Below are 56,823 nucleotides of genomic sequence, written 5' to 3'. Positions count from 1 at the left end.
GCGGAGCATGTCGAACGCGACCAGGTGCGCGGGATGCCGTGCGGCTTCCTCGCCGACGCGGCGTCCGGCGCTCAGCCGCCGCTGCAGCAGGTTGAACGACGTCCGGCCCGACTGCTCGTCCCAGATCACGATCTCGCCGTCGAGAACGACACCAGGCGCCAAGAAATCTGCGGCTTCCCGGCAGATTTCCGGGAAGTAGGACGAGAGGTCCCGCAAATTGCGGGACTGAATTCTGACACCCTCTTTGCCTACCCAAATAATAGCTCGGAAGCCGTCCCATTTCGGTTCAAATACAATGGTACTTGCAGGCGTGCTGGACGGGAGTTCCGGTGCGGGGACAGCCCGCATCGGCTCGACCGGCCAGCGCAGCACCACGACACCCCCGTCAACGAGTTCCCCGTCGACGGTAGGCAGAACAACGGGCTCCTGATCTGCGGAAACGCCGATTTCACTCTGCCCGCGAGGACGGCCAGACGGCCATCGTGCACGCAGACGACGCGTCCAGGCAGGAACCGCGCAGTGTCCAGGCAGATTCTCCGTGTAAATAACATCGCTGTAATTCGGTGAGGTGACGTCGTGACAGGTTGCAAGATCTGCCACGTGGGCATCACATGGAGCGTGTTGCCCATTTACGTACGCGATGATTGGCAGGTCGAGACGGTGCTGCTCGACCGCGGAGACGGTTTGCGCGAATGGGTCGAAGTGCGGCATGACGGCGCTGTTGAACACTTCCCGGACCACGCCGCCGTGCAACACATGCTCAGCGGGCAAGGCCTTGATCTGGCCCGGTTCACGCCGGTCGACACCATCGACGACGGCTGCGAATGATGCCTGTACACCTGCCTGAGCTGATCCGGCCGATGCTGGCCGCCGCCGGGCCATTGCCGACTGGCGGCGGGTGGGCATTCGAGTTCAAGTACGACGGCGTCCTTTACTGAACTTGTCAACGCTCAGATGGAGACGACCTGGCCGGCTTGGACTGCTGCGATCATCAGGACAAGAACCGCGCCGACCAGTGTGCCGATGAAGAACCAGAGCCGCCATGGGCGAACACGGTGGAAAGCTCCAGCCACGATCACCAGAATCAGGCTGACGGGGACGATGATGAGCTCTGCGCGGCCGTATAAGGCGAACGGAATCGCGCAGACAGCGCCCTCCAGGGTCAAGAACGGCCACTCTCCGGCTGCCGCGCCGACTGCGACGACAGCCACGTGCGGGCCGGCACCAAGTGCGAGCGCCAGCCAGGTGTGCGGAGGGTAAGTCACGTGCTCAGAGTGCCACGCTCAACGGAGCAGAACCTACCAAATCGCCTTGCGCACCTGACACGCTAAGCCGTGGGCGCCTCGAGTTGGGAGCGCTTGTTTCTGATGTGCCGGAGGCTTTCTTCGAGGGCGGCTACTTCGCCAAGCCACTGCTTCCCGTGGGCTTCCGCGAGCCTGTCTTTGGTGCTTGCTTCGATGATGTCCAGACGCGGCGCTTGGGTCGGGTCGAGGCGGAGGAATGGACACCGGACACAGGCGTGTTCGTGGACGCAGGGTGTGCCATAGGGGCGGAAGCAGTCCCCGAGCTCGACGCGGCGCAGCTGAAAATGTTGCTCGAAGTCGGCCCATTCTTCCGGCGCGACGGCGCGGTACTCGTGAGAGTCACGCAAGCTGCGGCGGTGCTCGACCATCTTGCGGTGGGCATGGATGACCTGTTCAGGGAACACAGCGGTGTAGCCGCGTGTGGTGTCGAGGTCGAGGTGGCCGAGCAATGTGGCGGCGATGTGGATGGGCAGCCCAGCCCCGACCAGTTCGGTGGTGAACAGCCGCCGGAAGTCGTGCGGCGTGAATCTGATGGGCTCACCGTTGTCGCTTAGGCCAGCTGCATCCGCGGTGGCGTTGAGGATCGTCCGGACGTAGTGGCTGGAAAGCACCTCGTGGCGGGCGCCGACCGGGCGGGAGAACAGATGCGGAAGCGGCGCGCCGTGGATACGGTCGTGCCGGTCATAGCGGATTGACAGCGGGATGCGTTCGTCGTCACCGCGGGCGCGGCGAACGACGGCCAGCAGGACGCTGACCAGTTCGGGAGTCATCGGCACGAGGCGTTCAGTGTCGAGCTTGGATGGCGTGATGTGCAGCAGCGGCACCACCGCGCCGGTGGTAGGAGGCGTGTAGTGGCGCAGGGACAGCTGGGTCAGCTCCATGACTTCTTCGATGCGGCAGCCGGTCAGCCGCAGGGTCTCGATCAGCGCCCAAGCCCAAAAGCAGTCCGCCTCCAAGGCGCCGGCATCGAATCGGGTGCCGTCAGGGCGCAGCACCCATGTCCGGCAGCGAGCCAGCCGCTCGCTTCTGGTCGGTGGGTCGAATCGCTGGCAGCTCATACCGTCGAGATCGAGCGTCTCGCCATGGCCTGCAGCTTCGGCAGCGGCCAGCAGTCGCACGGACCAGCCACGGCGAGCCGTTGCCGCAGCCAGCAGCTTCGGCAGTAGCGGTGTCAGCACGCGCGTTCGTTGCTGGGTTCGGGCCTTCTGATGCCGTTTCGCCTTTTTCACTGCGCGGGCGTCGGCGTCGCGCACCGGTGACGGCGCCGCCCAGACACCCCACCGCGCGGGCTCGTCGAGCGCCCATTGTTGGAGGTCGCGGTAGAAGGCTCTGACCCGGAAGAGCAGGCTGTGCACGTCGCGGCGCGTCCCGCCAGCGGCAGTCACGGCTAACCGTTCGCGCCATTGCGCGACGACGTGTGGTGCCAGCCGCAGATCGGCCTGATCGGGGTTGATCTGGAGGATCTCCCACCAGAACGCCCGGCCCAACGTATGCACGTGGTGGACCCAGCTGCCGTAGTCAAGGCCGGGCCTGATCTCGCTGAGATAGTCGATGATCACCTCTCTGACGGGGCTCGGCGGGATGCCGTAGCGGTCCAGGACGTGAGCGGCGTCGTGCTGGCGGCTGTTGCCCTTGGCCGTCCATACCGCTCGCAGCGTCGCGGGTTCGCCGGCCAACGGCCCGGCCTGAACCAACAGTTCCCAGAGCAGATGCTCGCGGCGGGCCCGCCCGGAGGTCTTGACCAGGTCGGCATAGATAAGCAGGTCGTCGGCGTTGATGTCTCCGAAGCTCTTTCCGGTGCGGATCAACACCCGGATGAGTCCAGCCTCGGCGTCGATCTGCGCACGAGTCACTGCCCGCCGGTAAGCAGCGAGAGCTCGCAGCCGGGCAAAGTCGTCGCAGTCGTGCACCAGAGGGAATCGTTTGAACAGCTCACCGAACTTGGCGTTGAGCAGGAACGAATACGAAGGGCGCAGCACGCGGCCGAGAAGCAGCACGGCCAGGGCTTGCGAGAACATAGTCGGAGGTCCGGGGCAGGCGGCTGCCAGCCGCGTGTTCCAAGATTTCGGTGCGCAGTCCACGCCGCTGGCCAGCCACCTCTGCTCCCAGTCTGCGCCGGGAAAGCGCTGCAACCATCCCAGCAAAGTGCGGACATGTCGCAGCAGAATCCGCCGTAGGTCGGACCGCTCCGGCAGAACCGCGGCCAGCCGCTGCCGCAACGCGGCGATCACCAGATCGATGTCGGCCGTCACCAGGTCCGCGCCAGGACCGTCACCGCAGCGCGGCTCGGCCGGGCGGCCGGCGTCATAGGCGGCCAGGTGCCGGACCCGGCCATCAGCGGCGAACCGCTCGTCGGGAGCGACCGGCTGCAGCACCGGCGCCGAGGGGCCCAACGTGTGGCTCATTGGCCGAGCCCGAGCAGCTCGTTCAGCTCACCGGCGTCGTAACCGGCCGGGATCATCGGTCCGGCGGCCGCCGCCGTGGTGCGGCGCTGGTGCAGCTCGGCGACTTTGGCAACCAGGTCGTCCAATCGTGGTTGCAGGTAGATCTGCGTGCTGCTGAGTGAGGCGTGCCGCAGGATGGTCTGCACCTCCACTAAAGAGAAGTTGTCGTCGGCGGCCATCCGGGCTGCAGCCGTGTGCCGCAGATCGTGCAGCGAATAGTTCGTGCCCAGCATCGCGTTCGCCCGGCTCAGTACCGCCCGGGCCGCGTGGTAAGTCAACGGCCGTCGCGGCCGGCGCAGCGTCCACCACACCGGTCCTTCCACTGCTGGCCGGCCGCCCAGCTCAGCCAGATAAAGCGCCAGCCAGACGAAGGCGTCCGCCGACGCGGGAACCGCATCCAGCGACCGGGTGCCCTTCGACACCACCGTGATCGTCCGACGGCCGTAGTCGATGCGCTCCAGCCGCAGACCCAACAACTCCGATGCACGGACCCCGCTGGACAGGTAGAACGCCACAAGTGCCCGATCGCGATGACAGGTCAGGGCGGCGAACAACCGGTCCGCCGCATCATCGGGAATGCTGCGCGGTGCTACCCGCGGCACTCGCTGGCGATAGGCCGCCCGAGACATGCGCCGCACCGGCTCCAGCGGACTCTGATGAGCATGGACCCGACCACCGCCGAGGCCACGCTGCACCGGGACCGGATTCACCAGCGGTCCGAGGTCACAGTCCACCGCGAACGAATAGAACCCGTGCAGCACCGTCAACTGATGGTTGATCGTGCGTGGCGCATAACCCGCCCTCGGGTGCGCCTTGCCGGTAATCGGATTGAACGATCCCAGCGCCGGCGCTGTCACAGACCGGCCATCTCGCAACGGATTCGGAGCCTCCCGCAAGAACTCCACCAACGCCCGTACATGCAGGCGCTCCGCTCGCTCCCACGGCACCTCGCGGACGTGAAGAAAACGCAGCCAACGCAGCAGGTCATAACCGTAGCTGCGCAGCGTTCCCCGGCTGACATCACACACCGCAAGATCGCGCAACCACGCCCGGGCCGGCTCATGCACCTCCGACGGAAACCGCACCAACCACCACGGCGACTCCGGAACCGACACCACGGCACCCACCCGAGGCAGCACCCGCACAGCAGCAGACAAGATCCACCTTCCGGCCCAGCAGAGATCAACGACCCTTCCTGAGCCGGCTTAGTTCAGTCAACATGGCGCGGGATCAGCTACGTCGGCGACGGTCAGGTCCGGGTGCTGTCGCGCAACGACCGCGATGTCACCACCACCTACCCGGAGCTGGCTGAGCTCAGTGCGCTGCTTGGTGGCCGGCAGGCGGTCCTCGACGGTGAGATCGTCGCGCTCGAGCCCGGTGACAGGCCGTCGTTCGCGAAACTCGCCGCCCGGATGCACGTCGCGCACCCCGCAGCCACCTTGCTGCAGACAGTCCCGGTCGTCTACTACGTCTTCGACGTCCTCTGGATCGACGGCACGTCACTGCTGGCCCAGCCCTACCAGGTTCGGCGGGAGCTGCTCACCAGCCTCGAACTGGCCGGCACAGCCGTCCGGACGGCGCCGTCGTTCACCGGCACGGGCGGCGCAGCCGTCCTGCAAGCGGCCGAGCTCGCCGGCCTCGAGGGCGTGGTCGCGAAACGCGTCACCGCCCCCTACCGGGCCGGGAAACGGTCGGCCGAGACGTGGACCAAAGTGCCACTCCTCCGCACCCAGGAGGTAGTGGTCATCGGCTGGAAACCCGGTGAGGGCCGCCGGGCCGGCACCATCGGATCGCTCCTGCTCGGTGTCCACGACCAGAGCGGTGCGCTGCGATACGCCGGCGGGGTCGGGACCGGCTTCACCGACAGCATGCTCAGCCAGCTGCACCGCCAGCTCACCTCGCTCAGCCGAGTCCGTCCGGCAGCGGAGGTCCCGCGCGAGCATGCCCGGCACGCCCGCTGGGTCGAACCGGTCCTGATCGGCGAGGTCGCTTTCCGGAACTGGACCCCGGACGGCCGGCTCCGGCACTCGTCCTGGCGAGGGCTCCGCGCCGACCGCAGCCCCGCCGAAGCCCAACACGACTTCACGCTGCCCCCGCCGCCACCGGCGCAGGCGACGGTGAAGGGGGCGATGGCCACCGAGGACGAAACGTGGCGGATCGAGGTCATCGACCGCGACGGCACCGAAACGCTACGCGTGATCCACACCGGCAACGTCGTCGAAGGGCTCAGCATCAACGAGGCAACCGCCCTGCTACGCCGCAGCGGCGTCGATATTCGCCAACTGCACGAGGTCGACCCCGCAGCATGACGTCCATGCCAGCCGACTGCCACGCGATGCCGGCGGCGCCAGGAACTCCGTGATGACTTCGCTCGTGAGAATTGGGTTCTGGCGCGAATTGTGTGATGACGATGCTCGCTCCGCTCGGACCTAGGATCAGCCGAACCAATCGTCCGTGTCGTCGCCTTCGTCGATGCGGTGGACCTCGCAGTCTGCGCTCGGTTCGGTTTCGTCGACACGCCATGCGGAGTGGATCTTCCGATCGAGGTCGAGGACCTTCGGGGCGCGATCCACGGCGTCTCGCGCGTCCTGCCACGAAGGGTATGGGCCGACGACAGCAAACCGGTATCGCGCACGTGGCGCGAGGTCGGCCCACAGCCAAAGCCGGGTCATGCCGTCGTCTACGTCGTCGTCTATGGTCATGAGCGCCTCCTGCCGTCGAGCGTTCGCGTATGAACCTAGCGGTGACCGTCTGCCGTCCCCTCATATAGCGATGGCGGCCAAACAGACGCGCCGTCTTCCTGCGGCTGGCGGCTGACCTACGTGCGCTCCGCGGCCCGTCGACAGGGTCAGGCCAGCTGGAGATCCTTCAAGCAATATGCGCCAGAGCCCCGAACCCGACGCATGATCGTCGACATGGCCGCCGTCGGCTTCATCGACTCCACCACCATCTCCACTCCTGGTTGCCGCACGACCCGCGCCTGGGGAACACCCGCACAACGGCGGCGAAGTCATTCGGGCTGAGCTCTTCGTAACCATCACGGACCGAAGCCGCTCACGCGACAAAGGAGGCGGAACTGAACCCCGCCGTCGGCTTCCTGGGTGACCTTGGACGCATCACCGTGCACACTGCCGCAGGTCACCTCAAGCTTGCCTTATGGCAAGCACCGCTGGGCGGGGCGGGCACCGGCGACGGAGGGGGAAGTCGGTGTCCTCACCCGCAGCAGTGTCCAGCCAGGCGTGAGCCGGCGGCCGCCCGTCGTTGCCGCCGGCTCACCCGCCGTGCCAGGGCCGACCGCACCATCAGCATCCGGCGGCGCAAGCTGCTGGTGGTCTGCTGCTGCCAGCGATCAGCGCCACCGCGTAGAGCGCGGTCGCCGCGGACCGCCCTCGGGGGCCGGCATCGCGGCATCTACTCAGTCTTGTTCCGGCCGGGTCCAGCCCGCTGCCGTCCGGTCAAGTTGAGGTAGCTCGCCCCCGCTAAGCAGTTTCTTCAGGTAGCGGTACTCGCTCTCGATGCGCGGCCGGTCGGCGCTAGACGCCCAGGTGCTCCGGTTATAGGGTCGCCCGTCAGCCCGAGCGGGCGGGTTCCACGTAGCTGCGTAGATCCGTTCGACGGACGGCAGCCCCGCAGCCAGCAGGTGCAGCTGGCGGCGTTGCCACCATTTCACCACGGCGATAACGGTGCGAACCCGACCGAGGCGCTCTTCAATAAGCGGGCGAGCGAATGCGACATTCTCCACGGAGGTGCGAGAGCCCCGCTCGATGATCATCCGATCTGAGGTGATACCCCGCGCCAACAGCGCACGAGCATGTTCTTCGCTCTCGACGTGGACCGGGTTGCGGCGGTTGGGACCTCCGGTCAGGACAATAAGCGGTGCAAGCCCCGAGCGAAGTGCCTGCTCAGCTGGCGTAGCGGCGTCCGGTAGGGTTGAGCCGAACACAAAGATCACATCGGCGCGGCCCAGCCCAGGAGCAGAGGCGTCGACAAAGTCCGCGGTACCCGCGTCGGTCCCGGTCATATCGGCAACCTGCTCTCGTGCTGGGCCCTGGCCGCCTAGTTTTCTTGGTCCGCCGACGACCTCCCCTCTGCGGCCATCACGGTTTCGGCGAATTCTCAAACCGTACGTAGCTCGATCGGACGGGGTCGACCAATCGCCGTCGTGTGCGCGGACCACGAACGACAACATCGGCCCGCCCGCAAACGACAAACTCCGCTGCATGGAGCTCGGCCCGTCTCTGAGTACGACTTCCGGAGCATGGTGGGATTAGTTGCGCATCCGAATACGCGGCCGCAGATGCGCCGGATGATTGCAGCCGCCAAGCGGTAGCCAACGGCCTAGCCGGAATCTCGACGCGTGGCAAACGCCTCGATGCTGATTCTGCACGTCATCGCACATCGAAACTGTCATGTATCCGTTCGCCGATGGGCAGAAACAGCCAAATCTGCGAACCGGGACACCGGCATCCCTCGCGGAATTCTCGAATAGTCAAGCGGCGTCCATACAGCTTCCGCTACCTCCCCGTTCAGTCGAAGCTGATCCGACTGTGCGGTGACCCTGAAGATAGTCAGGTGGTCACGCTTACCTTCGGCTGTCGTCACAAGTTCCTCGAGGACGTCGGCTGCGGGCCCGAATGCGAGACCCAGCTCTTCCATGCACTCGCGCCGCACGGCATCTTCGGCCGATTCCTTATGGGGCCGGTAGCCGCCCCCTGGCAAGCCCCAGCGGTTTTGATCGCCGTAGGACTGTCTGATCAATACAAACAATTCAGGATCTCGTGGGTGCAGAATCAAGGCTTTTACGCCATAGGTCCTCGGTTTAAATAGCCTCCAGTAGAATTTCAAGGCCTTATCGATGGCGGAGACGGCGACACGATGAATGGCCATCACGAGGCACTCGCCGACCTGGCTGTGCAGTATGCGCATCGATTCGGGCATGCACTGAACGGCGGCGACTTGGAAAGGCCGCTGGTGTGCAGGATGGCCGCGACGGTTTGTTCCTGGCTGCTGTCCTCGCTGATCACGACCTCGCCCGAGACGCCGAGGACGTCATGGGCGGTGTACCAATCGCGCAGGTGATCGGCGGTGACGTGTTCCAGGCCCTTGCCTTGATGCCGACGGATTGTCTCGTCCAGGCTGACATCGAGATAGAACACATGCGCCGGCCCGGCATGCGCGCGGATCAAGCCGAGCAGTGCCTGCTGGTAGCGGGCGGCGATCATCATGCCCTCGACGATCACGTGGAAGCCGTGCTCGAGCGCTGCCGTGGCGGTCGCGGCGATGACCGCGGGTGCAGCGACATCGATGCTGCTCGTGTCGTGCTCGCGCAGAACGATCCGGCGCATATGGTCCTGCTCGATCAGCGCGCAGCCGCGCCCGTACCGAGCCCGAACTTCACGTGCTGTGGTCGTTTTTCCGCTGCTGGAGTTCCCGCGGATCACGACGAGCGTCGGGGATTGCGTGATCATCGGATGCTGGGCCAGTCGATCGCGGTCAGGGTGTGGGAGCGTCGCACCACCAGCCGCAGCCGGTCGGTGTCCGCGAGCTCGGTACTGGCCGGGTGCACGGTGATCTGCGGGCCACCGTTCTGCCGGTGCTGCTCGTCCCAGGTCACGAGCAGGCCGGTCAGATCGTCGGCGAGTGACTGCGCCTGCGGGCCGAAGCCGTGGGCGCCGAGCTGCCAAGCGCCATCGTGCTGCTGCCGGCTGGTCAGGTAGGTGAGGCTGTCACCGGCCAGCAGGGTCGGGCAGAAGAACCGGTCCTGGGGATCCAGCAGGCCCAGGGTGCGTTCCCGGTCGACGTTCAGGATCCCGTACGGGCGGGGCTGGCTGGCCAGGAACAGGTGCAGCGCCTCGAACGACGTACCGGCGGTCAAGGTGACCGGCGACCAGCGTTCCGTCCGTGGCCCGTCCAGCGCCATGGCGATCGCGGTCGCGTCGACCTGCGTTGCCGGGTCGTCCAGGATCAGGACAGCGGCGTCACCGCGCAGCTGCACCAGGCGTACCGGGTCCTGACCGTGGCCTTGCATCGACACGAACCCGCATTGGATCGACGCGCGCGCCACCAAGTGGTCACCGGCACGGTCCAGGGTGAGGCAGCGAGTGTGGGCGCGCATCCGCAACGGCACCACCAGGCGGCCGCCCGGCGTCAGCTGCTCCGTCCACGCGGGCGGCACGTCGGCGGCCTCCACGGTGACCAGGATCGCGTCATAAGGTGCGCCGGGCGGGTAGCCATGCTCGCCGTCGGCCACCGCCGTGTGCACCAGCGGATAGCCGGACCGGTTGAGCACGGCCCGCGCGGAGCTGATCACGTCCGGGTCGATGTCGATCGTGGTCACCTGCCCGGCCGGGCCCACCAGCTCGGCGGCCAAAGCCGCGTTGTAGCCGCCCGACCCGATCTCGAGCACTCGCGCTCCGGGCCGGAGCTGGGCCTGTTCCAGCATGTAAGCCTGCAACCACGGCGCCGACACCGAACTCGTCGCCGCCCTGGCCGCGTCGCGTTTGGTGACCACCACGCGATCGGCGTACGCCGCCTGCAAGCTCGTGCCGGCAGGGGCGAACAGGTGTCGCGGCACGGCCCGAAACGCTGCCCGTACCGATGGTGACTGGGCGAACCCCTTCGCCACCAACCGCGTGGTCAACTGGGCGCGAAGATCAGCGGTGATCGGTCCGGCGACGACATCGGTCATCGGCAACTCCCTCAAACTAAGCGGCTCGGCGCACCGTAGCGGCGGGGTACGACCTTTCCATGCCCTCCGCGAGAGATCTGTCACCCGAAAGGAATCCACGCCGCAAGATGCAGCCGACATGTCACCCTTCAACGCCACTACCGAGCGACGCGACGAACACTCCGGCCGGGGCCCAGCGCCCAGGTGGTTCAGGATCGGTTGCGGTATGTGGGACTCCAAGGCAGCGACGCCAGGGCCCTGCTACTGGTGATCTCGATCTCGCGGCGCCGTCTGGATGGGGCGCGTGAGGGTGCCACCGGGCTCGAAAGTCCTGGTCTTCCGGGGTGGGCCATCGTGGTTAGGAACACGAATGGTTTCATGCGCACCAGCTATTCATCTCAGCGCACGCCATCGATGACGGCATCACCTTAGCTTAGAATCGCCCAATTCTTCCTTTAGTCGGTGACGGATGTCGGCAGCCAATCTCTCGGTCTCGCCGATGTCATGCCGACCATCGTCGAGGTAGGTCCACGGCAGCGCGCCGCGCGGAATGGGGTCTTTTTGCGGGCGGGGTAGAACGTGGGCGTGTAAATGAGGAACGTTGTTGCCAAGGACTTCGTAATTCATCTTGGCGGGTTGCAAGATTTGTTCGACTGCCCGTCCGATCGTGAGCATATCGGCGAAGAATGCAAGTGCATCGGCCGCTGACAGTTCGGTCGGCTCGCAGACATGCCCGCTGTTCCAGATGACCCAGGAGTAGCCGGGAATCTGGCCACGAACGCTCAAGAAGCCGGTCGCGACCTGACCGGTGTAGATACGTATGCCCCAGTCGGGGTCTTCCGTGGCGAGGAAAGAGCACAGCTTGCAGTCGGCCCCTGCCTTCAGGTTTGGCCAGTCGGCGTCCCAGGGCGTCCAGCCTTGATGTTCGACAGCCATCGGCGCCTCCGTTCGCCACTCCGCCTGCCTGCTGCACCGTGCTCGTTGCCGAGTTGCACGCGGAGTTCGCAGCGCGAGCGTGGTTTCGTCGGATCAGCGTCTCATAGCGACTACCCTCCTCGAGTCGACATCGGTAAGCAGGGCACATCAATTTCCACTCAGCGGGTAGGCGACCACCCGTGCGGCGAAACGCCCGAGCGAAGCTAATAGCTTTGAAGCGGTCAACGATGACCCGATTGCGCTACGGGGCGACACCAGGGGTGCTGTCGCTCTTCTAAGACTTTCCACAGACATCTAATAAGGTGACGACTGAAGTCGTAGTAATGGAATCCTGTTGCGGATAGCTCATTCAAAAGGACCTCCAAGAACAGGTCATCTTGACTGTCGAGAAGCGCACGTACCTCATATTCCGTGGGCCAGGTCAACAGCATTCGTAACGCCCGGTCATTCAACAGAAACTCGCCACGCTCCAGGAATTCGGCCAAGAGTTTGGGGCAGGGCCCACTTGCCGCGTTGATGCGGTCTTCGACCTGCGGGTCCGTAGCGGCAAGGCTAGGGTTAACGCGGATCGCGTAGAGGTAGTCAATTTCTGCTGGCCGCAGGGGCTCTAGCGTTTCGGTCATTTTCGCTTCAACGGCGCCGGTAACGATGAGATCGTCGACGCAGATGACGCGCGATCCTCGGACCATATTAGGATCGGCGTAGTCGATGGTGGCGGCCATTGCGACTCGCCTTTGGTTGGGGTTGAGAGTTGCGTACGGCACAGCCGACCCTTGGCGGACGTGCTTCATATCGTGCAACTGGGCTGGCGGAAGGCGATGCTCTGCGCGCCAGTGGTTGAGTAGTTGTGTGAGGTAGAAGGCGATTGCCTGGGCTGGTTTGGGCGTGTGGCGTGTAGCGGGTCCGTAGATGACCACCGGCGTGCAGGAGTCGGCGAGCAGGGTTGGGTTGGCGTCGGCCAGCATCCCGGCGAGCCGGTAGCCGTAGTCGCGGGCGGGCACGGTGTGGCCATATTTCATGTTGCTGTAGGACGCCGCATCGAAGTCGCCATACTGAGTGACCAACCGTCCGTTCTCGGCTACCTGAATCTCGTAGATCGCCAGGCGGGTGGTTCGCACCACTGCGGCCTCCTCACTCGTCAAATTCGCATCGGGTGTGGTGCAGGGCAGCACTACTGTCGAGGGAGCGCCCGTTCAAGGACGTGCGGGTACCGCCGTTTGAGGGCAGTGAGATCGTCGAGGACCCTCGTCCGGAATTCGGGGCGGCCGGCGTACAGAGCCGAGCTGGCGTAGGTGTCGCTGGCGGCCCATTCGGCCTGCGTGCGGTTGTCGTCTTCGGTCTTGCCGAAGAGTTGCTCGTAGAGCTCGGTGGCGGGAAAAGGCGTGAAGAAGTGGTGCTTCTGCCGGTTGTGCTCCAGGGCAGCCAGATCGGTGACAAGTTCGAGCGTTTGACGGCTGTCCTGGAGCTCTTCGCCAGGAAGGTCGTGGATCCAGCTGCTGAGTTGAATGATGCCGGCCTCGTCCAGCAGGTGACAGGCGTTGCGGGTGTCGGCAACGGTTGCACTCTTGTGGAGGGCTTTGAGCATACGGTCGGACCCGGACTCGCAGCCCAGGAAGATGGCCGAGAATCCAACCTTATGTAGTCGCTTCAGGTCGATGACCTTGGCGAGGTTAACCACGTCACGCGTGCGCATGTTGGCGCGTAGTTCGATTCGTTGATCCTGGTGTTCGAGCAGCGTGACGATGTCAACGACCCGAGGGATGTTGGTGGAGAAATTCGGGTCGAGCAGGCTGATCTGGCTTGGCGCGTATCTGCGCCACAGCGCGGCCAGCTCGGCGGCGACCCGTTCCGGCGCCAGGGGTTTCCACTTCCGGGTGCTGGTCTGGGGTTCGGAGCAGAAGGCGCACCCGTAGGGACAGCCATAGCTGGTGATGTAAGACAGGTCCCGGATGGATTCGGTGTAGTACCTGGTCGGATCGATGAGCTGGTAATTCATCGGGGGCAGGGCGTTCATGTCGCCGAGAAACTCGTAGCTGGTCCTGACGATCCTCGGCTCGGTGCCGCCGCGCGGGGTGACGGCAGTGCGGCCGTCGGCCATGGCCAGGTTGGGCACGTCGGCGAAGGACTCGGGGCGCAGCGGTGCGCCGCCGGCCAGACGCTGCGCGATGGCCAGGACGGCGTGTTCACCCGGGCCGCGCACCACGATGTCGACGAGCCCTTCGCGCAGGATGCCGCGGTGGGCCAGGGTGGCGTGGTAGCCGCCCCAGATCAGGGGGATGTGCGGGGCCGCGTCGCGCGCGATCGCAATGGCCGTTAGGACGTTGCCGATACTTGGGCCGGTCATGCAGGTGACGCCGATGAACAGGGCGTCGGCGGCGTGAGCACGGATCAGGTGACGCCAATCAGCGTCGACCTGGCAGTCGATGATGTGTACGTCAAAGCCGCCATCCTGAAGGACCGAACCGATCGACAGGACCGACAGCGGGTGCCACGCGTAGTCGGATTCACCGGTCGACAGCGGATCGACACCGGCGAACAGGATGATTTTCTTCATCGAGATGGGCCTTTCATCGCTGCGGGCACCTGTCGAACGAGGTGGCTGGGTTCGTTTCCCTCATTGGGGTGACGGTGCGCCCGGAGGGACTCGGGTTGTTAATCGCGGTATCGGCCCGCTTCGAGACCGGGTGTCGGCCAAGTACCTGGACTCCGTATAGGAGCCTTGCCGACCCCCGGGGCGGGACTTGCTCGCGGCCGGCCGGCGCCGTCCGAAGTCCGCGTTGCGGGTGACCTGCGGGTCGATCAAGCTGACCAGAGCTCGCGTTTGCTGCTCGACAAATTGCCTGGCGTGCCCACAACATGTGGCCCCAGTGAGGCTGTATGGTGCCCACTGATTGTGTTTGGGCCGCCGCCACACGGGAGAGTGAATGTCCGATTCTTTGGTGCCGAGGCAAGCAAATCGAGCTGCGTCGCGGGTCAGTCGGGGAGAGACGACGCGGTTCAGCGTTGACGACCAGAAGGGCTATCTGACGACCACGACAGCGCCGGACGGCTCGTTGCAGGATCTGACGATCCGCATGGCAAAGCAGGGTTCGACCTTGGCGGGCATGATGGATGCCCTGGGGCAGGCCATCTCTCTGGCGCTGCGGGCGGGAGCACCGCCGGAGGTCTTCGTCGGAAAGTTCACGAACATGCGCTTTACGCCGGCAGGTCTCACCGACGATCCGGAACTGCCGATCGCGACGTCGTTGATGGACTATGTGGCGCGCCGCGTGGCCGTGGATCATCTGCCGGCCTGGCAGCGAGCCGAGATGGGAATTCTGACTGCGTCCGAGCGCCGGCAGCAGGCGAGCGTGGAGGACGCGTGGACTGATCTTCCCGGCCTCGCGATGTCCGCGCCGCAGGGGGCGTAGCACCTCAAGTCCGCGCGGGGGCCGGCTCATACCGGCCCCCGCCCTGCGGCAAAGCCGAGCCTGGCCGCTGCGCGCACAGCGTCGTCGAAGTCAGCGACGACTGTGACGTCGGGCAGCATGTCGAAGGAGCAGCGGGGTGCGCCGATGATGATGACCTGCTTGTCGAGGGCGAGGGCAATGCCGATCTCGACGCCGAGGCCGTGGCTGCGCCGGTGTTCGGCGAAGGCTATGAGAACGTCGCAGCGGGCGACGTCGGCGAGGCACAGTCGAGCGGCGAGCTGGTTGAGCGCGAGCCCGGCGTCCAGCTGGCAGCTGGCTCGAGTCAGCGGATCGATGTCGAGCCACCGGCTGGTGGACACCAATGGGGCCGGGAGTGCGTCGCGGACGCGGCGCATCTGGTTTCGGTGGCGCAGCGTGGCCCCGAGGTAGACGCTGATTGCGTTGTCCGGTAGCGGGTCCGGGCGGTCGGCGGGGACGGCGATGCGGTCGGGCTGCAGGCCGTGGAGGACCCGGGGCTGCCAGGAGTTGGTGGGGCAGGTGCGGGCTGCGCCGTAAGGGGTCAACGGCGAGAACGCGAACTGGGCGTCGTCGGCGAGGTCCGGCAGGCCGATCGCTCGGCGGGCGGCGTCCACGTCGGCGCTCGTGCCGGCCAGCGGAAATAGCAGCGCTGGTTCATCGTCGCGGATGAGCCGCAGGGTGCCGTACTGCTGGCCTTCGCCGCGGACAGTGCATTCACGATCGGTGAGCAGCGCGAGATGGCGGGGGTCGGCGTGTCCGCGCTCTACAGCGGCGGTGAGCGCCGGGAGCAGGGTGCGTCGCTGTTCGTTGTTGGCGTCGGCGTGCTGCAGCAGGAGCCACGCGGCGTCCGCTGCTGCCGGACTGTCAGGCCAGCCGTGGTTGGTGATCTCGGTGATTGTGGCGTGGCCCGCGGTGATAGCGAAGGCGAGGTACGCGGTGAGGTGCGGAGCTGCGGTCGTCAGCTCGGGTGCGAGGTCCGGAAGCAGGGTCAGCGGCTGCGGCCACGCCGGATATCCCAGCGCCCGGCTGATGCGCGTGTCGAGGTCGCGGTCGCTGAAGACCGATGCGAGGGCTGCGGTGAGCAGGGCTTGTTCCCTGCGGGCGACGGCGACGAGGTCGACCCTGGTGGCGGTGATCACGCCGGCCTCCTGAGGTTCTCAAGCACCGCGGACCGGGCTGCGGTGAGGTCGGGCTTGCCGGCCGGGGTACGTGGGATCTCGGGTACCGCCAGCACGATGGCCGGGACTTTGAAACCCGCCAATTCATGGCGGGCGTGAGCTGCAACGTCGCTGACGGTGGTTCCGGGCCGGAGCTGGACGAGCGCGGTCACGGTGCAGCCGAGCCGGGGATGGGGGACGCCGAGGACGGCGGCGTCGCGGACGCCGGGATACCGCAGCAGAGCATCCGTGACTTCGGGGGCGAAGACCTTCTCGCCGCCGGTGTTGATGCAATCGTCGGAGCGGCCGAGCAGCTTGAACCGATTCTCGTCGATGGCCAGAACGCGGTCGCCGGACATCAGGTAGCGGCGGCCGTCGTGGCTGACGAAACGTTCGTCCGGCAGCGTCCCGGCCGGGTGCAGGCCCACCGGGTGTGGCGTGCTCACGCCGATCGACCCGGTTTCGCCCGGCTCGGCGGGCACGCGGTCGTCGGTGAAGATCCGGGCTGCGTGCCCGAGCATGAACTCGCCGGTGGCCGGCACGGTGTCCATGGTGGCGGTGCTGAAGCCGAGTCCCGTGGCTTCGGTGGCGCCGAGAGATTCACTTAAGCGTACGTGCGGGAGGTGCGTCAGCAGCCGTTGTTTGACCGGCTGAGTCCACGCTGCCCCGGAGGATGTGATGGTCGATAACGCGGGCAGGCGCCAGCGGTGCGGCTCGGCGTCGAGGGCCTCGGCCAGCGTGGTGGCGTGGGCGTCACCGACGATGGCGAGCGCGGTCGCGCGCCGCTTCGCGGCGATGTCGAGCAGTAAGGCGGGGTCAAAGGACGAGATCGGCAGGGTGATGACGGTGCCTGCGGCGCACAGCGCGCCGAGCGCTCGGTTCAGCCCGGACCCGTGCATGAGCGGACTGGCGACCAGCAGCCGTGGCCGGTCGCCGACCGATGGGACGAGGACCGGTGTGGTCAGGTCGTGCTGATGCCAGGGGTTGTGCCGGTTGAGTTGCTCGAGGATGTCGCCGACGCGCCATCGCAGCGCGACCGGAGCGCCCGTGGTGCCGCCGGTGCATTTGAGCAGGACATCGTCGGGGCGCGACTGAATCGGCTCGCGATCCCCACCGGACTGGAGGAGCGGATCGAAGGGTCCGGCAGCGGCCGGTTCGACGGCATGCCATAGCCGCACCCCGGGTAGCTGCACGGCGAGCCGCTCTGCGCCGCTGCCGGCCATATGGCAGACCACGGCGGGGTGCAGCCTGCCCAGAAGCGTGGACAGCTCATGCGGCAGGTAGCGGTAGTTGACGCCGCACGGGCTCGCGCCGCATCGCAGGGCACCCGCGAACAGCACCAGGTACTCCAGGACGTTCGGCAGGCACATCGCCACCACATCGCCGCGGCGGACACCGGCCTCCCGCAGGGTCGCGGCGAAACCGGCCGCCGCAGCGTCGAACTGTCCCCACGTGAGGCTGCGGCCACCGTGGATCAGAGCCGGCCGCTGAGGCTGGTTCGCAGCCACCGCGCTCCATAGGCGGGCCAGGTCCCAGCTCATCGCTGGCCCGCCCCGGCAAGAGCTGACCGGTCGCGGACGGTACCGCCGAGGTCGTCGATCGTGCGGCGCATCAGATCGGCGCAGGGATCGCTCTGCCAGTCCCAGCGGCGGGCGTCAACTTGGGGGTCGAGCAGCGCCACGACCTCGCGCAGCCGGATTCGAGGCGCGGCGTCGTTGGCGACCGGGTAGAGGCTCAGCGGGCGGCCGGGCTCGAAGACGCTGATGTACGACTGGTCGGCTCCTTCGGGAAGGTGCTCCATCGATTCGACCCGCGAGGTACTAAGGCGCCAGCCGAGGTAGCGGCGTAGTGCCGGGCCCGCGGTCGACGGTAGGAGGTGCTGGTGGCCGTGCTCGATCCGACGGCCGCCGGGCAGGTTGAGCCCATACTCGAAGCCGACCACCGGGCTGGCGTAGACGTCGGCGATCCGTTTGGCGAGTTGTTCGGTGAGCTCGTGAACGGCCCGGCGTTCGGCCGGGGTAAGCATGCCGATCGAGGTGGTGTGCCGGGCCGGGACGATGAGGACGTAGCCGGCCACGAAAGCCCCGATGGTCGGCACCACGGCCGCGTCCGTTGTGCGGGCGAGGATACGCGGCTGGTCAGGGCGCAGGTGGTGTTCGAGCGGCCCGCCCGCGCCGGTGGGATCGATCGCGGTGCACAGGTCACACCGTGACGGCATGGTCTCGCTCCTCCAATAGTGGTTGGTCGGCGTGCGCGATGTGCAGGTGGCGTGGCCGCTCCGCGGGGCGCAGGAGGGCTGCGCAGTGGGCCAGCAGAGCTTCCGGGTCCAGCGGTGCTCGGGTAGTGACGCGGGCCGTGACGACCTGCCCGTAGGCGTCGTCCGGGGTGGCGGTGACCTGGCAGTCCCCCACCGCAGGGTGCGCGGCCACCACCGCGTGAACGTGGGCGAGGGCAACGTTGACACCCCCGACGATCGCCCGGCCAGCGGTAGCGGTGGCCGTGACGATGAGCCGGCCGCTACCGTCGAGCAGCCCACGGTCGCCGACCGAGCGCCACCGCCCGTCCGTCGTGCACGGCTCGTCGCTGTAATGGCTAAGGCAGCCGGCGGTGCTACGCCCTTCGATGATCCCTACCGATCCGGTGGGCACCGGTTGGCCACTCGAGTCGACAATCCGGAACTGCGCGCCGGGAATCGGCCGGGCCCCGGCCTGGCGCTCTTCCGCGCGGGCGAAGGTGCCGTCGTACTCGGCGGCACCGTAGTAGTCCGCAACCACGTGCGGGTCAACCAGCTGCAATAGTCGCTCTCGGACCACGGGAGGGCACGGGGCGGCTGAATGCATCAGGGTTCGCAGCCCAGCCAACGCGGTACGTAGCTCGCAGCGATCGGCCTGATCAAGCAGCCGGGTGATCTGGATCGGGGCGAGAAACGCCCACCGCGCGTCGACTGCGGCAGCGAATGCGGTCCAGGCGGCGGCATCGAAGCGGTCCAGCACGGCCACGGTGCCGCCCAGGAGCAGGTGGCGGACTGCGAGCTCGAACGGACCGTTGAGATGCATGGGGGCCGCGAACAACGCCACCTGAGCACCCGATGCGTTCCCTGATATGTCGGCGCCCAGCCCGACGGCGAGCGCTTTGCGGGCGGTGGTGGGAGGTTCTCCGCCGCTGACCAAGCGTCGGTAGCTGCCGCCGGCCACACTGGTCACGGCCTTCCACGGCCGGCAGTGGTGGACGCCATCGACGTCGCGCGGGTCCCAGACGTCCTCCGGGGTGGCGACATCTTGGCGTCGGCAGGCATCGGGACGGCGTCGTTCAGCCACACCGCGGCGACGCGAATGAAAAAGGCCACCGTCGACGTGGACGCGATCGTGACAACCGCCCCGGGCCGCGGCTCATGCCGGGCGGCCAGCGCTCGAGCCCGTTGCCAGAGCTGCGCGAACGTCACTGTCTCACGGCGGTCGATGATCGCCAGGCGGTCACCGTGCCGGCGGGCACGCTGTTGCAGCGCGAGCCGAATGGCATCCGTAGCGGATGGAGTTGGCACCATGTCCATCCGTTCTAATCGCCGCGAGGACCGGAGACAGCGGGGGCATACGGGGCGGTCCAGGCTGCGGCGGCCGCGCGCTGCTGCTGATCGGTAAGCCAGCCGAATCGCAGCGCCTCGTCCACCGGACCTACGCGGCGGCCGGAGTAGCCGGGCAAGGTGATCCAACATCGCAGCAGGTGCCGGCCGGCTTCGGCGTCGTCGCGGTACGCGGTACGCGAGTGCAGCACCGTGTGGTTGTTGACGATCTGCAGGTCACCGGGCCGTAGTTCCATGTCGAGGCAGAGCCCCGAGGCCATGTTCTCCAGTAGATCGAAGGCCGCGAGAGCGTCTTCGCTCAGCGCGATACCGGTGACGGCTGGGGTTTCCAGCAGGGTGTGGCGGACGTAGCGGATGCTGAACTTCGACTCGTGGAGCGAGAAGATCGGGCTGATGAAGGTGGGTGGCAGGCCCTGCACGTTCCCGCCGGCCATATGAAAGTGGAAGGGCTCGTACAGCGCCGCCACCGCATCCTGGTTCGCCTCCAGCATGGCGTTGTGCACCGCGACGGCCGACGCCAGCCGGCTCAGGCCGCCTTCGGCGGCGCGGTGGCGGCACAGCAGCACGGCGGCGTCGGCTCCGTCAGTGTGAAACCACAGCCGGTTGCTGGTTTCGTGGCCGCGCGTGATTCCGTTACCCAGGTTCTGCCCGGTGGCGCGGACGTGCCGGATGAGGTGACCGTTGCGGCTCTGGGTCGCGATCGGTGCCAGATGCGCGGTCAGCCCGCGGATCAGGATCGCTGCGTCGTGCTCGCTGATCCCGTCGACCGGCAAGCCGCGCAAGAGGGTGAAGCCACGTCCGGTGGCGACTTCGTCGGCGGCGTCGGCCAGCACCCGGCTGGTGCGCGGCAGCGGGAAGTCGTGCGGGCCCAGCTCGCGGTCAAAGGTCAGGTCTCGTCCGGTCCAGCGGCGGCGTGCCGACGCGACGGCGTCAGCTATCTCCGTGATCTGCACGTCGTCGAGGGTCACGGTGAACGTGTCGGTGGTGAAGTCGGTGCTGGTCCACAACGGGCCGTTATCGGCGCTCAATGTGCCGGGGGCGGTGGCGTTCATGACATAGCCTCCAGAGGGGTGGTCGGCGGCTGGTGAGTCAGCTGCTGGTGGTGGCGTAACGGGCGGCAATGGCGTCGCCGGCGAGCCATCCCGAGTCGGCGGCGCCGATGATGCCGCCGGTCAGGCCGGGACCGTCACCGACCAGGAACAGGCCGGGCTGTTCGGCTTCCATCTCGTTGGAGACCGCGAACCGGGTTGCCCAGCGTTCGACGGCAGGACCGTAGAGCTGGTTGTCCGGGTGCAGGGCCTGCGGGCACAGCTTCACCAGCTTGTGCAGATATTCGCGAAGCAACGCCACGATCGCGGCAGGGAATTCGGTGCCCAAGTCGCCGCCGCTTGCCGTGGGCATGCTGGGGGCGAACAGGCGAGCAGCGCTGCCCGGCGATTGTGTGGACGGGGAGTCTTCGAGGAAGTCACCGAGGCGTTGGGCGAGCACGCCGCGGTGCCGCTCGTTGATGCCGGCGACGATGCCGCGCGCGTCAGCCGCGGTCAGCGGCAATGCGGTGCCGGCCGTGGCAATTACCGCCGTGTTCGACCGGTTGGCGTCGTGAGAGGAGGTCGCGTGCCCGCCGACCAGCAGTAGGCCGTCATACCTTGCCGGAACGACATCGCCGCCGAAACAGACGCAGTGCGTGCGCACCTCGGCGCCACCACCGGCGTTCCAGATCAGCTTTGGGTCGCCGGCGGCCGCCAGCAGCGGCTGGAGGAAGTCCTTTGGTCCCTCGAGCCGGAACCCGAGCTTCGGCTGAGCGGCGATGCGGGACAGGCCCAGCTGAGTACCGAGTGCGTCGAGCCAGGCCGCGCCCACCTTGCCGGGCGCCAATACGACGTGGTCGGTGCTCACCTTGTCGACGCCGCGATCCGACTGCAGCTGCAGGGTCCACCGCGCCCCGGGACGGCCGCTCGGGCGGACGCCGACGACTCGGGTGCGGCATCGGATATCCGCACGGGCGGCGAGCGTTGCACGCAAGCGCCGCAGCATCCCGGGTAGCTGATCGCTGCCAACATGCCGGATCGGGTAGTGCAGATATTCCATCCCGGCACGGTTAGCCCTGCGCTGCAGGTCGGCGGCGGCGGCGTCGCTACCCAGCAACGGTGCGGCATCGCCGGAGCGGATCTGCTCATCGATTGCCCGCTGCCGCTCGAGGACTTGAGCGGCGGGAAATCGATGGGCGATAGTCGATCCGATGCGGTGCGACAGGCACAGCTTGCCGTCAGAGAACAGCCCGGCGCCGCCGAAGCCTGTGGTGATGACCTGTGAGTCGTCGGGCCGGTCTTGGCGGGCGCGTAGTCTTTCAGCAACGTCGTCGCCGGCGTCGACGATCAGGATCTTGCGGAAGCCGCCGCTGAGCGCACGGAGCGCGGCGAATAAGCCGCCCGGTCCGGCACCCACCACGACGGCATCGAAGTGGGCGGTGGGGTGATCTGTCGGTGGAGCAGCGTCACTGCCCCGGTTGTCGAGTCGCACCAGGTCTCCAAATTCTCAGGCGTAGCGGGGTGCGCCACCCGTTGAGGCTGAAGGGGCTGCGGAGCCGGCGCACGCTGCCTGCCGAATCGGCGTGGGCGGGCAGCGTGATGCAGCGGCTGGCGGCAGGCTGGGTCGCCTGTCCCCGCATCACGGCTGTGGGACGAATGCGTATCAGCCGATGCTGGCTGCGGCCCGCGTAAGCGCCGACCCCGCCGGATGTTGTTCAAGCTCGGCGGGCCGGTCGCCCGATAGGTGGAGCGCTACTTCCGGTGGTACGGCAACGCTCTAGCCGAAGATGCCGCGTCCGTGCAGTCCCTGCACGCACGTCGTGACCTGAGCAGCGCTCATACGCTTGGCGGCCTGCGCTGCGGGGTCTTCTCGTGCCGCGCCGTACTGCCACCAGACGGTGCCGTTCTCTCGGTCGGAGACGACGAACCGGTCGGTGACGGCCGGCCCACGCACGATCAGGGTCGTGGTCCAATTCGCGGCGACGACAGAGTGGATCATGCTGTGGTGCAGGGCGTAGGTGTTGCCCGCCGACTCGGTGCGCACCATGCGGGCGATCAAGGCCCGGGGGTCGATGCCGGAGAGATCGTCGGAGTCGCCGAACTGGTCGGCGGTTCCGTAAAGGGTGTGCTGGTAGCTGCCGTCGAGGACGCGGCTGACGTAGTCCCAGCGGTGCGTGTGCGGCCGGTCGAAGTACCCGGGCAGGAAGACGTGAAGGCGTAGCCGCCAGCCGGTCGGATCATCGTGAATGACGATCTTGTCGAGGATGTCGTAGTGCTCGTGAAGCCGGGTCAAGTCGGGGTCGGTGACGGCCGCGTCGACGAGCTTTTGGAGGGCGCCGCGGTCGTGGTCGAGCGCGTCGAGCACGGTGCGGCTGGCCGCCGCGACTGCGGGCAGGTCGGTCCAGTCAATGGTGCTCAGCGGGGTGAACAGGTCCTCAGTCATCCGTTGGCTCCTTATACGGGGACAGCAGCCGATGGCCGCACGGGGATGGGGGCTGCGGGGCTGGTGCAGTGTCGAGTGCCGGCGGTGCAGCCGGCGGTGAGGGCTTCCGGCAGGTCGGCGCCGGACAGGATCGCGGCGGCGTAGCCTGCGGAGAGAGCGGCTCCCGCACCGTGGGTATGTCGGATGTGTGCCGTCGGCGTCGGCGCCGGAACTCGCACGATGCCGTCGTCGGTGGCCGCAACGGCACCGTGGCGCCCGACGGTGACGATGGCTGTGGGAGTGGTGAAACGGCGTCGTAGCGTGGCGGCGACGTCGACGGCAGTGTCGACGGAGTCCTCGTCGATGCTGGTCTGGACAGTCAGCACATTGCGCTCTTTCGCGGCATCGATGAGGCTTGGCGGGGGTGTGTCGCCGCCGAGGTTCAGCAGCAGCGGGGTGGTGGCGTTGCGGATGGCGCGTTCGGCGGCGCCGGCGATGACCGTGTAACAGTCGATGTAGGCCAGGCGCGCCTGGCCGAGCAGGAGCAGGGGAACGTGCGCCAGGCCGGTGTAGGCATCGTGCAGGGCGGCGAACCAGGTCCTGGTTCGGGTATCGGAGATGATCGTCAGCTGTGGGGTGATCTTGTCGATGGCCGGTCGCAGCTGGTGGGTGACACGTGCTTGGTCGAGCCACGCCAGCGCGAGCGCTCCGGACGGGTCGTCGCCGACGGAGTTGCTGATCATCGCGGTGCGCAGGCCGAGGTTGGCGGCAGTGACGGCGGTCAGCGGACCGTCGCCGGCCAGGGATGCGGCGATCTCGGTGACGACGGCGCCGCCGTTGGCACGCGGATAGGCGTCCACGGTCAGCACGTTCGCGGTGGCGAGGTAGCTGAAGCACACCAGATCCAGCGGACGGTCCGCTGTCATCGTCTACCCCTGCCAGCCGCGCTCGGAGTACAGTTCGCCGGCGGCGTACTGCTCGAGCGCTTGACGTCCGTACGGGATCATCTGCTCAGGAAGCGCGTCCAGCGGGAACCACTCCCACGCGACACACTTGTCGGGTTCAGTAACGACCGGTTCACCGGACCAGTGAGTGACCTCGAAGAACAAGGCAATACGCCCTGATCCGGTCCAGTGGTGCAGCACGTGGGCGAGCCGCGCGTGCTCCGGCTTGATGATGACGCCGGTCTCCTCTTCGGCCTCGCGGACGAGCGTGCCGAGCGACGGCTCCTGGTCCTCGCCGTGTCCGGACGGCACATGCCAGCAGCCGTCCCCGAAGCCGGTGTTGATGCGCTGACCCAGCAGAACATCGTCGCCGCGGCGCAGGATCAGGTGCACGTCGACCTGGGCGCGCTGGTTCTTCTCGTTCGCCATGGAAATCTGGATCCTTACTCTCGGTTTCCCTACGGGGTCGGACTCTGATGCCCCGCCGGTATACACAACGGGCGGTCAGCCGGCCGCAGCCCGGGGTACGACGTCGGCCTTCCACAGGCGGCACACCGACACCACCTCGGCGTCCTCGGCGCACGCCGAGGTGTTCATGACGACCTGCTCGGCCGGACACCCGCCACCGCAAGCCGCGGTGCAAGAACCGCAGCTTGGGCGCGACAACGGCTGAGTGAACAGGTCGAACTCGTTGTCGCCGCTGTTCACACGTAGTTGCCCGTCGTCGAATTGGGCGTAGAACAGGTTGGTGTCGAACAGATAGGAGCACACGTACATCCGGCCGTCCGGGAAGATCGACGCTCGGTCCAGCGTGCGGCCGATGCAGCCGTAATAGCCTTGGTCTGCGTAGCGGGGCAGATCCTCGCGAAGAGCGAAGGTCGGCTGGTACCAGACTCGGGTCCGATACTGGCCAGCGACGCTTTCAAGTTGCTTGTAAAAGGCGATCCATTCGCGCGGGGCCATCGCCATCTGCTGACCGCCATGGCTTGAGCCGGCGCCGATCGTGCTGAATACGTGGTACTTGACGAGCGACACCCCCAGTTTGTCCGCGATACCCAGGAGATCTAAGGCGTCGCCGGCGTTGACGTTGTTCACCGTGCAGATCAGACGTGTGTCGAAGCCGGCCGCGGCCAGGCGGGCCACGTTGGCCAGGGTTTCGTCGAAGCGGCCGCTGCCACGGATCCGGTCGTGGCTTGCTGCGGATCCTCCGTCAAGACTGATCTGCACATAGGCGAAGTCGTCCGGGGTCATCGTCGCGAACTTGCGCATCGCCGGGTCCAGGCCGTTGCTGGTGGTGATCACTTGTTCGTAGCCCATCGCCTTCGCGGCACGGATGACCGTCACATAGTCCGGATGCAGGGTCGGCTCGCCGCCGAGAATCGTCAGCTTCGAGCTACCCATCTTCCGCATGTAGTGCAGCGTTCCCAGCGACTGGTCCAGGGACATGCGCTGCGCCTCGTCCAGCCGTTCGCCCATGTAGCAGTGCTCGCAGCGAAGCTGGCACGCGTTCGTGATGTAGAGGTACAGGTTGCGGAAACGGCCGTACGCGATGCGATCGACGTGGCCCGGGTCGGCGGCGCGGGCGCCGGCCGGAAGTCGCGCATGACCGTATCGATCGGTAGCGCCTTGGACAGTAGGGGCGGCCAGCTGGGGCAGTGAGCCGGCAGCGCGAACCGTGCGAGGAAAGCCGAGGGGGGTGGCGGTCATCGTGCTCCTTCCAACGGAGGCCTTCGGGGCGGCGCAGCGCGGCGAGGACGCCACAGTGCCGGTGCTGGTGCGGCGCCCACGTTGTCGATGTCGTTGTTAACCCCGGTCAGACAGGCCGGGGAGAGATCACGAAGTAGGCGCGACAGGTCGGCCGGGTCGCTATTCGTCGTATCGATTTGCTGATACGAGACGCCGAAGGAGTCGGCGGCGGCACGGATACCGGGCAGCCGGTTGCGGTATCGCTCCAGACGTCGCGAGAAGGCTCTCGGGTCGTCACTCCGACGCCGCGAGAGCAGTTGAGCACAGCATCGGCACCGGCCGGTGTTTTCCAGGTCTGACTGCGCAGGACGATGCGGCTCGCCGTCAAGATTAGGTTCGCATGTACCGCATACCCATCGGTTGTTCACCCGTGCCCGCAAGACGTCGTCGTCGGCATTCAGCTCGACAATCGACAGTGGAGCGCCCAACCGTTGCGCCGTGCGGCGCAGAATGTGGACCTGCTCTGCCGTTCCAGGAAAGTTTTCGCACACAACTATCGAACACAGCGGGAAACGCCCACGCAGAAACGCCTCGCCGATCAACGCCTCGACGGTGTTGTCCGAGAACCAGCCTAGGTGGTCATTGGTGAGGCAGCTTTCTGGAGTGACCCAACCGGCGGCACATGCCAGCTGCGCGAACTCTCGCAACCGGAACACCCCGGCTTTGTATGCCTCTGCCAGCCGGGCGGAAGCGGTGCTCTTGCCCACGCCCGGCGGCCCTATCAAGGCGACAAACGCGAGCCGGCGGGCCGTAGGCGTTGCCATCTGTCCTCCTTAAGCCATGCGCCGAGGGGTTCAGGTGCCTCATGATCGACGAGCCTCGATGTTCAATCTTGGTCCGGTGAGGCCGCCGCCACACCCGACTTCCACAGTCACGCATCGCAAGACACGGGAGAACGCCATACAGGGGGGAATTCTGGGGGAATTTAAAGGGGAAGTAGCCCTCCGCCTCGGACAACCTCTTGTGGACAGCGAGAGTCGCTCGAGATTCACGTTTCGTGCCAGGCCGCACTCGCGTACGCTGATTGCCAAGATCACTTCCTACGTCGCCATTGCGGACGTAGTGGCGCAAACCGAGCGCGCCTTGGAGTCGAGGGGCCCGATGCGCTCGACTAACGAGTTCCTAGTAGCGGCTGTCCACGCAGCGGCAGGCCTGGGCGGTCGCGCCTGAGCACACGCGCTTTCATCCGCAGGTGCGCGGAGGTCTGACGTGATCTCACCACAGATGGCTGCCTACGCAACGAGGCTCCAGTTCCCGAATGATGGGAGAGGCCCCTACACTGAGACCATCTGTTCCCGCTTGGTGGTGATCCAGGAGCCATGACCTTGTCGCGCCGGCCTCCGAACGAACTATTCCGCGCCGCCCGGCTATGCCTCACATCAGCCGACGGCGAAGGACCGCTATCTCGGGAAGAGCTAGCCGACCGAGCCAACAAGATCATGGATCCGCGAGATTCCGACGGCCCGCTCACTGCCAACGACATCGGCAAGATCGAACGCGGGCTAGTGTCGTATCCGCGTAAGTACCGGCGCCAGGCCTTTCGCACTGTTCTCGGCGTTGACACCGATGCCGACATTGGCCTGATTAATCGCCGGACCAGGCCATCCGACGCGCCCTCAAGGAAGCCCATTTCATACTGGGATGACGTCGTTGGCCACCCGATTCCTGTTCTGCTCCCGTCGCAGACCGCGGACACGACATCACCCTTCACGCGGGGACGGGCTGAAGCGGCGATCACGAGCCTCGGTATGGCCGGTCCGGCACTGACCCTTGAGGACCTCGATCGAATTGATGCCGTGGCGGGCGATGCTCGTCGCTACCTCGACGAAACACTCGTCGCCTTCCTCGAACAGCAACTCGCCTGCTGCGCCGCCGACGACGGGCTTAGAGGCCCGCGGTACGCGCTCCCGCCCACACTTGGCATTTTGTCGATCATTCAACGTAATGCGGGGGTGGTGAGGTGGTCCGTGCGACGGCCGCTCCTGCGCGTCGGTGCCCGGGCAGCAGAGTTTGCCGGCTGGCTCTACCGCGACGCCGGGCATGCCTCAGCGGCGGACTACTGGCGTGACCGCGCGTCAGAATGGGCGATGGAAGCCGCCGATTTCGCGATGCCCGGCTACATCCTGATCAAAAAAAGCCAGGCCGCATGGGACGCCAGGGATGCGACTCGGATGCTCGGCCTCGCCGAAGCGGTTCAAGGTGGCCCATGGCGTCTGCCGGCTCGAATCATGGCCGAAGCCGTCCAGCAACAGGCCCGGGGCAAGGCCATGATGAAGTCAAATCGCCAAGATGTTGATGACACGCTCGAGAGGGCTCGTGAACTCCTCGAGGAGGGTTCGACGGACAAGAGTCCGCTCTCCGCGCACTACGACAAGGTGCTCTTCGAGGTCCAGAGGGCGATCTGCTACGGCGAGTCTGGACGGCCTGAGGAAGCCGCCGCCGTCTACGCGGAAATCCTCAAGCCAGCCGTATTCTCGACACGCGACTATGCCTACTTCTCTACACTGCACGCTCAAACTCTTGCAGCCGCCGAGCTTCCTGACGACGCAGCCGCCATGGGTACGTCCGCCGTGCACGATGCGCTAGCGGCGGGCTCGACTCGAACCGTTCGAGAGTTGTCGCGCCTCAGTGCGAGCCTTCGCCAATGGGAGCACCGGCCCGCCGTTGCCTCCTTCCAGAGGTTGATGCAAGCTGTCTAGGAAACCAGCCAATCGGCGATGTCTCGGATGGCTTCCCGCTGCCATTGCTGCGTCTGCGGATCAAGGTACTTCGGATCATCGTGCACAGCGATACCGTGCTGCGCGCCATCGATCTCGATCAGGCGACCCCCGGCCGGTATCTTGGCAACGTAATCCCGAGAGCTTTGCACTGGAATGAAAGTATCGCCCGTGCCATGCAGAACCAACGAGGGCCTGTCGATAAGCTCGAAAGCCTTGTCAGGTCGCAAATAGAAAACCTCATTGAGCAGCGGGCGGCCCAGCTTGAACGTCGGGGAATGCGGCAAGTAGCCATTCTCGCTCAACTCACGGGCAGCATCGCCGTTGATCTGATCGTCTGACCAGTATGGCTTGTCGTCGATAAAGCGCTTCTTATAATTAATCAAAGGATTGATCAACACCAACTTCGCGAGCCGGTCCGGATGATGCGCAGCGAAGTACGCACAGATCCCACCTCCGAAGCTAGCCCCAAGCAGGCTCACCGGAGTATCGTCGGCGAGCTCACGCACATGCCCCGTGGCCGCGCGGATGTCGTTGAGTACACCAGAAAGGGTTAGGTCTTCCTGCCGACCGTCACTCTCACCATGGCCACGAAGGTCGAACCTCAGCGACGCTATACCACGCTCGGCTAGGCCAGCCGCCAACCGCGTGAAGAACCCACCCTCCTCGCGGGTTACTCCGCCTCCGTGGACCAGCACGATGCTGGATGTCGGCGGCACCCGCGGTGAGTCATACGAACCTCGAAGGAGTAGTCCATCCGGGCTTCGGAAGCTAGTCCGCACGGTTCCGGCGGCACCGTCCTCGTCGCTCATCCCTACATCCTCCAGCCCAACAGCAAGGTCGGCCAGAGCCTACCGTCAACGATCCCGCCAAGAGATCAATGGTGCAGTAACCCCGTTATAGGCCACCCTCTCCGGCCAGTCGGTGCCGCAGCAGGCCGCCTCGCAGGGGTCGAGCACATGGCTACGGGAACTAGTACATGCCATGATGCGTCGGTGACCAATCCGAGGCCCGGGCTTGTAGTATGGGACGTCGACGGTACGTTGATTCCTGCGGATCTTCGGTGGATGCGGCGCGCTGTAGCCAGGACCTACGGTCTGGCAGAGTCGGCGGTAGTGTTTCCAACGGCGAAGGTGCACGGCTATACCGACGAGTCGATCGTAATCGACACAGCGGTCGCCTCCGGGATTGATGAGCAAGCCGCCGAAGCCGGCCTCATCCATTTCTCCGGTCACCTCGCCTCCGTCATGGAACAGGGACGTGAGGAACTCGCCCGCGACCAGCCGGCTTACCCGGGGGCGAAAGAGACGATCCGGTTGCTGCACGAGGCCGGCCTCGTTCAAACGGTGCTGACCGGGAACCTGCGTCCGGCGGCGGAGATGAAACTAGCCACGGCTGGCCTGGACAAGTACATCGACTGGAGGATCGGCGGCTTTGGCTCCGACGCTCGCGACCGGTTCGACCTGCCCGACGTCATCCGGCGCCGGTACGCCGACGTCCTTGGACATCCGCTGGACCCGGACACGACGGTGGTCATCGGGGACGCCGCGAACGACATCGCCTGTGCCCGGCATGCCGGCTTCCGCGTTATCGCCGTGACTCACCGAGTCACGCGCGAAGAGTTGGCCCAACACGATCCCGACGCGATCCTTGACCACTTGTCCGCGCCGGATGTCGTCGCGACGGTATCCCGGCTGATCGGGAAGGCCTGACGGCCTGTTAGGCAGCCCGACAGGCCGCCATCCGCTCGTCCAAGTCACGGATGAGGCGCTCGGAGTTCCACGGGTTGAGGCGTTCACGGGCCCGCTCGGCGCGATCGACGCCACGCTGGTTGCCAATGGCGACGAGCTTGCCGTACGCGTCGCCAAGGAGCGCGCATGACTTGTCCAGGTCCTCGGTCTGTGCGTACGCGCTGGCCAGGTCGACTTGAGCGGCCAGGCCGACGTTGACGTTGCTGCTGTCGGATGCGAAGTGTGAGACGGACCCTTCAAGCAGGTGGGCGGCCTTCTTCGGTTCGCCGAGGAAGAGCCGGCAGGTTCCTTCGTAGACTCCGAGCCGGGAGGCGTTCCAGTCGGAGAACAGACCGGATCGGTCGCGTTCGGTGATGCCGGCGGCCGCGGACCGGGCTCGCTCGAGGGCTTCGTCGCACTCGCGGGGTAGCTTGAGCACCGCGAAGATCTGGGCCTGTTCCGCGGCCAGCCGAGCCTGGGCGGCGGGACCGAGGGCGGTGGAGAGTGCCTGGGCCTCCTGCAGAAGGCGTAGTCCGTCGGCGATGTCTCCGGAGCGTCCGATCAGGGTCGCCGCGTCGGAGCGCAGGTTGCTCTCGAAGATCCGCGCTGTTGCGGCCAGGGCATGGTTGCCGAGGTCGTCGCCGAGCTGCCGGGCGCGGGCGCAATGGGCCAGCGCCATCGGCCGGTTGCCTTGGGCGCTCCACAGGCGGCTGGCGACGATGGAGGCTTCCGCCACCATCGCGCCGATATGGCTGCGCAGCGGGTCGTGCTCGGCTTGGCGAAACAGCGTGGCGAGGCAGTCACGGTGTGCCTCGACCAGGCTGAGCAGGACGGCTGGTGCGACTGCTTGGCGCTGGCTGGCCAGCAAGCGCGTCACGGTGAGGAAGCTGTTCCACTCCCCGCCCGGATAGTCGCCGAGGTCAGGGACCGGTGGCGAGGCCGGCGCGATGATCGGTTCATCCAGCGCCTGCTGTGTGGCACTGGCCGCGACGATCGGAAGCCCCGCGGGCAGCTGAGCCTCGTCTCGAACGGCGAGGTAGCCGACGACCCGCCAGCCGGCAGGCGGGGATGCGTCCGTCAGGGCCGGACTCGCTATGTCGGTGCTCACGGCGATAACCGCCGCTGGCTCAGCCGATGGCCTCGCCTCGATGGCCGCGGAGCGCGAGGGCAGCGGCACACTACTCCGCCATTTGTGCCGTTCGAACCCGATCTCGGCGTCGGTCTGTACGCCGCAGATGGTTCGCAGTGCCGACCTTCGGGGAGCACTGGGCCGGTCGACGACTCCGCGTTCGAGTTTGCCGATGTGGTTGGCGGACAGCAGGTAGGTCGGCGCGAGGTGTTCATTGGCGGCTTCGGCCATCGCCGCCTGTGTCCTGAATAGACGCTCGCGGTAGCCGCGGAGCAAGTTGTTGGGATTCTTTGGTGCCAACGTGGCCTCCTCGGTCCGTCGATGACCTGTACCACCATTTCACGTCGTCACCGCAGCTTAGGGGCGATGCGTACCCCGCGTTCCTGCACCGCGTACGCATCGCCTTCGACGTCGCCGCGTGGCTAACAGTCGAATTCGCCGTTCTTAGCGCCGCCTACGAACGCCGTAAATTCGGCGTCGGTGAACTTCAGAACCGGTCCGTTGGGGTTCTTGGAGTCGCGGACGTTCACGCCCCCGCCGTCGAGGAACATGACCTCGAGGCACTCGGCGCCACCGCCGGACCGGCTGGACTTGAACCACCGTCCGAGCGGTGGCCACATAGCGTCGTCGTCCGGACGGGCGCCCTTGAAGGTTCCGTGCGCGTGACTTGTGGTGTCCATGTTCATCTCCTACTCAGAAAAGCCTCAGCTGCTTCGGTAAGGCGTTCGATAGATTCGGCCGGGCTCAAGGCTGCTTCGCGCAGCTCGGACGCGAGACCGGTGAAGACGGTCAGTTTGTCCTTGTCGTTTGCGTCGTGACTCTGATAGAGATGGTCCTCTACGTTGGTGTCGACCAACGTAATGTCGAGCGCTTCCGGGTCGGTGAACGCGTACTGCGTGAATGCGGTGCGCGCTTGCGCGTGTTCATTCGACACAGCCTCGAAGGGAAGGATGCGAACGGCAACCGAGCGTTTATTGAGGACAGCACCGATGATGTGTTCGATTTGCTCGTGCATGACATCGGGGGGTGCCGATCTGCGACGAAGAACCCCCTCATCGATAACGACTTCGAAGTGTGGGGAATCGGCGCCGTCGAGGATAGCCTGCCGTTTCTCGCGGGCTTCCAGCATCCGCGCTTTGGAGAAGCGGCGCGAATTCGCCGACCGATCCGCGACCGCCCGCACGGCGGCGAAGTTCCGGGTCTGAAGAAGTCCCGGCATTAGGAACGGCTGGAACTGGAAGATACTACGGGCACCCTGCTCGATGGCGGCGGCAAGGGCCTGGCGGGGGCCCATCTCGTCGTCGAAGCGCTCCCACCAGCCAGGTTCGGCTGACCCGGCCGCAAGTCTCATAACATTATCGAACTGATTTGCCTGAACGTCGAGATGCGCCAAGAGCTGGCGGATAACCTCCGGATCCACCCGCTGTTTAGCCGTCTCAATGTGGCTAATCTTCTGGCGCTGAATCCGCGACATGCTGGACAGATCCTCCGTCTTTAGGCCGGCCTGCTGCCGCAGGTCGAGCATACGTTCAGCGAGGACCAGCCTGTACACGTAAGGACTGATTGCCATGACGACACCTCCGATGATCAGCCTGGCGTGTACCTCTCCAAATTTTTAGCAGACCACGGCCCCCCACGAGTAGCCACCTCGCAGACGACGATCTTCACCTGACCAGGCATTCGAGTAAGTTGCCGCAGGTCAGAGGCCAAAACTCCCCTTACCATTCCCTTTTATATTCCCCCTAGATTCCCCCCTTTATGACCTTCCCACCCCGTTCGCGATACGTGATCGTGGAGCCACACGAGCGCACAAAGTCGGCAAGGACACACTTCTCCGGCCGCTGCTTTCTGGCTAGACCATGTACCTCGCCATTCCTTAGCTGCTCCGGGGCGGGCGTGCTTCTCATCGCCGCCCGCCTCGGAGACATAGCCACAACGACGAGAACTTCCTGCACGTCGACCCGGCACAACGTCGACCGCGACCCGAGCCGAAAGAGGAGAAGCCGATGCACCCGACGCAGCCAGCCGATCAGCTTCCCCTTCACGACGTGCAGGTCCCTGGTGGTGTGCCGGCCTGGAGAGCCCCCGTGACCGGCCGGCCCCCCACCACAGCAGGGGGGCGTGGCCGGTCTGCGCGCCCAGGTGGGGCCGGGCCGGGGGGGTGGGCGGGCCGGTCCCCCCCCCGTCCCGGCCCGCCACACCACCTCAGCTTGGCGTCGTCCCCTTTCTCCTCGCGACGAGAGACCTTCACTCATGCCCCCTTCCCGATCGGCGAGCGTCCTCTCGAGTCCGGCGCGCGTTTACGACCGGCCTCGGTGGAACGCCGGGCAGCAGCTGATGGCCGATCATCTGCCCGTGCCGGCAGACGTGAGCCGCTGTCAGAATCCCCGCTGCACGGGCCGGGTTTACCCGTGCACGCTGGCGCGAACAGCTGCGCGGCTGGCCCTGGCGAGCCAGATGCAGTTCCACAAGCGGATGACGGCGCTGACCGGCGCCCTCACCTGCTCCGTGCCGCCGCCCTCCTACCTCAGCTCAATCGTCGGCCTCGACGCCGACCGCGCCGAACGGTGGCACGTACCGGCTGCGGCAAGCACCTGTAAGGTCGTGGAACCCGCGCTGGCCACGGCGGCAGTCGCATGACCGCGGCCCCGGAAATCTCCCCGCCGGCCGGGAGTAAGCGGCGCTGGCTTCGCCTGGCCGACCGTCGGATCCGCACGAAGCTGACATTGCTCGTCGGCCTTCCTGTGGTGCTGGTTCTGCTGCTGGCCGGATATACCGCCTCGACGAGCTTGTCGGCCACCGCGCAGACGGGTACCGCCCGGCAGCTGGTCGACGTAGGCACTGCCGGCGCCGGGCTGACCGGGCAGCTGCAGCAGGAACGAGCCGCGGCCGCGTTGCTACTCACCCGGCACAGCCCGGCGAAGGCCGCCGACGCGTACCGGCAGCAGAACACCGCGACCGACCATGCCCTCGCCGTGTACTCGGCTGCCCAGGACGGCCTTGACTACTCCAATGGCCTCGCGGCGCCGTTGCGGCGGCTCAACGACCAGCTGGCGGCATTGCCGCTGCTGCGCCAAGACGTCCGCAGCGGTAACGACGCGACCGAGAGTTCGGTCGTCTTCCGCTACAGCGCGCTGATCTCCGCGCTGCTGGGATTTGGGCAGTCGCTGAGCCAGGCCGACATCGACGCCGACACCGCCGACCAGCTACGCGCCGTCTCGACGCTGTCGCAGGGCATTGAGGCGCTGGGCACCTTGCAGGTTAGTGTGGTCCCGGCGATCGCCGCCGATACGTTGACCCCGGCCGCGCAGCAGCAGGTCATCGCGGCAGACGCGGCGTTCGCCAGTAGCCAGGAGAGCTTCCGGCAGCTGGCCCCGGCGTCCTGGCAAGTGCTGATCACCTCGCAGCCCGGCAGCAAGCAGATCCTGACCGGTGAACGGCTGCACTCCACTGTCGTACGGACCGACGCCAACACCGGCCTCGAGCTCGGCGTGAGCCCTGCCGGCTGGGTCGCCGCGATGACCGCGCGCATGCGGCAGCTGCACCAGGTCGAAGGCCAGTTCCTCGCCGAGGACCTCGCAGCGGTCACCGTCCAGCGCGACCAGCAGCGCCGCAACACCGTCGTGCTCGGCCTCATCGTGCTGGTGAGCTTGCTCGGGGTCGGAGCGATCGGCTGGTGGGTGACCCGGTCGATGACCGCGCCGCTGGCCCGGCTGGCCGCAGAGGCCACCGAGGTCGCCCAGCGGGTGCTGCCGCGGATGGAAAGTCAGCTCAACAAACGCGGGGTCACCCGTCAGGAACTGGACGAGGCGCTCGAAGCTGCATCGCGGCCGCTGCCGGTGCCCGGCAACGACGAGATCGGCCAGGTCATCGCCGCGTTCAACGACGCCCGCGGCTCAGCCGCCCGCGTCGCCGCCGGGCAGGCGGAGTTCCGCGAGATCGTCGCCGCCGCGTTCAAGACGCAGGCATACGAGCAGGGCACCCGCATCGACGCCATCACCTCGACACTGGATCGCCGCGAACGCGAGGACTTCGACAATCCCCAACGGCTCGACCACTGGTACGAGCTCGACCAGCTCGTCACCACACTGCTGCGCAGCGTCGGCACCATGCAGCTGTTCTCCGGCGGCCGCGTCGGACAGCCCCGCAGCGAGCCGCTACGGCTGCCGGACGTCGTGACGGCGGCCGTCAGCCGGGTCGAGGAGTACCAGCGGGTCGAACAGCACCGCATTCCCCTCGAAGTGATGATCGACGGAGACCTGGTCGACGAACTGATCCACCTGCTGGTCGAACTGCTGACCAACGCCATCCGCATGTCGCAAGGCCCCGTTGAGGTCACCGCGAAACCCACCCGCGAGTGGCTTTACATGGAGATCCGCGATCACGGCCTCGGCCTGAACGAGCAGCAACAACGCGAGATGCAGCAGCGCATCGACCACTTCATCCTCGACGAGTTCACCGCCCGGCACTACGGCTTGGCCGCTGTCGGGTTGATCGCCGCACGACGCGGCATCAAGGTCGAACTGGACTCGCTGGCCAAAGACGGCACCAGCGTCAACATTGCCGTGCCGGCAGGCTCGTTCTGGCATCAGCCGTTCCTGTTGGCGCCGATGGACGAGCGACCCGCGCCGACTCAAATGTTGCCCGCCCGCCCGGTCACGCCAGCACCTCCCGCCATGCCTGCACCAGCGGCCATCGACGCGCGGCCCCTGGACACGAGGGCGCTGACCGCGGTCGCCGGCCAGCCATCGGCCGCGGACGCGCTGGATGCCACCGTCGTGCTGCCGGCGCTGACGGGGGTCCGCGCCGGAATGCCTCAGGGCCCGCAAGCCGGGCGGCCGTTGCCGATCTACGAAACCGTCGCCGCCAGCCACCTCCTGTTCGACCCGCACGCCAGCGTCGAGCACGTGGTGCAGTCGGTCACCGTCGACTGGGTCCGCGCCGAGCCTGACCAGCCGCACCCCCAACAGGAACTGCTTACCGCCAGCGGTCTGCCGGTCCGGGTGCCGGGGCGCTTGACCCCGGCCGAGCCGGTCCCGGTCGCACCCCCGGCGGTGCCCCGCCCACGTGACGCCCGCGCGGGCCGGGCCCAGTGGTCCTCGTTCGGTAAGAGCGGCGCAGCGTTCGTCAGGTCCCGCTGACCCTCGTCCACCCCTTTCACAGATTGGCTGCTCATGACGGCTCCGACCGCACCTGCCTTCGGGTTGCGACCCGATCTGTCCTTCCTGCTCGACCAGTTCGAGGCCCGCAACCGTGGCGCCGTGCGCACGGTCGCGGTGTCGGCCGACGGCATGTTGCTGTGCGCCAGCCCGTCGGTCGACAGCCAGCCGCAGGCCGAAACCCTGGCCGCGATCTGCTCCGGCATGACCTCGCTGGTCGTCGGCCTGGCCAAGCAGCTGGGCGCCGGACCGGAAGCCGACATCGGCATCGTCATGGACATCGGCTCCACCATGATCGCCGGCCCGTTCGGCAACGCCTATCTGATGACCCTCGCCCCGCCGAACGCCGACATGGGCGCCATCAACGAGGCGCTGCTCAAACTCGGCGAATCCGTCCTCGTCCAGCTCAGCCCCACCACGCGCTGACGATCTCGACGCCGACCGGCGACCACCGGATCCCTCCATCCGGTCCGGAACCCGCCGCGACCTATTTCGCCCGGGCGCTGTACCCGGCCCGAGCGTCACCACCCCTCACGCACGCTAAGCAAGGAGAACCGTGACCACCCGAAACCTGCGCCGACAGCCCACCGGCCGAGCTGTCCGCCTAGCAAGGACCATCGCCGCCACGACCGGCGTGCTGATGCTGACGGCCGCGGCCGGCTGCGCCGGCTCCAGCCTCGACACCACCGCCAACGACACGGCGTCCGGCGACACCATCACCGTCGGGCTGATCCTGCCCAAGACCGGCCCGTACCAATCGCTCGGCGACGACATGACCGAAGCGTGGGACCTCTACCTGGAACTGCACGGCGGTAAGCTCGGCGGCCACACCATCGTCACCAAAACCGCCGACGAGGGCACCGACGAGGCCACCGCCCGCAAATCGGCCCTCAAGCTGCTCGACCAGGACCACGCCACGGTACTGGTCGGCTCCGCGTCCGCGGTCCCGTCCGCTGTGATCGCCCCGCTCGCCGCCACGCGGCACGTGCCGTTCATCGGCACCGGCGGCCGCCCGTCGGACAAGGTGATACCCGACGTCAGCTACGTGTGGCACACCTCGTGGCAGTCCCGCGAGACCGGCGCCGCTATCGCCCCCTACCTGGCAAGGACCATCAAAGGCAGCGTGTACGCGATCGGACCGGCGTACACCGGCGGCTACGACCAGCTGGGCGGCTTCACCGACGCGTTCGTCAAGGCCGGCGGGAAACTGGCCAACCCCGAAGGCGGCAACGCCCCCGGCGGCAACGCGTTCGCCGAAACGCCGTTCCCCGGCACCAAGGACTACAAGCCGTACCTGAACAAGGTCCGGGCCTCCGGCGCGAAGGCGGTCTACACGTTCTACGCGGGCGCGGACGCGATCCAGTTCGTCAAGGACTACCGCGACGCCGGCCTGTCCGACGTCCCGCTGTACGCGGCCGGGTTCCTCACCGAGGGCGACGCACTGGAGTCCGAAGGCGCGAACGCGGACGGCATCTTCACCGTCCTGAACTACTCACCGACCATCTCGAACCAGGCCAACGCCGAACTGGTCCAGGACTTCCAGAAGAAGTTCAACAAGACCCCCACCTTGTACAACGTGACCGCATGGGACGCCGCGCAGGTCCTTGACCTGGCCATCGCCACAGCCTCCGCCACGCCCGCCGGCAGCCCCTCGTCGGCACCCGCCACCAGTCCTTCATCGGCGGGCGCCAGCCTGGCCGCGAGCAACCCTGCCTCGGCAGGCCCCACCGCGAACGGCAACGGCAGCCCCTCCACCAGCACCTCGGCAGGGACGGTACCGCCGGTCACCGGGCAGGCCATCAACACCGCCATCGCCGGACTCGGGCAGATCAACAGCCCACGCGGCGCGTTCCGGCTCGACCCGGCCAGCCACGCCCCCATCCAGCCGTTCTACCTGCGCAAAGTCCAGTCCGACGGCCGCTCGCGCAGCAACGCGGTCATCGCCACCCTCATCCCCGCGAACTAAAAGGATCCCGCATGCCCACCACTTTGGCCGCCGAAACCCAGTACGGCTTCAACAACCGCACCCCCGAAGGCGGCAAACAGGTCGGCCACCTCGCCGCCTACCTCGACCCACACACCTTCGCCATCCTGGACGGCCTGAACCTGCCGGTCGGCGGCCGCTACGCCGACATCGGTGCCGGCGCCGGCACCGTCGCACACTGGCTGGCCGAGCACACCGGGACCGACGGCAGCACGCTCGTCGTCGACGTGGAACCCGAGCACGTCCCCCCGCATCCGCATATCGAGATCCTGCAAGCCGACATCGCCACCGCAGCCTTGAAGCCGGCCAGCTTCGACGCCATCCACGCCCGGCTGCTGCTGATGCACCTGCTGCAACGCGAGCAGATCCTGACCAGCCTCGTCGACGCGCTCAAGCCCGGCGGGATGCTGATCATCTCCGACTGGGCCACCGACCACCTCGACGACATGTTCATCGACGGCCCCGCCGAGATCCGCGGGGTCTTCCTCAAGTTCCAGCACGCCCTGATCGAGGTCTTCGGCCGCGGCGGCATGAACTCCACCTGGGCCCGCCGCGTGCCGGCCGTCATGCGCTCGGCAGGCCTCGAAGTCCACAGCGGCCAGACCTTCAATCAGGTCCTGCATGGCGGCGACGCGGGCATGCTCCTGCACGCCTCCAACAGCCGCCAGAAGGAGAAAGAGCTGTTGGACGCCGGCATGACCGCCGGTGAGCTTGAGCTCCTGCGCAAGGCAATGGGCAACCCGGACGTGCTGACGCGCAGCTGGCCGATGCACACCACCGTCGGCGTCCGCCCCGCCGCCTGATCCAGCCACCCCCGTTTTGAGGAAGGAACGCGTCGTGGGATCCACGTCAGCGACCATCGCGGTCACCGGGCTCGGCGGCCTCGCGTACGGGCTGCTGCTGTTCGTCGTGGCCGCCGGGCTCAAGCTGATCCTCGGCGTCATGAAGGTCATGAACCTCGCCCACGGCGCGTCCTACCTGGCCGGAACCTGGCTGGCCTACCTGTTCGCCGACGGCACGCTCACCGGCCTCGCCCTCGCTCTGGCCGCCGGCCTGGCCGCCGCCACCGTGGGCGGCGCCGGGCTGGCCGCCCTGCTGCGCCCCCTCGCGGGGCACACCGAGCAGGCAGTCGTCACGCTGGGGCTGGTCGGCATCGTCGTGTGGCTGTTCAGCCGGATCTCTGGCGGTAGCTCCCTGACCGTGCCCCGCCCGGGCCTGCTCGACGGACACCTGAGCTTCGCCGGGCACGGCTACCCGATCTACCACCTGGTGTTCATCGCCGTCGCCGCGCTGATCGCTGTCGTCATGCACCAAGTCCTGCACCGCAGCATGGCCGGGATCGCGCTGCGGGCCGCCATCGACGACCCGCCGATCGCCGCCACCCTCGGCCTGTCCGCGACCCGGATCCGCATCGCCGCGATCACCGTCGGTACCGCCCTCGCCGTCGGTGCCGGAGTCCTCGGGGCGCCGGTTCTCGGGCCGGCTCCCGGCGTGGACGCGACCGTGCTGACGCTGTCGCTGATCGTGGTCATCCTCGGCGGTGCCGGCACCAACATCCGGGCGTTGCTGATCGCCGCCTTGGTCGTCGGCATGGTGGACTACGTCGGCGCGGTCGTCGCCCCGGGCCTCGCCTCGTTCAGCCTGTTCCTGGTCGTCATCGCCGTCCTGGTCGTGCGCCGTCAGGGTCTGCGGACGGCGGTCGCCGCATGACCACCACCACTGCCGCGACCGCCTCAGACGCGGCTCGCGAAGACCACGCCACAGGCTCCACATCATCCGGCCGACGGCGGGTGGTGTGGCGGGTCGGCCGGTGGCCGGCCGCAACCGGCGTGGTCCTGGGGGCCGCCGCGCTGCCCGCGCTTGCCGGGCCGTACGTGGTCGGTCTCGCCAGCAGCGCCGTCGTGCTGGCCCTGCTGGCGATGAGCACCCAGATGCTCGCCGTCGCCGGACTCCCGTCGTTCGGGCAGACCGCGTTCCTCGGCGTCGGCGCCTACACCGCCGTCGTCCTGGCCGCCTCCGGGATCACCGACGGCCCGGTACAGCTGGCCGCCGCGGCAGCAACCTCCGCGGTCGCGGCCGTAGTGACGGCACCGTTCGTGCTGCGCACCCGCGCCGTGAGCTTCCTGATGGTCACCGTCATGATCCAAGGGCTCGGGTACGCGATCGCCGTGCACTGGACCGGCGTGACCGGCGGCAGCGACGGCCGGCACACCCCGCCGGTCACCCTCGGCCACGGCCATCCGCTGACCAGTACCCCCGGCGTTTACTGGTACGCGATCACCGTGCTTGCCGTGGCCGCAGCGGGCACCGCGGTCCTGCTGCGCTCGCGGCTGGCGTTGATCTGGCGCGGCCACGCCGGCCACGAACCCCGCATGATCGCGCTCGGCTACCGGCCGACCGTGAATCTCGGCGCCGCCTACGTGGCGGCCGCCGTCCTCGCCGGTATCGGGGGAGCTTTGACCGTCGCCATCAACACGTTCGTGTCCCCGGCCGACCTGAGCTTCGATGTCGCCGCGGCCGCATTCGCCGCCGCCGCGCTCGGCGCCGCCCTGTCAGGTACCCCGACGATGATCGGGGCGCTGGCGGCCACCGTGGCGATCGTGGTCGTGCGGGACTACTTCGGCAGCAACGGCACCGGACCGCTCTACTTCGCGCTGCTCTGCCTCACCGTCCCATATCTGCGGCCGGCCGCCACCGGCCTTCGCACCTGGTACACCCGCCGGAGGCGGGCATGAACGCCCCGCTGCTGCACGTCGGCGGCGTCTCCTACGGCTACGGCGCCGCCATCGTCCTGCACCCCGTCAGCCTCCACATCGCCGCCGGGAGCCGGCACGCCGTCATCGGACCCAACGGCGCCGGCAAGTCCACCCTGCTCAACGTGATCGCCGGAAACCTCGTCCCCCCGGCCGGCGACATCCGGCTCGGGCAGAGGCCGGTCACCCGGCTGCGCGAGGGCGCCCGGGCCCGGCTCGGCATCGGCCGGACCTTCCAGCACCCCGCCGTCGTCGAGCAGCTCACCGCCGCCGAGAACATCGCGCTGGCCATCCGCCACCGGCGCATGCGCCGCCCGAAGGTGCAGGCCGCGCTCGAGCAGGTCGGGCTCGGCCGCCATGCCGGCACCCCGGCCGGGCAGCTACCGTACGGCCAGCGGCGGCTGCTCGAACTCGCCGTCGTGTTCGCCGCCCAGCCCCAGCTGCTGCTGCTCGACGAACCCTCCGCCGGACTCGACCCGAGCGAGATCACCCACGTCGGCACCATCATCCGGCAGCTGCCCGACACCGCCGCGGTCATCGTGGTCGACCACCATCTGCCCCTGGTCTTCGACCTCGCCACAACCATCACCGTCCTCGCGGCCGGCCAGCACGTCTTCAGCGGCACCGCCGACGAGGTGCGCGAGCATCCGGTCGTCCAAGCGGTCTACCTCAGCCCGGCCACACCGGACACCATCACCGCGAACCCGGCCGACCAGGAGGAACCCGGCGGTGCGGCTACCGCCGGCAAACCCCCGCGCCTGCGTCGCACACTCACCGTCACAGCCGACACCGTCGCAGTGCAGGAGCCGGCCGTATTGCAGGTCGACAGCCTGCACGCCGCCTACCACGGCGCCACAGTCCTCGACGACATCACCCTCTCGGTGGACGCCGGCAGCGTGCAGGCCGTCCTCGGCCGCAACGGCACCGGAAAATCTACCCTGCTCAACACCATCGCCGGCCTGCACCGGCCCCACCGCCACACCCGGATCCGGGTCGCCGGCGTCGAGCTGCGCCCCGCACAACCGGCCGACGCCGGCCGGCACGGCATCGCCTTGGTCCCGCAAGGCCGCCGCCTGTTCGCCAGCCTGACCATCCGCGAGCACCTGGCCCTGGCCGCCCGCCGCACCCGCCGCCAGCGGCAGGAGGCCCGCTGGACTATCGACGACGTCCTCGACCTGCTGCCCGCCCTGCGCGACAAACTGCGCCGGTACCCGGCGCAGATGTCCGGCGGCGAACAGCAGATGGCCGCGATCGCCCGCGCGTTGCTGACCGGCCCCCGGCTGCTGCTGCTCGACGAACCCACCGAGGGGCTCGCCCCGCAGGTCGTCGACCAGCTCACCGGCACGATCACCCGCATCGCCGGCACCGGGGTCGCGGTCCTGCTGGCCGAACAGAACCAGCGCGCCGCCCTCGCCGTCGCCGACCGCATCAGCGTCCTCGACGCCGCCCGCATCGCGTTCTCCACCACCGACATCAACGGCCCGGCCACCCACGCCCGCCTCGCCGGATACCTCGGCGTCAGCACGGCAGGAGCCGCCGCGTGAACCCGGTCAATCCGCGTCCCACGCGCCGCGAACTTGGGGCGCCGCTCAAAGACACCCGCCCCGACCGGTGGCTCAACTCCCACGCCCGCACCATGCCGGCGGCCGGCCTTACTCGTCCCACCGTGGACGACATGCGCCGCGAGTGGCAGCACCACGTCGACCAGCTACGCCGGCGGACCTGGACCGTCGTGGCCGTCGCCGCCGTCCTGATCGCGATCACCGTCGCCGCCGCCGTCGTCCACGGCCGTTCCGCCACCCGCTGCGCGCCGCCCACACCGGCCACACCGATGGCGGTGACGGCATGAGCCTCCCCCGCAGCGCCCGGCCGGCGGCCGCCAGCGCCACGTCCGGCAGCGTGAGCACCAGCCCAGCACGCAACGACCGCTGGCCCGCCAGCACCGCGACCGACCGGCCGCACACCTCAGCACCGACCGACCGGGCTCCCTCACACGATCCGGACGCCGAGCAATGGGCCGGCTTCGTCACCGAGCTGCTCGCCCTCGGCTTCGACCCGGCAGACCTGGTCAGCGTCGCCACCCAGGCAGCCGCAGACCGGGACTACCCGCACGACGTACGAGACCTGATCTCGCGCCGGGCGTGCCAACTCGCCCAGCACGCCTGCACCCCGACCGCTGCGGTGGCACTGTTCGCGGTGCGTACCCGCGCCATCGTGCTCGACGACGCCGGCCACCACCAGCAGGCCGCCGATCTCTGGGGCCAGCTCATCACCCGGCACGAGAACGCGCACCAACCGGGGCCGGCCCAGCAGGCACGGCTGGCCCACGCCGCCTGCCTGCACCTCCAGGGCCGGTGTTTCGAGGCTCTCGACGAAGTCCTGTTCGCTTGGCAGACCGCCACCCAAACGGCTGACGAGGACGCGCCGACGGTGGCTACGGTCGTGCGGCTGTACCGGTTGATGCTCGACGCGTGCCATTCCCGCGCCGGGACCACTGTCACGCATCCTGCTATCCCCGGCATGGCAGAGCAGCCGACCGATGGTGGTGGCACCGTGCTGATCGCCGGGGCCTTCGAGCACCGGCGGGTGTGCGCCTACCAGGCGCGCACGACGAGTAAGGGCTGCCGATGACCTCCGCTGAGCGGCAGGCACTGCCGATGAGCCTGCCTTTCGCTCGCCTCCTGCTGGCCAACGGCGACCCCGACGGTGCTGCCCTGCTGCTGAAGCATCATCTGAGCGGCCTCGATCCCGATGATGCCCCCTGCGATCTGGTGCTGCTGGAAGCCGCGGCCCTCTACAGCGACATCACCGGCGACCCGGGGTGGACACGCTACGCCGTCCGCGCCCGGCTGCACTTTCCTGCACCGCGACACTCGGTACCCTCGCCCCGGCCTGCCCAGCCGGACCCCGCCGGCCATCCGACGGGGCCTGGCGTGCACCGCCCGTACGCCAACTTGGTCCCGTCGCCGGATCTGCCGATGAGGCTGCTGCACGACGCGCAGTCGCTGCACTGGCAGGGCCACTGCGGCGAAGCCATCCGCACCGCCACCAAGGCGCTGGACCTGTGGCGCAACCAGCAGCACGACGACGGCGGTACGACACTGCTGCTATGGCTGGCCGCCATGCTGTGCGCGTGCCGGCGCGACCATGACGCCGAAGCCAAGCTGTTCGCCGACAGCCGGCTCCTGCCCACACCAGGCAGCCCCGAACGGTACGAGTTCGCCGAGTACGGCATCCGTACCTTCGCCAGGGTCTCCGCGACCCACGACCAGGCCTGCGCGCGCTGGCGGCGGCCGGTGTCGCTGGCAGACCTCGGCGCGCTGACTCTCGCCGACGCAGCAGTCCAGCCGTGGCCCGAACGCCGCAACCGCTGGTGGGGGCTGCTTCTGAGCCTGGCCGACGCGTCATGACCGGCCGCCCCCGCTCGGTTCCTTCCGCTCTGCAATCACCCACGAGGCAGCTCATGACCCACGACGTACCGCAGATCGACACCAGCGTGGCGCACCCGGCCCGGCGCTACGATTACTGGCTCGGCGGCAAGGACAACTTCGCCGCCGACCGCGCCTCCGCCGACGCGATCGAAGCCGAATACCCCAGCATTCGCATCGCCGCGGTCGAGAACCGCAGGTTCCTGCGGCGGGCAGTGGGCTTGCTGGCGGGTGAGGCGGGGATCCGGCAGTTCCTCGACATCGGCACCGGCCTGCCCACCGCCGACAACACCCACGAAGTCGCCCAGCGTGTCGCGCCGGACAGCCGCATCGTCTACGTCGACAACGACCCCCTCGTGATGGCCCACGCCCGCGCCCTGCTCACCAGCCACCCGGACGGCCGCACCAACTACATCCAGGCCGACTTACGTGAACCGCGGGGCATCCTCGACGACCCGAGACTGCGGGAGATCCTGAACCTCAAGCAGCCCGTCGCCCTGCTGCTCGTCGCGGTGCTGCACTTCGTCCGCGACGACGAGCAGGCGTACACCGTCGTACAAGATCTGCTCGGGCAGCTGGCGCCGGGCAGCTACCTGGTCGCCTCGCACGCCACCGGCGACTTCCTCGACGCACCCACCCGCGACCAGCTGTCCGGGCACGACTTCGTTCTTCGCGACCGTGACCAGTTCGCGCGGTTCTTCACCGGCCTGGATCTCGTCGAGCCGGGCATCAGTCCGATCACCTTGTGGCGACCGGACAGCGACACCATCGTCGCGCCCGAGCAGGCATCGATCTACGGGGCGCTCGCCCAGCTTGCTGGCCCGGCGGCCGGACGGCGCGCCGGATGAGTGTCATGCCAGAACCCTCCCACTTTGACAGCAGCCCGTGGATCGGCAAGCCGGCAAACGGAACGCCCGCAGATCCCGCGCAGCCGATGCAACCGACCGGCGGCCAGCACGATGAAGGCGATCCGGCTTCGCTACCGCTGGAGCTGGCCCACCGTGATCCCGCGGCCACGCCTGCCGATCAGCGGCTCATCGATATCGCCCTGCGCTGGATCGCCGACACACCGCACCGCGGGCCAGTGGTCGCGCGGTGGGCGCAGTACGCCGCCGCGGCCAGCACCCGGCTGCACCCCAGTGGGCATCAGCAACGACAACGCGCCGCCCTGGCCGAGGCCGCCGTGCGTGCCGGCATCCTGCCCCTGATCGACAGCACCTCCGGCGCGGCATCGGCCATCGCGCTACGCATCAACGATCCCGGCCATGCCCCCGTCGACGTCGAGGCCATGCTCGACCACCTGCTCGCCTACCTCGCCCTGCACACCCATGGGATGTGCGCCCTCGCCCACCAAGGCGTACGGCATACACCCATGCCTGCCGAACAGGGCAAGCAACCGAGGCCGGCACTGCTGACGACCGTGATCGTCGCTGTCGCGCTGGCCGGCGCATGCGGTCGCGACGACCTCGCCGGCCTCCTGCTCGACGTGCACGCAGCACACCTGGAGCCGCTGGACGCACCCGGGCGTGCCCTGTTCGCCACGCTCGCGCTGGACCTCACCGACCGGATCCGTGACCCGCACCGCAGCGTATGCACCCAACCCGGGCGCCGGGCGCTGGACCGGCATCAATTCTCGGCCCTCCTGCACGGTGAACCGCCCGTTGGTCACCGCAGCCCGGCACCGCCCGACACGTCGCCGCTTCCCGCAGACGCGGGTATCGCGGCGATGCGGTACGAGGAAAACCTGGACGCCATCTGGTACGGGCTCACCGCCCACACCCACGCCCTGCACACCCGCCATCGGCTACACGCCAAACCGGCCAGCAGCAACGTATGGCTGATCTGCGACACCTGCCGGCTCGCGCTGCGCCTGGGCAGCTCCGTCGTACACGGCGGCCAGCTCGACACACCGACCGTCCCGATCATCGCAGCCGGACAACCCGCCTGGCTCCAGTCCGACGTCAGCCGGGCGACGTGGCGGCTCCTCACCGAACACCCCAATCATGACCTGCGCGTCCTCACCGAGGTGTCGCCCGCCTGGCGGAAGTACACGGCCACCCCCACCTGGCTGATCGCCTCGCCGGGCACCGACCCGGAACCCGACATCGCCCTCGCTGACTACCTCGCCGCCGGGTCCGGACCGGCCACGCCCATCGGCTTCGACGGCGCCAGTCCCACCCCACCGGAGGAACCGGCACCCGGCGAGGTGAGCCTGGTCTGCCTTTCCTGCCGCCTCGAACTGGTCTTGGGCCGCAGCACCGGCCACCCCGGCGCCGCCCTCACCATCGGCGGCCGGCCCGCAGCCGATCACGCCGTCGCCACCACCGCCGTGTTCCGGATGCTCACCGACCACACGAGCCATGACCTGGCCGTACTCGCTGCCGCGGACCTCGGGGACCACTACACCGATTCCGGCGAGTGGAGCTTCACCATCGAACCCGGCGACAACGTGCGCCCGCCACACCTCGGCGACATCACCCACCGGCAGTACATCGACGGCTGGCCCGACGCGCCCACCCGCCCCCACTACCGCGGCGCAGACCCCCTGCACGAACCGCCACTACCCGGCAGCTCGTCAGGAGCACCATCGTGAGGCCGCCGGTGCCCTGCTCACGCGTCCGACCGCCGCACCCAATCACGCGCGGGACTCACCTACCAGGAACCATGAAGCAGCCTGAGCCAGCCGCGAAAGACCGCCCCCGAAGCCACGCCGCAGACGCCATCTTCATCCTCGTGGCCGAGGACGACGCGCATCCCGGAGATCGTCGATGAGCGGCCGGCCCGGCGCCGACCAGATCGCCTTTCACATCGGCGAGCAGGCCGTGACCGCCCGGTGCGCCCTGCACCTCGACTTCGCCGAGACCTACCCGTACGGCGACGACCGGCAGGTCCCGGCCACGTGGTTTGTCCGCGTCCTGGCCGACCACCTCAGCGACCATCCGGCCGACGCACCTGATGCTCCCGCTGTCGAGAAGCCCGCGGCCGAAGCGTCGCAGCTTGACGAGTTCGAACGCGAAGTCGCCGCCCGCTGCCGCTGGGCCATGACCGTCAACGCCTCAGATCCCGATAACAGCTGGCCAGACCGCTACCGCATCGCGGTAGCGCTGGTACTCGGCAACCTCGCATACCTACGCGACATGGGACCCGGGCCCGGGTACACCCCCGAGCAGGCAGCGGTACTGCTCATCCGTGGCATGACACGCCCGCCGGCCAACCTCGAAACCTGGATCGGTGCCATCCGCGACGACATCAAGCCCCCGCCACGCGACGGTCAACGCGGGCTATGGCTCCCACCTACGCAGCCACGAACCGGCCCATGACCCAACCGGCGAACCGGCCCCGCTGGACGCATCGCCGACCCCTCATCGCCGCCTGCAAGACCCCTCTCCCCACGCGCCGATGACTGCGTGGACACTGCCGGCCTGCACCCACAGGCCGGCCCATCCCTCAACCTGAGAAGGACGAGACATTGACGTCAGCTATCCGGACCGGCGGGTTCATCACCGCCGCCGTGACCATCATCAGTCTGATGTCTCCCGCGGCTCTACCGGTGTCCGCGGGAGGACCGCCGCAGAGCAAGGCGCAGGCCCTGCCGGCGACGTCGGAGAGCCCGGATAGGCCCCACAGCGAGCAGATGTAGCAGCCAGTTTTCACCGCTACCTGAAAGGATCCCGCCCCCTGTGGCAAGCACCACCTTCCCCACCACTCCAGCAAGGGCCTCGAGTGCTGCCAGGCCACGTAAACGGGCCGCTGTCGAGCTCGTCGCCGTCGGGGTGGTCACCGACCATCAGACGCCCCGGCCCGGCAGCGGGCCCGACACCGTGAGCCCTAGGAATGCGGCGCACGCGGTCGTGGCTGCTGCCCGGCACCTGCGGCTGCGGCAGGTCGTCACCTACCATCGGCTGGCCGCCGATTCCGTCGCGTTCGCCCAGATCCTTGACGACCCCACCGCACGGCCAGCCGTCCCCGTCAGGGCGTACCACGTCACCGGTGCCCGCCACGGCAACACCTCGCTGCCGTCGGTCCTGCGGACGATCACCAGCAGCCCACCCCAGGGGCTCACCGTCTTCTCGACCGCGATCCGCCGCGCCGCCCTCACCGACGTGCCCGCAGACGCTGTCATGGTTGCGCAGCCGCTGCTCTCCATCGCCACCGCCCGGCAGGCGATCACCGCCGCCCGCACCAATAGCAGCAATCCGCTGACCGTGCTCGCCCCCGTCGCATTGCCCGCCGACCCACAGACGATGCCCGTCGACAGCGCCGTCGCCGCGGTCGCCTACGCCGCCCAGGCCATCCGCGGGATCGACGGTCGCCTCGACGCCGCGCTCGACCACTGCCTGGCCCGGCACGCGGCCGGCTGGCCCGCTGGCCTGCCCGCCACGATGCGGCTGCTGCTGCCCACCGAACGCGACAGCGACCAGCTCCGCGGCCGCATCGCCGGGCTCATCCTGCAACAGACCGCGACACCGTGGTCGACCAGGTACGCGGCGCTGACCGTCTTCCACACCCAGCACGGCCACACGCGGATCCCCGCCGGGCACCGGCCCGCCGGCGCCGACCTGGCCGGATGGGTCGGCAAACAGCAGCAACTGCTCGACACCGGCCGCCAGCCCGCCGGCAAAGCCGCGGCCCTGCGCCTGGTCGGCATCGTGCCCTCGACCGCGACCGCCGGGACCTGCGCCAGGGAGCTGACCGCCTGCCGCGCCTACGCCGGCACCCACGGCCATCTCCGCCCGCCCGGCCCCGCCACCGTCGCCGGTATCCGCGTCGACACCTGGCTACGGGAATGCCGCCGGCAACTGCAGACCACGACACTGCCCGGTGCTATCGGGCAGGCCCTGGACACCATCGACGCAGGCTGGGCCGCAGGCGCCTCCAGGGACGCGGTCCTCGACACCGCCTGCCGCTTCTACCAGCTCCACGGGCACCTACGCGTACCGGACGGCACCACGATCGACGGCGTCGACCTCTCAGCCGCACTCGCCCAGCTGCGACGCGAGCGAGAAGACGGGACGCTGGCCGCGAGCGAGATCGCTGTCTGGGACGCCCTGTTGCTCGACTGGGGACCACCCGGCCGAGCTCCGAGGCCAGACGCTGTCCCGTCCCGCACGATAAGGACCGTCGCATGACCGGGCGGCATCGGTGAGACACAAGCGTCCGAAAAGCCACGGACGCGTCCCCGCGTAAGCGACCGGCCGGAACGCTCTGCGACCGGCCATACCTGCGCAGCGCGACTGACCCGGCGTCCACTGCACAACTTGCCAGCGCTGGACCAGTCCGGAACTCAATCTCGATCAACTTGATCACCGCACATCCATTCAAAGGAAAGCGATGCAACCAGATCAGCAGCCCAGCGGTACCCTCGATCAGACCGCGCTGACCGCGCACCGGTTCGCCTGGCTGAACTTCCAGAGCGGCGGCGCACGGACTTCCGGCAAGCTGGACTACGACTTCACCCGGCTGCACCGCCTGGTCGCACCGCTCGTCGAGCCGGCGCTGAGCCCAGCGGCGTCCGTACCGGTGGCCGTGTTCGCTCTGTGCGAGGCCAAAGGATGGGCAGCGGACGCCAACCACGGCCTGTACGCGGCAGCAGAGGTGCTTTCCGCGACGCTCGGACGCCCCTACGCCGCCAAGATGCAACCGTTCGACCGCGGCCCCATCGGACCGGCCCTGTTCTACGACCCCACGCTGGTCTGCCCTGTCGCCTGGCACGACAGCAGCGGCTATCCCGACTTCGACGACAAGGCCGGCGTCGTCCGCTTCCGCACCGTGCACACCGACCACCACTTCGTCGTCATCGTCCGGCACTGGAACCCCCGATCACCGCAAGTCCGCCTCGAGGAGGCCCGGCTGCTCGGCAGCTACGGTGACGGCTTCCCGGACCCGGTGTTCGTCATGGGCGATCTCAACGCGACGGCAGGCGGATCGCACTGGCCGCTGCGCGACTGGACGAAGGCCCCCTACATCGCCCGCGACGCGAAGGCCGTCCTCACACCAGACGGCTCCTGGGTGGACGCCACCGACGCGATTCACCACCTCATCGGCCGATGGGAGTGCGACGAGTCCGGCCAACAAGGCCGGCGCATCGACGGCTGCGGCTTCTGGGCCATGCCCGAAGTTGCGTACGCCACCGGAACACCAGCCGGCGAAGCGTTCGAGGCGACCGTCAACCGGGGCATCGACGCCGGCGGCGGTCAGATCATCGACCACTGCCTCATCACCCGACCCGAGCACTACGTTCGCGGCAGCTACCACATCCACGTGCCCAGACAGCAACACGAAGGCCGCTGGGACAGCGATCACCGCCTCGGCGAAGCCACCTTCAACCTGACCGCCGGACGCGACCTGGTGCCGTGCACTGACGCCGATTTAGCCACTCGTTACCGGCTGGCCCAACCCAATCCCGGCTACCGGACCGCTGCAGCGTGATCCTCGCGGCGCTTGGCCGGCTGTCCACCGCACCGCCGTGGCGCCGGCGCTCGGCAACACGGACTACCTACGCGACATGAGACCTGGGCCCGGCTACCGCGCCGACCACGCCAGAGTGCTGCTCATGCGCAGCATGACGCACTCGCCGGCTCGCGGCTCAACGCGACCCAGCACCTCTCGCTCGAGCCCGATCGCACAGACCTGATGTACGAAAACGGACCCAATGGAGAGACCAACCCATGCCTGACGATGTCCAGCAGCCGCGCCCGGTCCGGCGGCACCGCTTCGCTTACACGGAAACCTTCCGCTCTCTCAACGGCAGCGACCGCGAGACGGAACTGGCGCTCTTGAAGAAACTCTACGAGAAGGAACGGTTGACGATCCGGCAGATAGCCAGTCTGGTAGCAGCCTCGTACGGCTTCATGCAGAAGCGACTCTGCGACGCCGGCACGAACACCAACATCGCCAGACGAACGAGACCTTCCGTCTCGGCAGAGGCGACCGCCACCATCGCCGCGCTACCCTCTCGCCGGGCCCGTTCTTGAAGCGGGTGATCGGTGTCGACGCGTACCCCCTTGGCTGGGTCGCCGTCGAAGTGCATGACGGCGCCTTCGCCCGAGCCATGCTCGCCCCCACCCTGTACGAGGTCATCACGAAGTGCTCCGGCGTCGCCGCGATCGCCGTCGACGTCCCCCTCGGGACGGCACCCGACCGGTGGCGAGCCGCGGACAGCCTCGTCGCCGAGCAACTCGGCCCACGCCGCGGCAGCATCTTCCGAGTCCCTCCAGGACCGGTATGGGCCGAGAACGACTTCGCCGCCGCCAGCAAACGGTGCCACGAAATCACCGGGGAAAGGCTCAGCCGGCAAGCCTGGGCCATGCGCCCCAAAGTCCTCGAGGCGAACAACCTCGCGAGACGACACCCCGCACTGCTGCTCGAAGCCCACCCGGAGCTGTCCTTCCGCACCATGAACGGCATCCCTCTGGAGCACGCCAAGAAGACCTGGGCCGGCCAAACCCAACGCCGTCATTTACTGACCCGCAACGGCATCATCGTCCCGGACGATCTCGGCCCGGCCGGCCAAGCCCCGCCCGACGACATCCTCGACGCAGCCGCCATTGCCTGGACCGCACACCGCAAGGTGACCGGCACCGCTCACAGCAACCCGAACCCGCCAGAAGACAACGGCAACGGCCTCCCCTTGGCGATCTGGGCTTGAACCACGGCCATCACTGAAGGTGACCGGTGCCACGCGTCGGCCCGCGTCCTGTCGTTCGAACGCAGGCACCGCGAACCGGCTTCTCTGATGACCGCCGCGTAACCAGCCACCGCTGCAGCAAACGGCAACACCCTTTGTCACGACAGAAAAGGCACGCATGGACATGATCCGGGAACGAAATATCGTCGGGCCGCTGGCCGGCTCGGCGGCGATGGTGATCGCCGTCGGCGCCGCCACACAGCTCGATCAACAAGCCGCAGCCTGGTTGATAATGGTGGCCGCCGTGGCCGCGATCGCAGCGGTGGCCGTGCCGCTGCGCCCGTGGTGGCGCTCGCCGGTGACCGCCGCCCAACGGCAAGCGGCGCTGAAGCACCTGCCTCCCGCCCTGGTCGAACGGGGCCGGAAGATGTCAGCCGCGCTGGTGTGGTCAACGTGGACGCTACTCGCGGTTCGTCTGGCCACCGTGCCGCTGCTGATCGCGGCCGGAACACCGGCGGCGGACTGGGTCAGCGATCCCGGCCAGCCGTGGTATCTGCGGGCCGGCCTGGCAACCCTGGTCCTCGCCGGGGCGGTCGCCGTCCTTGAGGCGACGCCGATGTGGTGGGACACCCGGTGCCGGGGCACAGCCAGCACGAAGGTCGCCGGCCCGGCGGGCCTTAATACCGCGATCGGGGTACTCGCCGGCACCGTGTTCTGGGCGGTCAAGATCCTCGGCCTGGCCTGGGCGATGCACCTCTGGCCGTCGGGGTGGTGGCTGGCGCTGATCGCGGCCTACGCCGCAGCCAGGCTGGCAGCGCGGATGCTGCTCGAGCCCGGCACCGTGCAGTCGGCCGCCTCGGGCGGAAAACCCGTCACCAGCGACCGGCTTCGGCAACGCGTCGCCGCCGCGGCGGCCGGCGCCGGACTGCGATCCCCGCAGATCCTGGTCGTCGAGAAACCCGGCCCGCTCAACGCGGTCGTCGGCGGCGTCGGCCGCCAGAAGATCACCGTATTCGGCCCGGGCCTGGCCGAGACCACCGACGACGAGACAGCGCGGCCAGCGACCGGGGTCGAGGACGAGGCCGTCGCCATCGCCACGCACGAGGTGGCACACGTCCGCTACGGCGACGGATGGCTGCGGATGTTGACCGGCACCGCCCAAGCCGGGTTCACACTCGCTGTCCTGGTCCTGGCCGGCAACACGCCGGGCCTGCTGCACTTGGCCGGCGTGGTGTCGCTGGCCGACCCGCACGCCGTCGGGCTGATCCTGGCAGTCCTGACCGTGCCCCGGCTGATCGCGGTACCGGTGCAGACGTGGCTGAACCGGGCCCAGGAACGACGCGCAGATCAATACGCCCTGCACACCACCGGCGAGCCGCACACGGTGGCCTCCGCATGGCAACGCGCTCTGCGGGAGGTCGGCGGGGACCCGAACCCCGGACCGTCGTATCTGCTGTGGCCCAAGCCGGCCGGCCACCCCGTCCTAGCCGAACGGCTGGCCACCGCACTGGCCTTCGACCCGCCGGCCGCCCGCCTCGCACCGGCAACGGCCAACGCTCCGACCACCGCGCCCGCGCCTGCCACGGACGCCGACATCGTGAACCGCGTGTAGACGCTCGACACCACAGCCGACAGGCAGATCCGGCGCCCGCCGGCGCCGCGCGCCGGCCACCGTGATCACGGCCTCGAACCCCTGCAGGCCACCGGACTGCACGTCGCAGGTCGAGCCACCAGACTCCGCTGCCCAGTTCGGGCGGCGGACGGCCGACGCCCCAATCGGGCGGCGGAACAAACAACCAGGAAAGGTTCTGTCCATGACAATCACCGTGGAGTCCACCGCCGTCGAAACCGGCAATCCGGGCACCCGCCGAGGCCGCCTGCTCGACAGGCGGCTGGGCCGTCACACCCTCAAGCAGTGGCTGCTCGTCGTCGCGTTGATCGCCCTTTAGCTGCCGTCCGCGCCGTCCGGGCAGCCACCGCCCGGACGGCGCCGGAGCACCCTCGTTCGAGCCCGCTGCAAGAGCGGCACCTTCGCTGACCGGCAGCCGACGACGTTCATCCCGGTCGGGCCCACTGTGGTTGCACAGGCCGAAGTCGACACCGCGCTAGATGGCCAGCTCGTCCGAGTCCACCACCGTGGCCGGCTGGTTAGCCTTCCTTCTTTACCTGGACCTCTGTGACCTTTACCTGGACCTCTGCGACGTCACCCCGGAGGATCTGGCCGGCGTGACCGGCGATGGCCGCTCAGGATGACCGGCCATCGGAAGCATCCGGAGACTTGGCCAGGAACGGTCGCCCAAGGCGGTTCTGACCGCACACCAAGCACCGCCCCTGCCATTCGCGAATGGGCGTCTTTGTGACGCAGGGGCGGCACGGGTCGATGAACCCGGGCCAACCCGTCACGAGATGATGGGGTGATGGGCCGTGTGGAGTGGATTCGCCTCGAGGGCAACGACGTCGAGGCCGTGGTTGCGATGTTCGTCAACCGGGAACGACCGGACTCCGTACGCATCTCCACCTCGCGGGGTGACGGCGGCATCGACATCCTGGAGCGAGGCGCTGGCCCCGCCGGCGGTGACGATGTTCACCAGGTCAAGTGCTACTGCGGGCCACTGACGGCGCGGCAGAAGGACGAGGTCAAGAAGTCCCTGGTCAGGCTCACCACCGATCCCCGATGGGCGGGACTGGCCGTCGAGCGGTGGTACCTGGTCACTCCGTGGGATCCGACTCCGGAGGCTGAGGCATGGCTGCAGGAGCTCACAGCCGGCTACAAATTCACAGCGGTCTGGCACGGACTCGCCTACGTCGAGCAGCTCGCCGCGAAGTACCCCGACGTCGTCGACTACTACCTGCACGGCGGCAAGACCGCCATCGAAAACGCCTACCAGGCGGTGGCAGCCGTGTTCGCTCTCGGCGGCAACCAGCAGCAGACGCTGGACATCCCGTCGGTCACCGCCCGGGTCCAAGCGGCGCTGCCGGTGCTCGACGCGGACCCCCACTACCGCTACGAGCTGCACTTCGGTAGTGGCGAACCCCCACCGCCAGCCGACCGCCCACGGCTGGTCATGAGCTGGCTGAGCAGCCGCCGCAGTGGCGGCCCCTGGGTGGTCGTCGACGTGATCGCCCGCTGCGCCGCCTCCACCGACGAACGCCCCATCACGATCACCGGACGACTCGCCGCGAACAACGACAGCACGTTCGCCGAGGAGCTGCGTGACTCCGTAGCCTTCGGCACACCGTTCACCAGCCCCGCCGGTGCCTTCACCGGCGAGATCGACGCGCCCGGCGGCCTCGGCGGCCCGCTCGACAACGCGCAGATCATGTCCCTCCCGATCGACGACCTCGGGGCCAACCCGCAGCTGCACGTCCAGATCATCGACCCGGCCGGAACGGTCCTGGCCGCCGCCGACCTCGACCGGATCGACCGCAGCCAGGGCACCGACGGCGTACGCCTCGTGCTCCAAGAGGTCCACCACGTTTTCCAGGTCGAAGACCGCTACCAGCTCCCGGCCCGGAGCCTAAGGCGCACCTTCCGCCTCGCCGACCCCGCCAACCTCGTCGGTGAACCCCCCGCCGCGGTGCTGGCCGCCCTGCAATTCCTCAACGCCTGCCGGACCCCGAACACCGCACGGGCCAGCGTCCGCCACACGCCGCCGGAACGCGGCACCATCGACCGGGCCTGGATCCTCGACCTTCCCGACGAGTGGCAGAAAAAGATCAACTTCCTGACCGAGACAATCGGCGCGCTCACGACCATCCAGCAGCACACCAGCACACCAATCCGGGTGCCGGACCTCACCCTGGTCACCTTCGAACAACACCAACGCTGGATCCTCGCCGCCCACCTCCTGAACGGGAAGGAAGTTCTGACGACCTACCCGGACGGCCAATGCCTGGTGCTGGAGCTCGGCTCCGAGGTCGACGTACCGGACGGCGGAACCATCGGCATGGCCGTACCGCTGAGCGTCGTCATCGGCGGCGCGACCATCGAGCTGGGCAGGATGGAAATCTGGCTCACCGAGGCGACGCTGGTCCGCCGCGAGCAACGCGGAGATCGGACATACCACCTGTTCACCACGCCGAACCGCCGCTACCGCTGCCTCCCGGCGCCCGAAGAGAACGCCTGAAGCACACACGTCATTGCATGATGTCCCACACCCGCGCACGCGCGTGAACGCGGGTGTGGTGTCAGCACTGGGCGTGGAAGGCGTCGACGACGGCTGCCGGGATCCGGCCCTGCGCGGACACCTGGTAGACGTTCTTTTCGCTTACTCCTGGATCGCCTGATTTTGATCTCGGTTAGCCTGCGCCGGCACATCTGCACATGCCGGACTTTTGCATACAGCCGGGCATGGCGGGTCTTTGTCGCCTTGCTGCGGTAGGGCTCGAGGATGGCGCGCAGCTCTGCGGTGAGCCATCCGGGGGGGTGCCTGCGCGCCAGACTCCCACCGACCACGGCCTTCAGCACCCCCTGCGTGGGGCTGAGTCCATCCCGAGCTAGTCGCGCGTCTTCCGGTTCAGGCTTTGATCGGTGCGGCCTGCGGCCGCGCTGTCCTTTGCCCTTTCCCGGCCACCGGGACGAGCCCGGCAGTGTGGGTCACGTGCGCCGTCAGTCAAATCCGGGCCGGGCAGGTAGAACA

The 56,823-nt window shown here is 67.9% G+C and carries 55 protein-coding genes and 1 pseudogene (1 of these 56 only partly in view); 27 read left to right on the top strand and 29 right to left on the bottom strand.

Translation table 11 applies throughout. The features are described 5' to 3' along the window. Positions 1-375, bottom strand: partial view of an ATP-dependent DNA ligase gene (locus IT780_RS34090; RefSeq protein WP_199515951.1) — the beginning only. 645 nt of this gene lie to the left of the window's left edge; 375 of the gene's 1,020 nt are visible here — the first part of the coding sequence; the start codon lies at positions 373-375; its stop codon lies off the left edge, out of view. Positions 376-600: 225 nt separating this feature from the next. Between IT780_RS34090 and IT780_RS34085 the strand changes: the two genes are divergently transcribed. Next, complete coding sequence (locus IT780_RS34085; RefSeq protein ID WP_199515950.1) at positions 601-828, top strand: hypothetical protein; 228 nt, start codon at positions 601-603, stop codon at positions 826-828. Positions 829-950: 122 nt separating this feature from the next. On the opposite strand, the gene IT780_RS34080 is transcribed toward IT780_RS34085, so the two are convergent. The 3 genes from IT780_RS34080 to IT780_RS34070 all read right to left on the bottom strand — a co-directional run bounded on the left by IT780_RS34080 (position 951) and on the right by IT780_RS34070 (position 4,905). Next, the gene (locus tag IT780_RS34080; protein ID WP_199515949.1) at positions 951-1,265 is read right to left on the bottom strand and encodes a hypothetical protein; all 315 of its coding nucleotides are present in this window, start codon (positions 1,263-1,265) and stop codon (positions 951-953) included. A gap of 62 nt (positions 1,266-1,327) precedes the next feature. Next, complete coding sequence (locus tag IT780_RS34075; protein WP_199515948.1) at positions 1,328-3,709, bottom strand: tyrosine-type recombinase/integrase; 2,382 nt, start codon at positions 3,707-3,709, stop codon at positions 1,328-1,330. After that, positions 3,706-4,905 (bottom strand): tyrosine-type recombinase/integrase, encoded by a 1,200-nt coding sequence (locus tag IT780_RS34070; RefSeq protein WP_199515947.1) that lies wholly within the window; start codon positions 4,903-4,905, stop codon positions 3,706-3,708. The genes IT780_RS34075 and IT780_RS34070 overlap by 4 nt, the downstream gene beginning before the upstream one ends. 72 nt (positions 4,906-4,977) lie before the next feature. Here IT780_RS34070 and ligD point away from each other — a divergent pair, with 72 nt between their 5' ends. Continuing rightward, positions 4,978-6,057, top strand: coding sequence for a non-homologous end-joining DNA ligase (ligD, locus tag IT780_RS34065; protein WP_199516026.1), 1,080 nt, complete (start codon positions 4,978-4,980; stop codon positions 6,055-6,057). Positions 6,058-6,183: 126 nt separating this feature from the next. Here ligD and IT780_RS34060 read toward each other — a convergent pair whose 3' ends face one another. From IT780_RS34060 to IT780_RS34025, 8 genes are all read right to left on the bottom strand, one after another. Then, a complete protein-coding gene (locus IT780_RS34060; protein WP_199515946.1) occupies positions 6,184-6,450 on the bottom strand; it encodes a hypothetical protein in 267 nt (88 codons plus the stop codon). A gap of 713 nt (positions 6,451-7,163) precedes the next feature. Then, entirely contained in the window at positions 7,164-7,769 is a 606-nt protein-coding gene (locus IT780_RS34055; RefSeq protein ID WP_199515945.1) for a YdcF family protein, read from the bottom strand. A 386-nt stretch (positions 7,770-8,155) separates the two neighbouring features. Then, positions 8,156-8,635: an NUDIX hydrolase gene (locus tag IT780_RS34050; protein WP_199516025.1), complete on the bottom strand. Its 480-nt coding sequence runs from the start codon at positions 8,633-8,635 to the stop codon at positions 8,156-8,158. Further along, on the bottom strand, positions 8,635-9,216 hold the full coding sequence (locus IT780_RS34045; RefSeq protein WP_199515944.1) for an AAA family ATPase: 582 nt from the start codon (positions 9,214-9,216) through the stop codon (positions 8,635-8,637). The genes IT780_RS34050 and IT780_RS34045 overlap by 1 nt, the downstream gene beginning before the upstream one ends. After that, positions 9,213-10,436 carry a methyltransferase, FxLD system gene (gene fxlM, locus IT780_RS34040; RefSeq protein ID WP_199515943.1) on the bottom strand — a complete coding sequence of 408 codons (1,224 nt, stop codon included), beginning with the start codon at positions 10,434-10,436 and terminating at the stop codon, positions 9,213-9,215. The genes IT780_RS34045 and fxlM overlap by 4 nt, the downstream gene beginning before the upstream one ends. Before the next feature lie 402 nt (positions 10,437-10,838). Then, positions 10,839-11,351 (bottom strand): HIT family protein, encoded by a 513-nt coding sequence (locus tag IT780_RS34035; protein ID WP_199515942.1) that lies wholly within the window; start codon positions 11,349-11,351, stop codon positions 10,839-10,841. A gap of 221 nt (positions 11,352-11,572) precedes the next feature. After that, positions 11,573-12,472, bottom strand: a complete 900-nt coding sequence (locus IT780_RS34030) for a phosphoribosyltransferase family protein (RefSeq protein WP_199515941.1) — start codon at positions 12,470-12,472, stop codon at positions 11,573-11,575. A 50-nt stretch (positions 12,473-12,522) separates the two neighbouring features. Beyond that, on the bottom strand, positions 12,523-13,905 hold the full coding sequence (locus tag IT780_RS34025) for a B12-binding domain-containing radical SAM protein (protein ID WP_199515940.1): 1,383 nt from the start codon (positions 13,903-13,905) through the stop codon (positions 12,523-12,525). 370 nt (positions 13,906-14,275) lie between these two features. On the opposite strand from IT780_RS34025, the gene IT780_RS34020 reads away from it, so the two are divergent. Beyond that, positions 14,276-14,761 carry a TSCPD domain-containing protein gene (locus tag IT780_RS34020; protein WP_199515939.1) on the top strand — a complete coding sequence of 162 codons (486 nt, stop codon included), beginning with the start codon at positions 14,276-14,278 and terminating at the stop codon, positions 14,759-14,761. 26 nt (positions 14,762-14,787) lie between these two features. On the opposite strand, the gene IT780_RS34015 is transcribed toward IT780_RS34020, so the two are convergent. The 12 genes from IT780_RS34015 to IT780_RS33960 all read right to left on the bottom strand — a co-directional run bounded on the left by IT780_RS34015 (position 14,788) and on the right by IT780_RS33960 (position 26,420). Beyond that, positions 14,788-15,918 carry a DUF6624 domain-containing protein gene (locus IT780_RS34015; RefSeq protein WP_199515938.1) on the bottom strand — a complete coding sequence of 377 codons (1,131 nt, stop codon included), beginning with the start codon at positions 15,916-15,918 and terminating at the stop codon, positions 14,788-14,790. Beyond that, a complete protein-coding gene (locus IT780_RS34010) occupies positions 15,915-17,444 on the bottom strand; it encodes an AMP-binding protein (protein ID WP_199515937.1) in 1,530 nt (509 codons plus the stop codon). The genes IT780_RS34015 and IT780_RS34010 overlap by 4 nt, the downstream gene beginning before the upstream one ends. A gap of 29 nt (positions 17,445-17,473) precedes the next feature. Further along, positions 17,474-18,154 carry an HIT domain-containing protein gene (locus tag IT780_RS34005; protein ID WP_199515936.1) on the bottom strand — a complete coding sequence of 227 codons (681 nt, stop codon included), beginning with the start codon at positions 18,152-18,154 and terminating at the stop codon, positions 17,474-17,476. Beyond that, entirely contained in the window at positions 18,138-19,139 is a 1,002-nt protein-coding gene (locus tag IT780_RS34000) for an AMP-binding protein (RefSeq protein WP_199515935.1), read from the bottom strand. The genes IT780_RS34005 and IT780_RS34000 overlap by 17 nt, the downstream gene beginning before the upstream one ends. Further along, positions 19,136-19,480 (bottom strand): AMP-binding protein, encoded by a 345-nt coding sequence (locus IT780_RS43550; RefSeq protein ID WP_372443870.1) that lies wholly within the window; start codon positions 19,478-19,480, stop codon positions 19,136-19,138. Before IT780_RS43550 ends, IT780_RS34000 begins: the two co-directional genes overlap by 4 nt. An 11-nt stretch (positions 19,481-19,491) precedes the next feature. Next, a complete protein-coding gene (locus IT780_RS33990) occupies positions 19,492-20,568 on the bottom strand; it encodes a TauD/TfdA family dioxygenase (RefSeq protein WP_199515933.1) in 1,077 nt (358 codons plus the stop codon). A gap of 37 nt (positions 20,569-20,605) precedes the next feature. Then, entirely contained in the window at positions 20,606-22,036 is a 1,431-nt protein-coding gene (locus IT780_RS33985; protein WP_199515932.1) for an NAD(P)/FAD-dependent oxidoreductase, read from the bottom strand. A 285-nt stretch (positions 22,037-22,321) separates the two neighbouring features. Next, a complete protein-coding gene (locus tag IT780_RS33980; RefSeq protein WP_199515931.1) occupies positions 22,322-22,987 on the bottom strand; it encodes a hypothetical protein in 666 nt (221 codons plus the stop codon). Positions 22,988-22,998: 11 nt separating this feature from the next. Then, positions 22,999-23,826: a carbohydrate kinase family protein gene (locus IT780_RS33975; protein WP_307831520.1), complete on the bottom strand. Its 828-nt coding sequence runs from the start codon at positions 23,824-23,826 to the stop codon at positions 22,999-23,001. Between the two features lie 69 nt (positions 23,827-23,895). Continuing rightward, positions 23,896-24,339, bottom strand: coding sequence for an NUDIX hydrolase (locus IT780_RS33970; RefSeq protein WP_199515929.1), 444 nt, complete (start codon positions 24,337-24,339; stop codon positions 23,896-23,898). Positions 24,340-24,414: 75 nt separating this feature from the next. Next, complete coding sequence (locus IT780_RS33965) at positions 24,415-25,617, bottom strand: radical SAM protein (RefSeq protein ID WP_199515928.1); 1,203 nt, start codon at positions 25,615-25,617, stop codon at positions 24,415-24,417. After that, on the bottom strand, positions 25,614-26,420 hold the full coding sequence (locus IT780_RS33960) for an AAA family ATPase (RefSeq protein ID WP_199515927.1): 807 nt from the start codon (positions 26,418-26,420) through the stop codon (positions 25,614-25,616). Before IT780_RS33960 ends, IT780_RS33965 begins: the two co-directional genes overlap by 4 nt. Before the next feature lie 555 nt (positions 26,421-26,975). Here IT780_RS33960 and IT780_RS33955 point away from each other — a divergent pair. Beyond that, entirely contained in the window at positions 26,976-28,355 is a 1,380-nt protein-coding gene (locus tag IT780_RS33955) for an NsdA family TPR-like regulatory protein (RefSeq protein WP_199515926.1), read from the top strand. Here the strand turns inward: IT780_RS33955 and IT780_RS33950 are convergent. Continuing rightward, the gene (locus IT780_RS33950) at positions 28,352-29,185 is read right to left on the bottom strand and encodes an alpha/beta hydrolase (protein WP_199515925.1); all 834 of its coding nucleotides are present in this window, start codon (positions 29,183-29,185) and stop codon (positions 28,352-28,354) included. The two genes, IT780_RS33955 and IT780_RS33950, sit on opposite strands and share 4 nt — an antisense overlap. A gap of 183 nt (positions 29,186-29,368) precedes the next feature. Here IT780_RS33950 and IT780_RS33945 point away from each other — a divergent pair, with 183 nt between their 5' ends. Continuing rightward, positions 29,369-30,085 (top strand): HAD family hydrolase, encoded by a 717-nt coding sequence (locus tag IT780_RS33945; protein WP_307831519.1) that lies wholly within the window; start codon positions 29,369-29,371, stop codon positions 30,083-30,085. 7 nt (positions 30,086-30,092) lie between these two features. Here IT780_RS33945 and IT780_RS33940 read toward each other — a convergent pair whose 3' ends face one another. The 3 genes from IT780_RS33940 to IT780_RS33930 form a co-directional block, all read right to left on the bottom strand. After that, positions 30,093-31,463 carry an NsdA family TPR-like regulatory protein gene (locus tag IT780_RS33940; RefSeq protein ID WP_199515923.1) on the bottom strand — a complete coding sequence of 457 codons (1,371 nt, stop codon included), beginning with the start codon at positions 31,461-31,463 and terminating at the stop codon, positions 30,093-30,095. A 191-nt stretch (positions 31,464-31,654) separates the two neighbouring features. After that, on the bottom strand, positions 31,655-31,912 hold the full coding sequence (locus IT780_RS33935) for a DUF397 domain-containing protein (protein WP_372443865.1): 258 nt from the start codon (positions 31,910-31,912) through the stop codon (positions 31,655-31,657). A gap of 2 nt (positions 31,913-31,914) precedes the next feature. Beyond that, positions 31,915-32,802 (bottom strand): helix-turn-helix domain-containing protein, encoded by an 888-nt coding sequence (locus tag IT780_RS33930; RefSeq protein ID WP_199515922.1) that lies wholly within the window; start codon positions 32,800-32,802, stop codon positions 31,915-31,917. Positions 32,803-33,569: 767 nt separating this feature from the next. Here IT780_RS33930 and IT780_RS33925 point away from each other — a divergent pair. The 22 genes from IT780_RS33925 to IT780_RS33825 all read left to right on the top strand — a co-directional run bounded on the left by IT780_RS33925 (position 33,570) and on the right by IT780_RS33825 (position 56,310). Next, on the top strand, positions 33,570-33,872 hold the full coding sequence (locus IT780_RS33925) for a hypothetical protein (RefSeq protein WP_199515921.1): 303 nt from the start codon (positions 33,570-33,572) through the stop codon (positions 33,870-33,872). After that, positions 33,869-36,373, top strand: a complete 2,505-nt coding sequence (locus IT780_RS33920) for a nitrate- and nitrite sensing domain-containing protein (protein WP_199515920.1) — start codon at positions 33,869-33,871, stop codon at positions 36,371-36,373. The genes IT780_RS33925 and IT780_RS33920 overlap by 4 nt, the downstream gene beginning before the upstream one ends. Before the next feature lie 33 nt (positions 36,374-36,406). Further along, positions 36,407-36,817 carry a roadblock/LC7 domain-containing protein gene (locus IT780_RS33915; protein ID WP_199515919.1) on the top strand — a complete coding sequence of 137 codons (411 nt, stop codon included), beginning with the start codon at positions 36,407-36,409 and terminating at the stop codon, positions 36,815-36,817. 130 nt (positions 36,818-36,947) lie between these two features. Further along, positions 36,948-38,357: an ABC transporter substrate-binding protein gene (locus IT780_RS33910; RefSeq protein ID WP_307831518.1), complete on the top strand. Its 1,410-nt coding sequence runs from the start codon at positions 36,948-36,950 to the stop codon at positions 38,355-38,357. A gap of 11 nt (positions 38,358-38,368) precedes the next feature. Beyond that, complete coding sequence (locus IT780_RS33905; RefSeq protein ID WP_199515918.1) at positions 38,369-39,178, top strand: class I SAM-dependent methyltransferase; 810 nt, start codon at positions 38,369-38,371, stop codon at positions 39,176-39,178. A gap of 34 nt (positions 39,179-39,212) precedes the next feature. Continuing rightward, positions 39,213-40,085, top strand: a complete 873-nt coding sequence (locus tag IT780_RS33900; protein WP_199515917.1) for a branched-chain amino acid ABC transporter permease — start codon at positions 39,213-39,215, stop codon at positions 40,083-40,085. 80 nt (positions 40,086-40,165) lie between these two features. Further along, positions 40,166-41,110, top strand: coding sequence for a branched-chain amino acid ABC transporter permease (locus IT780_RS33895; protein ID WP_199515916.1), 945 nt, complete (start codon positions 40,166-40,168; stop codon positions 41,108-41,110). Then, positions 41,107-42,672, top strand: coding sequence for an ATP-binding cassette domain-containing protein (locus IT780_RS33890; RefSeq protein ID WP_199515915.1), 1,566 nt, complete (start codon positions 41,107-41,109; stop codon positions 42,670-42,672). Before IT780_RS33895 ends, IT780_RS33890 begins: the two co-directional genes overlap by 4 nt. After that, positions 42,669-42,977: a hypothetical protein gene (locus IT780_RS33885; RefSeq protein ID WP_199515914.1), complete on the top strand. Its 309-nt coding sequence runs from the start codon at positions 42,669-42,671 to the stop codon at positions 42,975-42,977. The genes IT780_RS33890 and IT780_RS33885 overlap by 4 nt, the downstream gene beginning before the upstream one ends. After that, positions 42,974-43,759 carry a hypothetical protein gene (locus tag IT780_RS33880; RefSeq protein WP_199515913.1) on the top strand — a complete coding sequence of 262 codons (786 nt, stop codon included), beginning with the start codon at positions 42,974-42,976 and terminating at the stop codon, positions 43,757-43,759. Before IT780_RS33885 ends, IT780_RS33880 begins: the two co-directional genes overlap by 4 nt. Then, entirely contained in the window at positions 43,756-44,538 is a 783-nt protein-coding gene (locus IT780_RS33875; protein WP_199515912.1) for a hypothetical protein, read from the top strand. Before IT780_RS33880 ends, IT780_RS33875 begins: the two co-directional genes overlap by 4 nt. Positions 44,539-44,591: 53 nt before the next feature. Then, complete coding sequence (locus tag IT780_RS33870) at positions 44,592-45,404, top strand: SAM-dependent methyltransferase (RefSeq protein ID WP_199515911.1); 813 nt, start codon at positions 44,592-44,594, stop codon at positions 45,402-45,404. Between the two features lie 86 nt (positions 45,405-45,490). After that, positions 45,491-47,149, top strand: a complete 1,659-nt coding sequence (locus tag IT780_RS33865; protein WP_199515910.1) for a hypothetical protein — start codon at positions 45,491-45,493, stop codon at positions 47,147-47,149. Between the two features lie 175 nt (positions 47,150-47,324). After that, on the top strand, positions 47,325-47,876 hold the full coding sequence (locus IT780_RS33860; RefSeq protein ID WP_199515909.1) for a hypothetical protein: 552 nt from the start codon (positions 47,325-47,327) through the stop codon (positions 47,874-47,876). A 360-nt stretch (positions 47,877-48,236) separates the two neighbouring features. Further along, complete coding sequence (locus IT780_RS43305; protein ID WP_199515908.1) at positions 48,237-49,685, top strand: helicase associated domain-containing protein; 1,449 nt, start codon at positions 48,237-48,239, stop codon at positions 49,683-49,685. A gap of 202 nt (positions 49,686-49,887) precedes the next feature. Beyond that, the gene (locus IT780_RS33850; protein ID WP_233413954.1) at positions 49,888-50,985 is read left to right on the top strand and encodes an endonuclease/exonuclease/phosphatase family protein; all 1,098 of its coding nucleotides are present in this window, start codon (positions 49,888-49,890) and stop codon (positions 50,983-50,985) included. A gap of 239 nt (positions 50,986-51,224) precedes the next feature. Then, the gene (locus tag IT780_RS33845; RefSeq protein WP_199515906.1) at positions 51,225-51,530 is read left to right on the top strand and encodes a helix-turn-helix domain-containing protein; all 306 of its coding nucleotides are present in this window, start codon (positions 51,225-51,227) and stop codon (positions 51,528-51,530) included. Between the two features lie 5 nt (positions 51,531-51,535). Beyond that, positions 51,536-52,204 carry a DUF429 domain-containing protein gene (locus IT780_RS33840; RefSeq protein ID WP_307831517.1) on the top strand — a complete coding sequence of 223 codons (669 nt, stop codon included), beginning with the start codon at positions 51,536-51,538 and terminating at the stop codon, positions 52,202-52,204. 157 nt (positions 52,205-52,361) lie between these two features. Beyond that, positions 52,362-53,795 (top strand): M48 family metalloprotease, encoded by a 1,434-nt coding sequence (locus tag IT780_RS33835; protein WP_199515904.1) that lies wholly within the window; start codon positions 52,362-52,364, stop codon positions 53,793-53,795. 202 nt (positions 53,796-53,997) lie between these two features. Beyond that, on the top strand, positions 53,998-54,132 hold the full coding sequence (locus IT780_RS42890) for a hypothetical protein (RefSeq protein WP_267910211.1): 135 nt from the start codon (positions 53,998-54,000) through the stop codon (positions 54,130-54,132). A gap of 160 nt (positions 54,133-54,292) precedes the next feature. Further along, a complete protein-coding gene (locus IT780_RS33830; RefSeq protein WP_199515903.1) occupies positions 54,293-54,436 on the top strand; it encodes a hypothetical protein in 144 nt (47 codons plus the stop codon). Positions 54,437-54,600: 164 nt separating this feature from the next. Then, positions 54,601-56,310 carry a calponin homology domain-containing protein gene (locus IT780_RS33825; RefSeq protein ID WP_199515902.1) on the top strand — a complete coding sequence of 570 codons (1,710 nt, stop codon included), beginning with the start codon at positions 54,601-54,603 and terminating at the stop codon, positions 56,308-56,310. Positions 56,311-56,371: 61 nt separating this feature from the next. Here the strand turns inward: IT780_RS33825 and IT780_RS43615 are convergent. Beyond that, positions 56,372-56,440 (bottom strand): annotated as a pseudogene (locus IT780_RS43615) (Lsr2 family DNA-binding protein); the annotation flags it as partial. Positions 56,441-56,823: the final 383 nt, after the last annotated feature.

The organism is Nucisporomicrobium flavum (assembly GCF_016464385.1).
Classification (GTDB): domain Bacteria; phylum Actinomycetota; class Actinomycetes; order Mycobacteriales; family Micromonosporaceae; genus Actinoplanes; species Actinoplanes flavus_A.
The sequence above is the reverse complement of the archived record's forward strand: the minus strand, read 5'-3'. Positions and strand labels throughout refer to the sequence as shown.

Excerpts from the sequence above, each read along its gene's own strand:
- IT780_RS34075 (WP_199515948.1), bottom strand. The coding sequence starts at position 3,709 with ATGAGCCACACGTTGGGCCCCTCGGCGCCGGTGCTGCAGCCGGTCGCT.
- IT780_RS34060 (WP_199515946.1), bottom strand. The coding sequence starts at position 6,450 with ATGACCATAGACGACGACGTAGACGACGGCATGACCCGGCTTTGGCTG.
- IT780_RS34055 (WP_199515945.1), bottom strand. The coding sequence starts at position 7,769 with ATGACCGGGACCGACGCGGGTACCGCGGACTTTGTCGACGCCTCTGCT.
- IT780_RS34050 (WP_199516025.1), bottom strand. The coding sequence starts at position 8,635 with ATGGCCATTCATCGTGTCGCCGTCTCCGCCATCGATAAGGCCTTGAAA.
- IT780_RS34045 (WP_199515944.1), bottom strand. The coding sequence starts at position 9,216 with ATGATCACGCAATCCCCGACGCTCGTCGTGATCCGCGGGAACTCCAGC.
- fxlM (WP_199515943.1), bottom strand. The coding sequence starts at position 10,436 with ATGACCGATGTCGTCGCCGGACCGATCACCGCTGATCTTCGCGCCCAG.
- IT780_RS34035 (WP_199515942.1), bottom strand. The coding sequence starts at position 11,351 with ATGGCTGTCGAACATCAAGGCTGGACGCCCTGGGACGCCGACTGGCCA.
- IT780_RS34025 (WP_199515940.1), bottom strand. The coding sequence starts at position 13,905 with ATGAAGAAAATCATCCTGTTCGCCGGTGTCGATCCGCTGTCGACCGGT.
- IT780_RS34020 (WP_199515939.1), top strand. The coding sequence starts at position 14,276 with ATGTCCGATTCTTTGGTGCCGAGGCAAGCAAATCGAGCTGCGTCGCGG.
- IT780_RS34005 (WP_199515936.1), bottom strand. The coding sequence starts at position 18,154 with ATGCCGTCACGGTGTGACCTGTGCACCGCGATCGATCCCACCGGCGCG.
- IT780_RS43550 (WP_372443870.1), bottom strand. The coding sequence starts at position 19,480 with ATGGTGCCAACTCCATCCGCTACGGATGCCATTCGGCTCGCGCTGCAA.
- IT780_RS33990 (WP_199515933.1), bottom strand. The coding sequence starts at position 20,568 with ATGAACGCCACCGCCCCCGGCACATTGAGCGCCGATAACGGCCCGTTG.
- IT780_RS33980 (WP_199515931.1), bottom strand. The coding sequence starts at position 22,987 with ATGACTGAGGACCTGTTCACCCCGCTGAGCACCATTGACTGGACCGAC.
- IT780_RS33970 (WP_199515929.1), bottom strand. The coding sequence starts at position 24,339 with ATGGCGAACGAGAAGAACCAGCGCGCCCAGGTCGACGTGCACCTGATC.
- IT780_RS33965 (WP_199515928.1), bottom strand. The coding sequence starts at position 25,617 with ATGACCGCCACCCCCCTCGGCTTTCCTCGCACGGTTCGCGCTGCCGGC.
- IT780_RS33960 (WP_199515927.1), bottom strand. The coding sequence starts at position 26,420 with ATGGCAACGCCTACGGCCCGCCGGCTCGCGTTTGTCGCCTTGATAGGG.
- IT780_RS33955 (WP_199515926.1), top strand. The coding sequence starts at position 26,976 with ATGACCTTGTCGCGCCGGCCTCCGAACGAACTATTCCGCGCCGCCCGG.
- IT780_RS33950 (WP_199515925.1), bottom strand. The coding sequence starts at position 29,185 with ATGAGCGACGAGGACGGTGCCGCCGGAACCGTGCGGACTAGCTTCCGA.
- IT780_RS33940 (WP_199515923.1), bottom strand. The coding sequence starts at position 31,463 with ATGGCCGAAGCCGCCAATGAACACCTCGCGCCGACCTACCTGCTGTCC.
- IT780_RS33935 (WP_372443865.1), bottom strand. The coding sequence starts at position 31,912 with ATGGACACCACAAGTCACGCGCACGGAACCTTCAAGGGCGCCCGTCCG.
- IT780_RS33930 (WP_199515922.1), bottom strand. The coding sequence starts at position 32,802 with ATGGCAATCAGTCCTTACGTGTACAGGCTGGTCCTCGCTGAACGTATG.
- IT780_RS33925 (WP_199515921.1), top strand. The coding sequence starts at position 33,570 with ATGGCCGATCATCTGCCCGTGCCGGCAGACGTGAGCCGCTGTCAGAAT.
- IT780_RS33920 (WP_199515920.1), top strand. The coding sequence starts at position 33,869 with ATGACCGCGGCCCCGGAAATCTCCCCGCCGGCCGGGAGTAAGCGGCGC.
- IT780_RS33915 (WP_199515919.1), top strand. The coding sequence starts at position 36,407 with ATGACGGCTCCGACCGCACCTGCCTTCGGGTTGCGACCCGATCTGTCC.
- IT780_RS33905 (WP_199515918.1), top strand. The coding sequence starts at position 38,369 with ATGCCCACCACTTTGGCCGCCGAAACCCAGTACGGCTTCAACAACCGC.
- IT780_RS33890 (WP_199515915.1), top strand. The coding sequence starts at position 41,107 with ATGAACGCCCCGCTGCTGCACGTCGGCGGCGTCTCCTACGGCTACGGC.
- IT780_RS33880 (WP_199515913.1), top strand. The coding sequence starts at position 42,974 with ATGAGCCTCCCCCGCAGCGCCCGGCCGGCGGCCGCCAGCGCCACGTCC.
- IT780_RS33875 (WP_199515912.1), top strand. The coding sequence starts at position 43,756 with ATGACCTCCGCTGAGCGGCAGGCACTGCCGATGAGCCTGCCTTTCGCT.
- IT780_RS33870 (WP_199515911.1), top strand. The coding sequence starts at position 44,592 with ATGACCCACGACGTACCGCAGATCGACACCAGCGTGGCGCACCCGGCC.
- IT780_RS33865 (WP_199515910.1), top strand. The coding sequence starts at position 45,491 with ATGCAACCGACCGGCGGCCAGCACGATGAAGGCGATCCGGCTTCGCTA.
- IT780_RS33860 (WP_199515909.1), top strand. The coding sequence starts at position 47,325 with ATGAGCGGCCGGCCCGGCGCCGACCAGATCGCCTTTCACATCGGCGAG.
- IT780_RS33850 (WP_233413954.1), top strand. The coding sequence starts at position 49,888 with ATGCAACCAGATCAGCAGCCCAGCGGTACCCTCGATCAGACCGCGCTG.
- IT780_RS33845 (WP_199515906.1), top strand. The coding sequence starts at position 51,225 with ATGCCTGACGATGTCCAGCAGCCGCGCCCGGTCCGGCGGCACCGCTTC.
- IT780_RS33835 (WP_199515904.1), top strand. The coding sequence starts at position 52,362 with ATGGACATGATCCGGGAACGAAATATCGTCGGGCCGCTGGCCGGCTCG.
- IT780_RS42890 (WP_267910211.1), top strand. The coding sequence starts at position 53,998 with ATGACAATCACCGTGGAGTCCACCGCCGTCGAAACCGGCAATCCGGGC.
- IT780_RS33830 (WP_199515903.1), top strand. The coding sequence starts at position 54,293 with ATGGCCAGCTCGTCCGAGTCCACCACCGTGGCCGGCTGGTTAGCCTTC.
- IT780_RS33825 (WP_199515902.1), top strand. The coding sequence starts at position 54,601 with ATGGGCCGTGTGGAGTGGATTCGCCTCGAGGGCAACGACGTCGAGGCC.